This is a genomic window from Providencia rustigianii DSM 4541 (assembly GCF_000156395.1).
GTDB classification, from domain to species: domain Bacteria; phylum Pseudomonadota; class Gammaproteobacteria; order Enterobacterales; family Enterobacteriaceae; genus Providencia; species Providencia rustigianii.
This window is the reverse complement of record NZ_GG703819.1, coordinates 772,147-821,834: the sequence shown is the minus strand read 5'-3', so window position 1 is coordinate 821,834 and position 49,688 is coordinate 772,147. Positions and strand designations below refer to the sequence as shown.

Here is a 49,688-nt window from a genome sequence, read left to right as displayed (position 1 = left end):
AAGCTTCCGGTTTAGAGCCTGGAAGCTTTTTTTATTGGCAAAGATAATAATGTTAATAAAAATTATGAACCATTAATGACTCGACGGCTAGCGTAATAACGCTTACTCCAATAATCATTACTCATTTCTGAAACAATAACTCCATTACTTGTAGAGGCGTGAACAAACTTGTTATCACCAATATAGATCCCTACATGTTTCATCCTGCGACCTGTTTTAAATAGAACTAAGTCACCGGCTTTTAAACTATTGCGTTTTACACTTTTACCTGAAGATTCTTGTTCAGAGGTAGTACGCGGTAATTGAACACCAAACTGCTCGAAGAATGTGCGTTGTACAAAGCTAGAACAATCGATACCACTTTTTGTGGTTCCACCGAGGCGGTAACTTACACCTTTCCAGCTAGCATATTGATCCATAATCTTTGATTTGGTATCAACACTTCTGACTAAATCTTCGAATTCATCTTGCGATGCCATTGCGAGGGAATCATTCGATGTTGCATTTAACATGCGAGCATCAGATGATCTTGCTGTAGTTTGACTGTTTTTTGTCGTTTTCGGTGCAGTACATGCTGAAAGCGTTACGGCAATTGCCACTGCCGGAACAAGGCGCCATACATAGCGCTTAAATTTTTCAGAAATTAACATTATTTAGTATATCCCTTGCCATTTTATTTATTGTGATATGAAAGCTACATACCACACGTAAACTGCTCCCTGTGAAAAACGCATTAGAACAACAACAGTGTATTTTTCGCAGAAAGGGTTTATGCACCGAACAAAACTTGCTCTAAATTAGCAGCTTAAATGTGCTCTAACACAGGTTGATTAAGGATGAATAATCAAAGGCTTCTAAAAATTAACGTATTACTCTTATTTGGCATTGGAATATTTATTTCTTAAACCAAACAGTAAGAATATACATAAACAAAGCTGAAATGGCGAGTTTATAGGGGCATAATTTACAAAACATTATATAAAACGGGATATGCGTCATTAACTTGCCTTCAATTTATGAATAATACGATGTTTTTGTATTGCCTATGGTGCTGCCTTTCCCTAAAAACATGATCATAATCACGTTTTCACTAAGAATTCTTTATGTATTTACTCAAAATATTTTAATTATTAGGTTTAATTGTAAAGAAGTTTAAATTTAAATAAATTGTCAGTCTTAATCCATTCATTAACGTCATTTTTTAGTCTTTATAGTTCTGATTAACGCAATGGACCGTTCATTTTTCATGCAATCAATTACGGTAATCTGGATGCTTACTCAGCAAGATAGACATGCTATTTTGTTGAATGTTGCATTTAGTCAGTCATTAATATTGAAAGTACCACAATGTTATTGGGTACTTTACAAGTAAAAAATGCTAAATCTAAAAGTGTAATCTTCTATGAATTTGCCCATATTTAATAAAAAAAAGACTAATTGCCATAGCATTAATTTTATAGAACTTTCATTTAAAATATTTTTTTAAAATTAAATGAAAAATAAAAAATAACGTCCATAAGTGAAATATATGTTCACCTCTAAAAATTAAGCTCGCAGCTGAAATTTATCTAATAAATACATCATTTAGATGTAAGTAAATTTCAATAACTGACGATATTCTAATCTTTAGCGGAGAAATTCTTGTGGACTGCTCAGTAAAAAAAATAGTTGTAACGGCGTTTTCTTTTATAGCCTTAATTTCTAGTTTTACGTCATATGCTTCTAAAGATAGCGGTGTAAAACAGCTTGCATCGGGAACAATTACTTTCACTGGAGCTATTGTAGCCGCTCCTTGTATCATCACGAAAATTGAACAAAGCATTGATACTAAGTGCTGGAATGAAGAGGGTAAAGTAAAAACTAGTTCGATGGATATTAAGAAAATTTCAGAGAAAAAAACACAATTACCAAATCAACAGGGTGTACAATATTTCAAATGGATTAATAAAGAAAATAAAACAGGTATCTATACTGTAATATATGACTAACTATATTTAGCATAGTAAAAAATCATATATTAGTGAATAAAAGGAAATAAGATTAGGGATATTTAATGATTATGATTGAATGCCATGCCTATGGGCAGCAAGCCCATAGGTGGATTGCTAAATATTAGTCACAGCGTCCCATATAGCGACGTTCGGGAATATGAATGCGAATTTTTTCACCCGTAGTTAGATATTCTGGCACTTGTACGGTTAGCCCGGTTGCCATTGTTGCGGGTTTGGTTCTAGCACTAGCGGAAGCGCCCTTGATACCGGGTGTTGTTTCAACAATAACCATATCTACAGTTTGCGGTAACTCTAAAGCGAGTACTTGGCCATCCATTGTTAGTACCTGCATTCCTGGTAAACCTTCTTCAGGAATAAACAATAACTCTTCTTCAATATCAGATTTTTTAAATATGTAAGGCGTATAGTCTTCATTGTCCATAAACACATATTCATCACCATCAATGTAAGAAAAGCTGACAGTACGACGAGTCAACGAGATTGTCTCTAAAATGTCATCTCCTTTGAAACGCTCTTCAACCTTTTGACCTGTCCTGATATCAGTAAAGCGCATTTTATATAGAGTACTTGCTCCACGAGCACTTGGTGCTTGGATATCAATATCTTTAACCAGCAGTAATTTTCCGTTGTAGTTAATTGCTAAACCACGTTTGATCTCGTTGGCCTTGGCCATAAATAACCTTCTTTGCTATTGTCAAAAAGAGTTCGACAAAATTACTCGTAGATCAGGGAATAGGCAAGATGCTGAAGTCAAAAAAATCCCTAGTTTTTACACTAGGGATTGATTTATAAGCTAGGGGCTATCAATAAATAGGTAAGAGACCAAATAGTGACAATATATGAGCAATGGCATTAATTAAACCAAACAGGATCACAAACCAAATAATGAAACGACCACCCGGTGCTTTGTAGCTATTATTTGGGAAGCGTTTACGGCTTTCTCTTGCCATCATCGCTGGGATTATTACTGCCCAAATCGTTGCTGCTAATCCTGCAAAACCAATAGCGTAGATAAAACCGTTCGGGAATACTACGCCAAGTATAGTTGGCGGTAAAAACGTGAGGATAACCGATTTAAAGCGTCCTTGATGACTGTCATTTAATTTAAAAAAGTCAGCAATAAAATCAAATAGCCCAAGAGATACCCCCAAGAAAGAACTTGCCAACGCCATATATGAAAACAGGTTCAAAAATTGAGAGATAAAACTGCTTTGAGCCGAAATATTCATTTGTTTTAGCAAAGCATCAATATTATTGCCATTCTCTCTGATTTCAATAAAGGCAGAGCGAGGGATATTACCTTGGATAGCATACTGCCACAGGATATAGATGGTCACTGTAATAATAGAGCCATAAACCAAGCTTAATACAACGCTACGACTATCTTTGTTATAGTATTTTACCAATCCCGGTACATTTCCATGATAGCCAAAGGACGTCAATAGATAAGGAAGGGCAGCCAATGCATAGGGCAAATACTGATTGTCAGGACTTTCAAATTGATTAAATAGTACAAGGGGAGAGGCTGTAGTTACCATCCCGCCAATGGACATGATAAAGGTGATGACCATTCCACCAATTAAAATGGTGCTTAATCTGTCTACTGCTTTAGTTGATAACCAAACAAAGAATGCAATAATTAATGCAAATATCAACCCTGAGACGGCTTGAGGCACCTGTACATATTGCGAAATATTGCCAGTAATAATTGAACTGCCTGCCGAAATATAAGCATAGGTTAGAATATATAACACGAAGGTAATAGATAACGTATTGATGGTGTTCCATCCTGAGCCTAATAAATCCTTAACCATGGTATGAAAACTGGCACCGGCTGGGTAATTCATATTGGCTTCTAGGATCATTAATCCGGAAAGCAACATACAGATAAAAGTATAAATCAGTAAGACGACGGAGCCTGAGAACCATACGCCTGAAGTCACCATTGGAATAGAGAACATTCCAGCACCGACAGCGGTGCCCGCTATGATCATTGAACCACCTAATATAGATGGGCGCTTTGGCGATTTTTTAACATCAACTTCCATGATGACTCCTGAATGATTGTTTCACTGTACTAGCTGAACGATACAATAGGCATTTGGTAATGTAAATATATAAAAGATAATAAAATCTGAAAATAGTTTGATATGGATAATATATGTACAAACCCATGAAAATTTGTACAAAGTTGACAGCTATTTAGGTTTTTTGAAAGTAGAAACGTTGCGCTAGCCAAAGCTCAATCGCGTTGCGACTGGCTTCAAAATGGGGTTCAGGAAGAGCATCATGGGGATAAACCCAGAGTAAATCTTCACATTTGTCTTCTTCCATGATTTGTGGCGCAATATTTCCATTGTATTCAGCATGCATACAAATCGAAACGGTATGTTTTCCTTCCTGTTGATACGTCTGTAAATTATTACTGATACCAAAAACGGTGGGGGAATGAATGTCTATGCCAACTTCTTCTTTAATTTCACGTATTGCACAAGCTTCAAATGATTCGCCTGGATCTACATGCCCACCGAAAATAGACCAATAGGGAGCATGTTTACTGCTGCGTTTACCCAGCAAAATTTGACCTTGTGAATTGGTAATAATAACGCCAACACCTACCACAACATTTTGATGATTGGACATGGAATTTCCTTCTTAATGTCTTTTTAAACATAGAGATCTTGCCATGTTACTTGTAAATTACAATCAGGAAAAAATACAAATATCACTGAAAACAACCCGCATTAGTGTTATAACTATGCGCAGAAAAATTTGTGATACGACAATATAATGATTAAGGGAGATTAGTAGTTATGACTCGCCGGGTTGCTACAATTACATTAAATCCTGCTTATGATTTAGTTGGGCTATGCCCCTCAATCGAAGCCGGTGAGGTCAATCTAGTCAAGACTGCTAGCCTGAATGCTGGAGGCAAAGGGGTCAACGTAGGTAAAGTTTTACGTGACCTTGGCATTGATATCACCGTTAGCGGTTTCATGGGTAAGGATAACCAAGAAGAATTCCAACATTTTTTCAGTGAAAATGGTATGGCAAACCGTTTTACAATGGTGGCCGGTCGAACCCGTATTAATGTGAAACTTACTGAAAATAATGGTAAATCGACAGACTTTAATTTCTCCGGTTTTGACGTCAGCAAAGAAGATTGGAACCGTTTTGCGACAGAATCCCTCAATTGGCTCGGTCATTTTGATATGGTGGTGGTCAGTGGTAGTTTGCCGAACGGCATTGATCCTGAAGAGTTCACCCGTTGGATGACACGTTTGCGCCAATTATGCCCGTGCATCATTTTTGATAGTAGCCGAGAAGCCCTCAAAGCGGGGTTGAAAGCATCCCCATGGTTGGTAAAACCTAATCGCCAAGAATTAGAGACATGGGTGGGTAGAAAGCTTCCTGAATTAAATGATGTCATAGCAGCAGCTCATGAATTACGCGATAAAGGGATTTCCCACGTTGTGATTTCATTGGGCGAAGAAGGGGCATTATGGGTTAATGCATCGGGCTCATGGCTGGCTAAGCCACCTCATTGTGAAGTCGTCAGCACGGTAGGGGCAGGGGACTCAATGGTTGCTGGATTAGCTTATGGGCTGTTGAATGGGGAATCCAGTGAGCATACATTACGTATGGCGACTGCTATTTCCGCATTATCAGTTTCGCAGCCTGATGTTGGTTTAAAAAACCGTAATAAGCTCGCGGATATGATGTCGAAAATTGAGATGAAATTGCTCTAATAACACATGAATTCAGAGATAAAAAATGGCTACTTAATCGTAGCCATTTTTGTATTAATCGTATTGTTGAGCTTTTAGCCATGCAATTTCTTGTGGCCAAATATCAGGATTAATGGTTTCTAAAATCAATGGAATACCATCAAAACGGGCGTCTTTCATAATATAACGAAATGGTGCATAGCCAATATTCCCTTCACCGAGGCTATGGTGGCGGTCAACACGACTGGCAAATTCACTTTTAGCATCATTCAAGTGCATGCCTTTTAGGAACTCAAAGCCAACAATACTTGAAAATTGTTGAAAAGTTTTTTCACACTCTTCTTCTGTACGTAAGTCATAGCCAGCAGCAAATGCATGGCAAGTATCAATACAAACACCTACACGACTTTGATCTTTGACTCTCTCAATGATTTTGGCTAAATGGACAAAATCAAATCCTAAGTTAGTTCCTTGACCTGCTGTATTCTCAATGACGGCAATGACACCCTCTGTTTCGGCGAGGGCAATATTAATGGATTCGGCTATACGCGCTAAACAATCATCAATTTCAATCTGCTTTAAATGGCTACCAGGATGGAAATTGAGAAGATCAATACCCAGTTGTTCGCAACGTTGCATCTCATCAATAAAAGCCACTCGAGATTTTTCCAATGCCTCGAATTCAGGATGGCCCAAATTAATTAAGTAACTGTCATGGGGTAAAATTTGATGTTTACCATAACCATATTTAGCGCAGTTATGCTTGAATTTCTTAATTATCTCTTCTGTAAGCGGGGCTGCTTTCCATTGACGTTGGTTTTTAGTAAATAACGCGAATGCTGTTGCGTTGATTTCATGGGCGCGAATAACCGCTTGGTCGACGCCGCCAGAGGCGCTGACATGTGCTCCAATATATTTCATGATCGACTCCTTTTCTGGGGGAGTATGCCATTAATAACTAAAGAAATGAAACCAAAAAAAAGCCGCTTATAAAAAGCGGCTACCGGAGGTGTAACAAAATAAATTTAAAAAATTGACTGGATGACCATATTGATAAAAAAACCACCTAAAATCAGCCAGACAAACAAAATCAGTGCCATCAACAGTGGTTTAATACCTGCTTGCCTGATCGCACTAACGTGGGTTGTTAGACCTAACGCGACCATTGCCATTGCTAACAATATGGTGTCTAAAACAATGACTTGTTTAACAATTTCCACAGGTAATAAATTAAATGAATTAAACGCCGCCACTAAAATGAAAATCACCGCAAACCAAGGGATCGTGATTTTACTTTTTTGAGCACCATCTTGAGTATTTGCAGCAGTTTTACGGCTAATGAACGCAGATAAGATGATTAAAAATGGCGCTAACATCATTACGCGTAACATTTTTGCGATAACAGATGCATTTTCTGCATCTGGACCAATAGTATGTCCCGCAGCAACCACTTGAGCAACTTCATGCACGGTTGATCCAATATAAATACCAAATGTTTCTTGAGTCATTGGGATCCAACCAAAATGTGCATTTAGCTGGTATAACCATGGGTAAACAAAAATACTGATAGTCCCGAAAATAACGACAGTGGAGACAGCAACAGCGACTTTACTTGCTGATGCTTTAACCACAGGCTCAGTTGCCATTACTGCTGCAGCCCCACAAATACTACTTCCTGCACCAATTAACATGGTTGTTTCGTCATCTAGCTTGAACACTTTTTTACCCAACCAGTACGCTAATAAAAAGGTTGTCGTTAAGGTTAGGGCATCAATAATTAATCCTGTCGCGCCAACATCGGTAATTTGTTGAAAAGTTAAACGAAACCCATACAAAATGATACCAGCGCGTAGGAAATAGTGTTTGGCAAATTTAATGCCTGCATCAGATGTCGAGCTAATAGCCGGATAGACGGTGTTTCCAACGCAGATACCGAGTAAAATGGCGAGGGTTAACGCTCCCAGCCCAACATCCATAAACCATGACTGCTCTCCAAGGTAAATCGCAATAGCGGTTAAAATCCCAGCTAAAATGATACCCGGAATGAGTTTTAGAATAGGGAGTGAATTATTTTGCATCATTGCTTTGGTTCCAGTTTTATCCATGACGACACTCTTATGATGACTTAGATTAAGTTGGAATAAGCATATAACAAAATCAATAATAATATAAATTGATTGTTTTTATATTATCTATCTATAAAACTGATTAAAAGATTCTATTGGTATATTGCTAATAAATGATTAATATTAACAATATTATTACAAATACATCATCATGCTGGAGCTTTCTGTATGCGCATAACACTGAGGCAACTTGAGGTTTTTACGGAAGTATTAAAGAGTGGCTCCACAACTCAGGCATCGCAATTACTCGCGCTATCTCAATCTGCTGTCAGTGCATCATTGACTGATTTAGAAGGGCAATTAGGTGTCCAATTATTTGACCGTGTGGGTAAACGACTCGTCACTAATGAACATGGACGACTCCTTTACCCTAAAGCATTGTCTTTATTGGAGCAGGCGTTAGAAGTTGAACAACTATTCAAGAAAGAAATGGGCGCAGTTCGCCTTGCTGCGAGTACGACGATTGGTAACTACATCTTACCTGAAATTTTAGCGGGCTATCGTTATGATCACCCTGAAATTCCATTGGAATTATTTATTGGTAATACCGAAGAGGTGATCAAAGGTGTTATGGAATTTCGCGCCGATGTAGGACTAATTGAAGGCGTTTGTCATAGTCCAGAGTTGATCTCGAAACCGTGGCTGAAAGATGAATTAGTGATATTTGCAGCACCTAATAACCCATTAGCCAGTAAGAATCCCTCTCTGACAGAATTGAAAAATGCACCTTGGATTTTGCGTGAAAGAGGTTCCGGAACTCGAGATGTTCTTGATCAGTTATTATTTGCCCACCTTCCCGGGTTTCATATTTTAATGGAACTAGGGAACTCTGAAGCGATTAAACATGCTGTACGTTTTGGTATGGGAATTAGCTGTTTATCTAGAAGGGTTATTGCGGAGCAGTTAGATAATGGCTCACTAGTAGAATTAGCCGTAGATGAGTTACAACTAGAGCGAACGTTATATCTGATTTATCACCGTCAGAAGCATCTTTCTAATGCAATCACTAATTTATTAGATTATTGCAACTGAACATAATAGGCCATAACGTGTTTTGCTAATAATTATAGCTGAATTATGAAGGTATCTTATAACAGCAAAGAGTTGCTTATTTCTGCCGTTTGAGTTTGTTAGAATCCCTCGCGTTATTGACTGAAAATAAAAACAGGGAACAGATGGCTGAACAACATACCAATACATCCATGGGTGGCGCGCCGAGATTACGTCGTGAACTAAAAGCCCGTCACCTTGCCATGATTGCAATTGGCGGCTCCATCGGGACTGGATTATTTGTTGCATCCGGTGCAACAGTGGCTCAAGCAGGACCAGGTGGAGCACTTCTTTCTTATGCCATTATTGGTTTAATGGTTTATTTCCTGATGACCAGTTTAGGTGAATTAGCTGCCTATATGCCGGTTTCAGGTTCATTCGCAACATATGGTGCTAAGTATGTTGATGAAGGTTTTGGTTTCGCATTAGGCTGGAACTACTGGTACAACTGGGCAGTCACTATCGCGGTTGACCTTGTTGCTGCACAGTTAGTTATGACCTATTGGTTTCCTGATACCCCAGGCTGGATCTGGAGTGCCATTTTCCTCGCCATCATTTTCTTATTGAATTACATTTCTGTGAAAGGTTTTGGTGAAGCAGAATATTGGTTCTCTTTAATCAAAGTAACCACAGTTATTGTGTTTATTATTGTGGGTGTCATGATGATTTTTGGCATCATGAATGGTGCTGAAAATGCAGGTTGGCATAATTGGGAAATTGGTGATGCACCATTTGCTGGTGGCTTCTCTGCGATGATCGGTGTCGCCATGATTGTCGGATTCTCTTTCCAAGGTACTGAGTTAATTGGTATTGCTGCGGGTGAATCACAAGATCCTGCCAAAAATATCCCTAAAGCAGTGCGTAAAGTATTCTGGCGTATTCTGTTATTTTACATCTTAGCGATTCTGATTATTAGCTTGATTATTCCTTATACGGATCCAAGCTTGTTACGTAATGATGTTAAAGATATCAGTGTTAGTCCATTTACTTTAGTATTCCAAAATGCGGGCTTATTATCAGCAGCGGCGGTGATGAATGCGGTTATTTTGACGGCAGTACTGTCTGCGGGGAACTCGGGAATGTACGCCTCTACGCGTATGTTATATACCTTAGCTCGTGAAGGTAAAGCGCCGAAAATATTTGCTCGCTTATCTAAAGGTGGCGTGCCTCGCTATGCTTTACTCGCAACAACAGTTGTCGCAGGGTTATGTTTCTTAAGCTCAATGTTTGGTAATCAAACAGTCTACTTGTGGCTTTTAAACACATCAGGTATGACGGGTTTCATTGCTTGGTTAGGGATTGCGATTAGTCATTATCGATTCAGAAGAGGCTATATTGCTCAAGGTAAAGATTTAAATGATTTACCTTACCGTTCAGGCTTCTTCCCTGTTGGACCTATCTTTGCTTTTGTTTTGTGTTTAATTATTACATTAGGCCAAAACTATCAAGCATTCTTAGAAGATAAGATTGATTGGGTAGGCGTAACTGCCACCTATATTGGTATTCCACTATTTTTAGCGATTTGGTTTGGCTATAAAATTGTAAGAAAAACATCAGTTGTTCGCTATAAAGATATGAGTTTCCCTTCTTATCGAGAAAATCTAGAGAAGTAAAGAATTCTCGCTAAACTGAAATGTATAAAGCGCCTTATATAGGCGCTTTTTTTATACCCCGAATATCCTGCCTAAAACATAAGAAATTAGATGCGCATCCCATAAATACGTTATCAAAAGAAATGAATTGATCAATAATGCTATTGATAAGTATTCTTATTTACTTTATTGTTAGCGCCTGCAAATGAGAGTCAGTTACTTATTGGGTTTTGGAATAGCTCTCAAGCTATAAATCCACAATAAGTTTAATGATTTACATAATAAAAACTACAGACCTCTATGGTTCGTTGAACCTGATGCTGAGCATAGAAAATTCATAGTTAAAAGAAAAAATCTCATGGAGAATCGGGAATGGTTGTTTTTACTAAAAGAAAAATAGCGGTCAGTATTATTGCGGCTATTAGCGTGGCACCTGCATTTGCTGATGACAGCAAAGATAAAATTTATGTTACAACAGCAGCTGGATATCAGCAAAAAATTGAAGATGCTCCCGCATCAATTTCTGTAGTGACCCGTGAGCAACTAGAAAATAAAGCTTACCGTGATGTTACTGATGCGTTGAAAGATGTTCCAGGTGTTTTAGTGACTGGCGGTGGTAGCAGCTCAGATATTAGTATCCGAGGCATGGATGCTAAATACACTATGATCCTTATCGATGGTAAACGTGTTGATACCCGTAGTATTCGTCCTAACAGTGATGGCTCAGGTATTGAACAAGGATGGTTACCGCCACTACCTGCTATTGAGCGTATTGAAGTCGTTCGTGGCCCTATGTCGTCTCTGTATGGTTCTGATGCCATGGGTGGGGTTATCAACATTATTACCCGTCGTGTTCAACAAGAATGGACGACCAGCCTACGTGCGGATACCACAATCACGGAGCGTAAGAATTCAGGTAATACAGGGCAAGGGAGCTTTTATACCTCGGGACCATTAGTGGATGGATTACTGGGTATGAAGCTACAAGGTCAATATTCACATCGTAGTGAAGATAAAATTATTGATGGCTTTGGTCGCCAGATAATGACGAGTGGTGGAGGAACTCTATCATTCACGCCAAATGAGCAGAATGCATTTGATTTAGATTTCAAAAAAGATAACCAGCATCGTGATTATAGAGAGGGTTACACGGCTGAACGTGGTGATGGTAGCGAATTTAACAAGTATGATATGACTCACGCAGCCCTAACACATACTGGTATTTATGATATTGCGTCCACTGATACATATCTTCAATATGATGAAGCAAAAAACCCGGGCCGCAAAATGACGTCAGAAGATTTAATCTTCCGTAATCAAAGTGTTTTTTTACTGGGTGACCACAGTTTAAGTCTCGGTGGACAGTATCGTAAAGAAAAACTCAAAGACCAGAGTAATAAAATCCCTGGAAATAGTGAGTTAGATAGATATAGCTGGGCATTATTTGCAGAAGATGAATGGTTAATTACCAATGATTTTGCATTAACTGGCGGCTTACGCATGGATAATGATGAAAACTATGGTACTCATTGGACTCCTCGTATGTATGGCGTTTGGCATGCTGATGAACAATGGACGATTAAAGGTGGGGTATCTACAGGTTATAAAGCACCAAGCCTGCGTGAATCATCTGCAAACTGGGGACAAGCTACGGGGGGCGCCAAAGGAAATGCAATCATTTACGGTAACCCAGATCTGAAACCAGAAAAAAGTGTCACCGAAGAGATTGGCGTTATCTGGAATAATCAAGATAATTTAACTGCTGGCGTTACTATATACAATACTGATTTCAAAGATAAAATTACAGAAATCAGACGTTGTGATAACAGCATTGATACCATTAGAGATTGTACTTTAGCGGATGGTGAGGGGAATATTCCTAATAAACCATATCGTTTCGTCAGCGATAAAGCCAACGTTGATAAAGCGAGAATGCAAGGTGTTGAAGTGACCTTCAATTGGGGGATCCTTGATAACCTAGAGTTTGCGACAAACTATACATATACACACACAGAACAGAAAAGTGGTGTGAATAAAGGTAAGCCTTTAAGCAAACAGCCAAAGCATATGGTTAACTCAACGTTGACTTGGGATACGACAGAAGATTTACAAACCTGGACTCGTATGAATTTCCGTAGTGAAACGTCGGATTATCAAGGTCGTGGTCAGCAAATGGCAAAAGGAACACCATCCTATGCATTATTTGACTTAGGTGCGAGCTATAAGCTAAGCAAAAATGCAAATATTGTTGGTGGAGTATATAACCTTTTAGATCGCCGAATAGATAATGAAACTTACGGTGCAGAATTAGAAGGTCGCCGTTATAACGTAGGCATCAACTATAACTTCTAATACTAATTAGCGATTTTTGTTAATTGAGCCCTTTGGTGAATAGCCAAAGGGTTTTTTTGTACTATGATTTAGACATCAAACGATTATTCAGATATCTACTCATAGAAAGAAAGATCAAAAAGCCGCAATCTACTTGTCTCTGATTTCTCTGATAGGAAAGGAAATGTCTAAATTTAGAAGCTACCTACGAGTTTGGTGTATTGGATTACTCATTTTTATCGGCAGCATCCCTTCAACAATGGCAGGAGATCCTGGGCCTTATCGATTAGTCTTTTTGGACATCTCAGAGTCACCGTATCAGGATGGACAAAAACTACTTATCGAATTGCGTAAGTTAGAGCGACTATCATCGGTACAAGACGGTTGCTTTATATGCAATGGTATTGATGATGGAGAGTCAGAGGTGGAGGTTTTATATCTTTACTCAATCCCTGTAGGGTTATCTGTCGATGAATTACGCAAAGCAGTTAATGGTGACGATATTTCGAGAAATAAAATGCAAACGGTCCTTCGTGATTTTAAAGACCAATATGATTTCGGCGTTGATGGTCTTTTGATTTATAAACATGAGGAAGGTAAGGTCACTATTTATACCATGGATAACAAAGTTGGCTCGAAATTATTACCAGAAAGCAAATCGGTGAAAAGTAAGCTTCTACATTCGAGTTTGGATATGTTACTTGAAAAATCCGCCAATAAATTAGATCGCCCTGTTTGAAACTTATTTGTATTAAATTAAAGGGTTTTTGATATGAATTTATAGGAAATAGTAACTTTATTAGTAATGCGGACAAAAAGGGTAAATTCATCAAAAACTCTCATAGGAAATAGGGTGTTTAATTAACAAATTAGCTTGCTATTTCTAGACGTGACGTGCAAAATGCGCGGACAAAAAATTGACTGATGCTCGATAAAAACGGCATCGGTTTTTTTGCTTTTTAGGGTTCATTCATTTTAATGGGGCCGGATATTAGGCCGGATAGATAAATATTTACGTGTAGCTAACACAGAATGCTACCGATTTGAGGAATGCTTTTATGGCTTACTTTTTTGCTCTCGCAGCAGGACCAAGCGGTCGTCGCTGCCGCATCGATGACTACGGGGCAAGCAGCTTTGCACACCCGACTTTCTTCCTCTCATCCTTTTTCTCTGCTTATAGACAGATGCAAAGTCTTCCCAGTAACTGTAGATTAAGTCGAAGTCGGGCTCAATCTAAAGTTATGGGAGGGCATTGCCATGCAAAATAATTCTGTACCTTTAGATATCGGCCACAACCAAACTGGTGCGAATAACCGAGTCCAACTTGCGAAGACATTAACCCTTGTACAAGTGGTGATGATCGGTATTGCGTATATCCAGCCAATGACTATTTTCGATACATTCGGAATGGTATCGGATAAAACGGGTGGTCACGTCCCGACTTCATACATTATTGCACTCGCTGCAATACTGTTTACTGCTCTGAGCTACGGTAAGCTGGTGAAACGCTTCCCATCTGCCGGTTCAGCGTATACTTATGCCCAAAAATCAATGAGTCCGCATATTGGTTTCCTTGTGGGTTGGACATCTTTGCTGTCCTATATTTTCATGCCAATGATCAATATCTTATTGGCAAAGATTTATTTACAAGACATTTTTCCAAATGTTGAACCTGCGATTTTTGTTGTTGGTTTAGTGATCTTAATGACTGCTGCAAACCTACGCGGTATCAACGTTATTGCTAACTTAAGTACCGTTATCGCAATTATTCAAATTGGGGTAATGGCGGTCTTTACAGGATTAGTTATTCACGGTGTTTCAAATGGTGAAGGCTCGGGGGAGATCTGGTCTTTTAATCCATTTGCAAACGAAAAAACAGAATTGGTCCCTTTAATTGCAGGGGCAACAATTCTTTGCTTCTCATTCTTAGGTTTTGACGGATTGAGTTCATTGTCTGAAGAAACGCCAAATGCGGGTAAAGTTATTCCGCGTGCTATTTTCCTAACAGCACTGATTGGCGGGGTTATCTTTATTACCGTTTCGTTCTTCTTGCAGCAATTTTTCCCAGACGTCTCACGTTTTGCGAATATTAATGAGACTCAGCCAGATATCATGAGATTTGTTGCGGGATCGTTCTTCCAAGCAATCATTCTTGTTTTCTCATGTGTGACTGTATTGGCCTCTGGCATGGCAGCTCACGCGGGTAGTGCACGACTGATGTATGTTATGGGGCGTGATGGCGTATTCCCTGAAAAAGTCTTTGGTTATGTCAGTCCAAAATGGCGTACTCCAGCTTATAATGTACTGTTAGTCGGCTTCTTAGCGTTAGGCGCTATTTGGTTTGAGATGGACTTTGCAACGGCATTAATTAACTTTGGTGCATTGATAGCCTTCACCTTTGTGAATATTTCCGTCATTAGTCAGTTCTTTATTCGTGAGCGCCGTATGCAAGGCTTTAAGAATATCGTCAACTATCTGATATTACCGATTATCGGAACACTGACGGTTTGTGTGCTGTGGTTGAATATTGAAGAAGACTCAATGGTGTATGGGCTGATTTGGACGGTTGTAGGATTGGTGTATATGGCTATTCTTACACGGATGTTTCGTAGGCCGATGCCGCAGATGAGCGACGTCTAGATATATTCTTCATATTTCGCGCCGTAGCGTTGTTGGCTGCACGCGCTAGCCCTAGTCACATACTTTATGTATGCTCCTAGGGTCTAGCTTGCTTGCCGCCTAGCTACAACACGAATTATTTTGAATAGATGTCAGCATCAGGATAATTGAACTGCAAACTGCAACTGTAAATTGATGACTGATAAAACAGCGCCTTTGGGCGCTGTTTTTGTTTTCAGTAGGGTATTAATAATTTCTTAACATATTAATCTTATGTGATATTGTGGATGGGTTTAATGACAAGACCCTGACAGGAAGGCATGTAATGAATGATGTGAAAAATCCTGAGAACCAACGACTATTACTCACACTCAGGAACATTGTTGGCAAAAAAAATATCCTCACCGAACCCCATAAAACAGAACGCTATCGGAAAGGTTTTCGTTCCGGCGTGGGAGATGCTATTGCCGTTGTATTTCCCACAACGTTATTAGAACAATGGTATGTATTTAAAGCCTGTGTTGAAGCTGACAAAATTGTCATCATGCAAGCCGCAAACACTGGTCTCACCGAAGGCTCTACACCAAGCGGCTATGATTATGATCGTGATATCGTGATTATTAGCACTTTACGCCTTAACCAAATTCAAGTCTTACCTGAGTTGAACCAAGTGGTTGCAATGCCAGGAAGCACATTATATGACCTCGAAAAAATTCTAAAACCACTGGGTCGTGAACCCCATTCCCTTATTGGCTCCTCCTGTATTGGAGCTTCAGTCGTGGGCGGTATTTGTAATAGCTCTGGTGGTTCATTGGTACGCAGAGGTCCAGCTTATACCGAGCTGGCGCTATATGGACGAGTGAATGAAGAAGGCACCGTTGAGCTAGTTAACCACTTAGGGATTGCATTGGGTGAAACTCCAGAAGAGATCCTAACTAATTTGCAGAATCGTCACTATAGTAGCGACGATGTACAGCTGAGTAACAAACTGGCATCTGATCATGAATATGCCCAGCGTGTACGTGATGTTAATGCAGATACGCCATCACGATTTAATGCGGATGAGCGTCGATTATTTGAAGCGTCTGGGTGTGCAGGTAAGTTAGCTGTTTTTGCTGTGCGTTTAGATACGTTCCCTGCCGATAAAGCAACCCAAGTTTTTTACATTGGATCGAATAATCCAGACGTCTTGGAAGATATTCGCCGCCATATCCTGAGTGAGTTTGAAAATCTCCCAGTTGCAGGCGAGTATATGCACCGTGGTTGTTTTGATATTGCAGAAATCTACGGTAAAGACACCTTTTTAATGATAGATAAGTTTGGTACAGATAAAATGCCAACCTTTTTTACCATTAAAGGGCGAATGGATGCAGTACTGAATAAAGTTCCATTGCTTCCATCCAACTTAATCGACCGCACTATGCAGCTATTAAGTAAACTATGGCCATCCCATTTACCGCCACGCATGAAACAGTTCCGTGATAAATATGAGCACCATTTAATGCTTAAAATGGCAGGGGACGGTATTGATGAGGCAAAAGTTTGGCTGAAATCATTCTTTGCAACTGCCGATGGCGGTTATTTTGAATGCACACCGGAAGAGGGTGCTAAAGCCTTCTTACATCGTTTTGCGGCCGCGGGATCCGCAGTTCGTTACCATGCGGTACATAATAAAGATGTTGAGGATGTATTACCGTTAGATATTGCGCTAAGACGGAATGACCGAGATTGGTTTGAAAAATTACCGCCTGAAATTGAAGATATCATCGTCCATAAATTATATTGCGGACATTTTATGTGTCATGTAATGCATCAGGATTATGTGTTGAAAAAAGGGGTAAATCCTAAAGAACTGAAAGAGAAAATGTTGGCTCTTTTAGATGAAAGAGGTGCTCAGTATCCAGCTGAACATAATGTCGGGCATTTATATAAGGCTCCGATGCAATTAAAAACATTCTATAAAGAAACAGACCCAACCAATACGATGAATCCGGGACTGGGTAAAACCACGAAACGGAAACATTGGGATGGTGATTGCGGTTGTGATCATGAATAGGTGAGTATAGATTGATGGGCAGAAATTCTGCCCATTTTTAATCTAAAAACTAACTGGCGAGATCTGCGGCATAACTGACGAGCGCTTTTAGCTGCTGACAACGCTTCTCATCTTCATGATGAATATCCATTAAGAGCTGAATTTGCTGCATATATTCAGTTAAACGAGCTTCAGTAAAATAGTCACGACGATGTTGCAGCCAACGTTGTTGCTCATCATAAGATAGGGTTGCAGGGTAGTTACGCGCTTTATAGCGGAAAAATAACTCTTTCATGCGCTTATCTTCAAAGCTTAAATCTAACCCTGGTAGATTTTGGGGTGCAGTTTCACGAATGATATCCATGGTGGAACGATCGGAGGGTGAAAAGAAACCACTATAGATTTGCCTGTCAACATCATTCGATTCTTCAAATTGCTGGTCAACACTAAAAATCTCAATCAATTTATTACGAACATCTGGATTTTTACGCAATATTTCTAAATTACGCAGACATAAATCGCGATCAATTCCTGTACGTTCTGCATCGACGGTACGTAAAGTTTTTTCCGGAGCAAGAATTGGACATTTATTAATATGAACTAACTTAATTGGTACCGGAAGGGCATCACCTAATTCAGCTTTCGGTGTGTATAAGCGCTCACGCAGTTCATCCGCATTTAACGTGAGAAGCGGCGACATGTCGGCAGACAGGTCACACATAATCACTGCATTTTTATTATCTGGATGCCAAGCTAATGGTGCAACTAAGCTAACATAAGAGCGCAGTGCACCAAACATACCTGAAACATGCACCAGAGGTGTCATCTCCACAATATCGATGAGTTGACTGACTTTATTTTTATTTCGCAACTGATAAAAATAATCAAACATGCGCGGTTGGGCTTGTTTGAGTAATTTAGCCATATTGATAGTAGCTAATACATCAGACATAGCATCATGGGCATTTTCATGGGCGACGCCATTAGCTTTGGTTAAATGTTCAAGGCGTAGGCTAGGTAGCCCGTCATCATTTTCTGGCCAGTTAATTCCTTCAGGGCGCAGTGCAAAACAAGCGCGTAGAGCATCGAGTAGATCCCAACGAGAGTTTCCTTGCTGCCAGCTGTAGGCGTATGGGTCATAAAAATTACGATAAAAAATATTTCGTGTGACTTCATCATCAAAGCGAATATTGTTGTAACCCATAATACAGGTGTTGGGTGTACTAAATGACTGATGGATACGTTTAGCAAACTCGGCTTCATTTACCCCATTAGCTTGGGCAATTTGTGGGGTTATTCCGGTGATCATGACGGCTTCTGGTTGAGGCAGGTAGTCATCAGTAGGTTTGCAGTAAAATACTTCAGGTTCATCGATGATATTGAAATCTAAGTCTGTCCGCACACCCGCAAACTGTGCAGGGCGATCCAAAGCCGGATGCTTACCAAATGTTTCATAGTCATGAATAAAGAAGGTCGGCTGATTATGCTTATTTTTCAAAATGAGGTCCATCGTCGATTTAGGTGATTGGTGCAAACGCATTACGGTTTGACGCTATGGTAAACCATCTAGTGAAAAATCTAAACTTATGTGGGAGTTAGAGATTGCATTATATGGGATAGACACTGAATAAGTGATTCTTGGCCGCCATCTTCATTAGCTTCAAGCAAAGCTTGCTGTAAATAATATTTAATAAGGTTCGGTTCATTTCGTAGAAGCTCTGCGATTACATCACTGTGAAGGCGTGTCTTATCCATATTAACCTCAAAAGTAGTCTAGAGAAATTGAGTATAAAAAATAATCTGGATCAAAAAAATAGATGAATCTATACTAGCTGTAAGAATATATCTTACATGAGAACGCTTATGGCAAGAACAATGACAGTCGACCTCGGCGACGAACTTCGTGATTTTATCGATTCATTAGTGAATTCAGGGGATTACAGAACACAGAGTGAAGTCTTACGCGATGCCTTGCGTTTACTCAAGGAAAAGCAAGCGCAATCGCATGTGCAAGAATTAAAAGATCTTCTTGCTGAAGGGCTGAGCAGTGGGTCGCCAATTGCTTGGGATCAAACCAAATTCCTTCAACGGATGAAAGATAAGGTTAAAAATGAAAACGATAAATCTGACCCCAAAAGCGAATGAGGATTTAGAAGCCATTTGGAGGTATAGCCAGAAGCATTTTGGTATTAAAAAGGCTGAAGAGTATCTCATTCGGCTCACTAACAGTTTTGAGTTGTTAGCTCACCATGATATTGGTGTACAACGACGAGAATTAGGGCGAAATATATTCTCGTTGCCCGTTGAAAATCACACTGTCTTTTTTATTCCCTCCACATACTCCAAAACAGTGATCCGTGTATTGAATCAATACCAAGATGTTATGAGTAACATTAAATCAATAAAATAGCGAATGCATCTTGTAAGGTGACCATAGAAGAAGGTATTGTGTTAGGAGACAATACATTTTTAATATTGAATAGAGGATGTTAAACATGGACAACGCCAATAAACCAACTTTCCAAAATGTACTGGAATTTGTGCGTATGTTTCGCCGTAAAAATAAAATTCGCCGTGAAATAACGGATAACGAGAAGAAAATCCGTGATAACCAAAAACGTGTTTTACTTCTAGATAACCTAGGTGAATATATTAAACCTGGTATGTCCATTGATGATATTCAAGGCATTATCGCGAATATGCGCAGTGACTATGATGACCGTATCGACGATTACATCATTAAAAATGCAGAGTTATCGAAAGAACGTCGAGAAATCTCTAAAAAATTGAAAGAGATGGGTGAACTAGCTCGACCTGAATCGAAGTAATATTCGTTTTAATTTAATTTTAAAGAAGCTGATAAAATTTCAGCTTCTTTTTTAGAGAAAGAAACCTGTCAAAATTATAAAATAAGCGTCTTCACTTGCTTAATTAATGCACTTGCCAACCTCTCCATCTCTTCGTTCTCAATAAACCCCATCGTGATAGCTGCCGCAACCAATTCACCTTGTTGATTGAATATCGGGCAAGCAATAGATTGTGCTCCAGGGATCCCTTCTGTGGGTAAATAACGAATCGCGTAACCTTGCTGAATAATATGATTTAGTTCGTCATCAGAAAATGGATGAGTGGTAAATTGTTTATCAAATGCACAATAAATTAATCCTGCTGCGCTTTTATCAATGGGTAAAGGTGTATTGGGGAGAAAATCAATTTCTACATTTTTAAAGCTACGATTGTATTTTACCAAGGACAATGTTTTACCAATACGAATAGCGAGTCCCGTGGAAACATTCTGTGTGTCACGAAAATGGATCAAACTTTGGTTTATCACTTCAACAATTGACCCTTCTGTTGCAACAAAACTGGCTAAGAATGACAAATTTGGACCTAAACCATAGCGGCTGGTTTGTACATCTTGATAAAGCATTTGAGTCCGACATAACGAAACTAAATATTTATGTAAGCGGCTTTTCGATATTTCGCAGCCTTTGGAGATATCAGCCGCACGCGCAATACCACCATTTTGTGCGATGAAATTAAGAATACTTACAGCAATATCAACAGAATTAACACCTTGCAGTGTAGTCATACATAACCTCGTTTTATCTAGACCGCTGATTTTACCATGAGTTAAGAGTAGGAACTAATAACCGATATAGGGGCAAAGCACGATCACACTCATGGGTAAATTTTAGATCAAACAAGAGTAACTTTGACATGAAGCAAGTTCACTTATTATGAATGGAGTATACATATGGTGAACTAAATTTAAGGCAATGTTGAGGTTTACCATAATGAAAATTTACGATGAATTACGATTCAATCGCCGAACTTTACTCAAAGGAATGGGTGTTGTCGGCTTGGCGACGATAGCACCGAGCTCATTTGTACAAGCCAATAATAATCAGCCTTTACCCAAAGTGCGATTAAAGCTATCGGACTATAAAACGTTTCGTTCAACTTGTGCTATGGAGTGTTTACATTGCAACCTTACCGCCTATACCTATCAAGGTAAGCTGATGAAAATACAAGCGACTGAAGGTTTTAACGTGAAGTGTTGCTTACGAGGAATGAGCAGAACTAAATGGGTATACCATACAGAACGGGTGACGACACCATTACTCAGAGTTGGTGAGAAAGGTAAAGCTGAGTTCAAACCAATTTCATGGGATGAAGCATTGGATTTGATTGAGAAAAATATCCGAGAAACTATTGATAAATATGGTAATGAAGGCTTATTTATTTCGACCCATGCAGGAAATATGGACTCGATTAAAAATGATATGGGTAAGGCATTTTTTGATTACCTCGGAGGTGCTACAAAACAGGCAGGTTCACTGTGCTGTTCGGCGGTTACCGCCGCCATGATCCCCATGTTGGGACTGCGTTATGCGGATACGCGAGATACGATTGCAGATAGTCGTTATATTCTCTGTTGGGGAAATAACCCCGCAGTGACGATGCAAGCCTATTTTAAAAATTATAATCAGGCGCGTAAAAATGGCGCACGACTGGTTGTTATCGACCCACGATTTAATGAAACTGCGGCAAAAGCAGATGAATGGGTACCTATCATTCCAGGAACGGATACCGCACTCGCGTTAGGCATGATAAAAATCATTATTGAAGAGAATCGAATTGATGAGAGTTTTTTACGGGCGCATACCGGAGCTGTCTATCTTGTCGATAAGGATCAACATCAAATTAGAGAGGATGATAGCGATAAGGACAGTTATTTGGTCTTTGATATGATAAGTCAAAAGCCAGCCCGCCATGATCTTGCGGGTATTCAACCCGCACTACATCAAAGTGAATTGCCTGAAAATGCCGGATTCACAACTGTTTTTGAACAAATTTATCAGCAAGCGAAAGGATGGGATACTCAGCGAGTATCTAAGGAAACGGACGTTCCGGTTGAAACTATTGTACGCCTTGCTCGGGACTATTCATCGTTAACCCCATCGATGATTGTACAAAATATGTCTGGCGCTCAGCGTACAGAATATGGCACTTATGTCGCTGCTAGCCAGTTTTACCTCGCACTGTTGACAGGAAATATAGGTAAACGTGGAGCGGGTGTCTGTGATGCTGGTGGTGCTCGTCAGATGGCAAAATTTAATGCCATTGTCCCTCCAGCTCCAAATGCTAAAAATATTCCACCGATCCCTGTATCTAAGGTCGGCGAGTACATTGTTAATGATCAGCCACATCCAATTAATTTTTGGTGGATTATGACAATGGGGGTGATGACGCAATTACCGAATACGAACAAAGTCCGTGAGGCTCTCAAAAAAGTTCCGTTTGTTGTTGTTGCCGATAATTTAATGAGCTCAACGGCATTGTATGCAGACCTAGTCTTACCCGTAACGACAATCTTTGAAGATACTAGCTTGATGGCGGGGGTACGTAGCCAATATGTACAGTTGATGGAGAAAGCTGTCGAACCCGTAGGCGAAGCAAAACCAGATTATTGGATTTTCGCACAATTAGCAGAGCGTTTTGGCTTTGGCGATGTATTTAATAAACCCATTGAACACTATATTGATACCTGTTTAGAAGGCTCGGGTATTACTCGCGAAATGTTAGCTAAAGGTCCCGTTCGCCCAGTAGAGGGTGACTGGATCCCATTCAAAGATGGCGTATTTAGGACATCCACAAAAAAAGCCCACTTTTTTATTGAAGAGTGGCAAAAGAAAAAGTTTTCTCCCGTCGTTTCTTACTATCAGGTGACTGAATCAGTGCAAGGTTCCCCTGAGCTTGCTAAAAAATACCCATTAATGGCCGTGCAACGAAAGTTGGCTCGTAGCGTCCACTCTAGCCATGGCATGAATGAATGGATTCTAGAAATACATCGTAACCAACCTAATGTCTTGATCCATCCAGAAGATGCGGGAGAGCGAGGTATCAGAGATGGGGAATGGGCTATTGCGTTCAATAACCGCGGTGAACATCGAGCGATTGCAGTTGTGACCACGCATATCAAAAAGGGAGTTATTTCTCTAGATAATGGTTGGTGGGAACAGCAAGGAGGAAGCAGCAGCCACGTGACTAATGACCAAGTTGAGCATTTAGGTACTGGGCATTGTTGTAACAGTACCTTGGTTGATGTGAGAAGGGAGGCATAGTTATGGTAAAGCAATATGGTTTTTTAATTAATACGAAGGATTGTTATGGCTGCCGAACTTGCTCCATGGCATGTAAATCAGAAAATGTAACCCCTCCGGGAGTATTGTGGCGTCGAGTTCGAGAATTTAACGGTGACTCACCCAATACACAGGCATTTATCACGATGTCATGTAATCACTGTGATGACCCTCAATGCTTAAAAGTCTGTCCTGCGAATACTTACTCGAAGCGTGCTGATGGCATCGTTGTTCAAGACCATGAAAAGTGTATTGGATGCCAAATGTGTATCATGGCATGCCCATATCATGCACCCGTATTTGACCCTGCTGAAGGCAAAACCAGCAAGTGTAATATGTGCGCAGAACGGCTTGATGAGGGGTTATTGCCAAGGTGTGTAGAGTCTTGCCCTACAGGTGCCATCGAATTTGGTGATATCAATGAATTACGCAAGAAGCACACCACTAACTGGAGCGTATTGGAACAGAGTTACAACATGCCTGACCACACGATAAGCAACCCGAATATTGTCATCATTGGCATGGAGGACTAATCATGGATATTAAACATATGGAACTCCCGCTGGTGTTTTTTACAGTGATGAGTCAGTGGGGGATCGGTGCTGTTTTCGCATTAACTATTTACCAAATGAAAGCAAGTAAAGAGAACTTATTATCAGGTTCTGTACTACGCCGTGTCGTATTATTGATTTGGTTGATTGAAGTGATTGGCTCATCGATGTCAATGGGGCATTTAGGGGTTCCGTTAGAGGCATATCGCTCAGTTCTTGGATTAGGTCACTCTTGGTTGAGCCGTGAAGCGGTGACATTTGTATTATTAAACGGCGTAGTGACTCTTTGGGCGCTATCATGTTGGCTATCTCCTCAAGTCACTGTACGTAATCAGTTACTCGGCTGGTTAAGTGCTATTGGTGGTATTGCTGCTATTTTTGTGACAGCACAAGTTTATTATCAAATGATTGCTCATCCGTTATGGCATACCTCAGCGACACAAATCGCGTTCATTGGTAGTGCAATAGTACTGGGTTTTAGTCTCGTTACTTTATTCATTATTGGACAAGGAAAACCCGTTCCATCAGTTATCAAAATTGGTGTACTGATAGGAGTTGCATTGGTATTGGGGGCACAAATCATCCGCTTACAATTACCGGCAAGCCAAGGAGGAAGTTATTTGCTTTGGTGGCAGGTGGTGGTGAGTATGTTATTGCCTTGTATCGTGGTTATGAAAGGATATAAGGAGAAACAGCCCTCAGCGATTGTTATAGCATTGGTGATGCTACTTATATCTAGTGGTGAATTAGCGGGAAGGGCTCTATTTTATGGAAGCGTTATGATACAGGCACCTTGGTTTTAAATTTTTCAAATATTAACTTTAATCGTAAAAAGCCTTGATGGTTTCCCATCAAGGCTTTCATTTACCAGTTATCTAAGCATTAGACGTTGGCTGGTTTTGCCATTTCTGATGTTGCAACATTGGCAGCGACATGACCACCTGCACCTTTAGATTCAAAAGTGGATGGCTCACGTTGATACTCTTTAATTTCAAAATCTGAAGCAACTACAGCTGGAGCTGGTGCTTTAGTCATTGGTGAGTATGCATGACATTTATGTAAGCTTGCGGCTTTACTTGTTGCTTCTTCCTCCGCAGCCATAATTGGAGCGTCAACTACGGTGTCAGAAATTACAGTTTCTGTTACAACATTGTCTTCCGCTACAGTTTCTGTAACGGTAGTTTCTACGACGACAGGCTCAACATCAGTACTAATACTTTCGATTGTTGCTGGTGCTTCGATTACAACCTCAACAGGCGCTTCAACCACAGTTTCTACAGCTACATTGATTTCTTCAACGGTAGTTTCAACCACAGATTGAGGTGCTTCAATATCGGTTGTTACAGCATCAACATTAGTTTGTTGAACTTGCTCAACATGAGATTCAATAATTTGTATTGGCTCTTGTTTAACAACTTCAGTAACTGACTGAACAATAGCTAATTGATTTTGGCTATTATTTTGCTGCTCAAGCATTTCTTCATTTGTCATGATCTGCATATTTTCTTGCTGAGGAAGAATCACAGGATAACGAATGAAGACTTTACCTGATGCTAATTCAGGTGAAGCAACCGCTGCAAATAATGGCATTGGTGACTTGGTCAGATGACGCTCATCACGGTAGCGACGACGGCGTTGACCGCTTACACGTAAGTGGCGCGGCGAACGACGTGAACGACGAGGGATAATCGTATCCTGCTTCTCATCATCAGTTAATTGCTCATGAGGAGTCGTCAGGTTTTCATTGTCATTCAACTCAACGAAATCTTGATTTTTCTCTACATTAACTGTTGCTACAGGTAATGCGGCGACTGGAGCTGCAGATTTATCTTCAACAACTGGAGTACTTGCTTGTTGATCATTATCAGTAACACGGATTTTCTGTGTTAATTGACGACGTTGGCGACGAGGAGCGACTGGACGTTGCTCTTCTTCATCCTTATCTTTTGCTACAGTTGCATCAAGATTATTTTGCTGAGTATCTTCTTGAGTCTTCGCTACTTGTTGCTGACGTTTCTCATCTTGGCGACGACGGCGGTCTGCGCGTTGGTCACGACGCTGTGGAGCTTCACGTGTTGAGCTATCAGTTGCTTGCTCTTCAACAGGATTTGCATTTTTATTATTGCGATCCTTATTGCGGTTTGCAGCATCATCGGATTGCGCATTGCGGTTATTACGATTATTACGATTATCGCGGTTATCACGATTTTCATAATTATCATCACGGTCACGGCGGTTATTATTGCGACGATTATTGTTACGGCGATCATTGCCATTACGATCGTTATTGCGGCGACGGTCGTTATTTTGACGGCTTTTTTGAGCTGGTTGCTCAACAACTTTTTCTTCTTCAGCAAATAAACCTTTAAAGAAAGCTGCAATTTTACTAAATAACCCGACTTTTGGCAGGGCATCAACTTTAGCACTCGTTGGTGCTTTAGCTGGAGCTTCCTTCGGTTTCAGTGCTGGCATCTCAACAGGTTCTTGTAATGCAAATGCAGAAATAGCCGGTTGCTCAGGTGCTTTGCGTTCTGAAGATGATGGTTCATCGGCATGTGCTAAGGTTTCAGTTTCATGATACTGGGCTAAGTTATAGCTCAGAGTACTGATCTCTTCACCTTTACGAATACGGATCACATGGAAATGCGGTGTTTGCATCTGATCATTAGGAACAATAACGACGCGGACATTACGCTGACGCTGTTCAATATCAGTCACTGCTTGACGCTTTTCGTTCAGAAGGTATGACGCAATTTGTACAGGTACAATCGCATGGACTTCATGGGTATTCTCTTTCAGTGCTTCTTCTTCGATTAAACGTAGAACAGAAAGAGACAGTGACTCATTATCACGAATAGTTCCAGTACCGGTACAACGCGGGCAAACGTGATGGCTTGACTCACCCAGAGAAGGGCTCAAACGCTGACGGGACATTTCCAACAGACCAAATCGTGAGATGCGAGCGATTTGGATACGCGCACGGTCTTGACGCACAGCTTCACGTAAGCGGTTTTCGACTTCTCGTTGGTGACGAACAGGGGTCATATCGATAAAGTCGATAACAATTAGACCGCCTAGGTCACGCAGACGTAATTGACGAGCAATCTCATCAGCCGCTTCTAGGTTAGTATTAAATGCCGTTTCTTCGATATCTCCGCCACGTGTTGAACGAGAGGAGTTAATATCGATAGCAGTTAATGCTTCAGTTGTATCGATAACTAACGCACCACCTGAAGGTAAACGGACTTCACGTTGGAACGCTGATTCAATTTGAGATTCAATCTGGTAATGGCTGAATAAAGGCACATCACCACTGTAGTGTTTAATTTTGCTAGCAAAATCGCCACGACCAATGGATTCAATATGATTACGAGCCATTTCCACTACTTTTGGGTTATCGATGAGGATTTCACCAATATCTGGACGCAGATAGTCGCGGAATGCACGAACGATAACGTTACTTTCTTGGTGGATTAAGAAAGGCGCAGGGCGGTTTTCAGCCGCTTTTTGAATCGCTTCCCAGTGGCGTAAGCGATACAGCAAATCTTGTTGTAGGGATTCAGCCGATTTACCAACCCCAGCAGTACGAACAATTAAGCCCATACCGTCTGGAATTTCTAAACAGGATAAAGCTTCTTTTAATTCAGTACGATCTTCACCTTCAATACGACGAGAAATACCGCCGGCACGAGGGTTGTTTGGCATTAATACTAAGTAGCTACCAGCCAAACTAATAAAGGTCGTTAATGCAGCACCTTTATTACCACGTTCTTCTTTATCAACCTGAACGATAACTTCTTGGCCTTCTTTCAACACATCTTTGATGTTGGGACGGCCTTGAGAGTGATAGTTACTAGGGAAGTATTCGCGAGCGATTTCTTTGATAGGAAGGAAACCATGTCTTTCAGCGCCATAATCAACAAATGCAGCTTCTAGACTTGGCTCAATACGGGTAATTTTACCTTTATAAATATTCGCCTTTTTTTGCTCATGACCTGGGCTTTCGATATCCAAATCATAGAGTCGTTGCCCATCGACTAGGGCAACACGCAACTCTTCCTGTTGAGTTGCGTTTATTAGCATTCTTTTCATGTTATTACTTACTCATTATTTTTAAATATAAAGAGCAGCGAAAGAAAGAGCTACTGTAAACCGATGGCCTCATGATTTTTACAAAACCGTCTGCCTCTCGGCAGTCGTTCGTATAGAGACGCGCAATATTCGGTGAACCTGATTTTTAGATTAAAAATTCAGCGTTCTTAATCAGGATGCCGTAATTATCGTATAAAACGGAAGGTCCTAACCCAATAAGCCAAAATTCGTTGCTCGCTAAATTATCTGATTTTGTTAGATGTCTTACGCCATTGCTGCATCAGTCCGCCATCAAATAACAAATTTCTACTGCATTATGACTAACTTTGTATTCTGCTAGCTAGAAATAACTATAGCTGAAAGTGAATAAATCACTACGACTATGATAACAGTGCCAATTTTCGTTTTTTAAACATCTTGGCGTTGCTTATTATTCCATTGCCAAGTGCATTATAGCAAGTGTAACGTAAGTTATATGGAAATTTTATCAAGAAATTGGGTTGATTATGCAGAAATTGACCAATTTAAAAAAAATGATAAAAAAAATCGCGAAATCGGTATGATAGATAACATAAGAGAGACCGTATATTAATCAATCAGAGTTAGCGCATTCCCGAATGAAAACAGAAAACCAAGTTCAATTTATTGATATTAGTGATGATGAAGCAGGGCAACGTATTGACAACTTCCTATTGGGCAAGCTGAAAGGCGTTCCTAAAAGTATGATTTATCGAATCATCCGCAAGGGAGAAGTCCGCGTTAATAAAGGCCGCATTAAACCTGAGTATAAATTACAAGCCAATGACCAAGTCAGGGTTCCTCCGGTACGTGTCGCTGAGCGTGAAAATGCCCCTATTTCAGCTAAATTGGATAAAGTCGCGGCACTTGCGGACTGTATTCTATATGAAGATGAATCCATTTTAGTGATAAATAAACCATCGGGTACTGCGGTACACGGGGGGAGTGGCTTGAGTTTTGGTGTTATTGAAGGGTTACGTGCTTTGCGTCCTGAAGCGCGTTTCTTGGAATTAGTACATCGATTAGACCGAGATACGTCAGGAATATTACTCGTTGCTAAAAAACGTTCAGCTTTGCGCGCATTGCATGAACAATTACGTTTAAAACAGATGCAAAAAGATTATTTGGCATTGGTGCGTGGTAATTGGCAATCACATATGAAAGTGGTTCAAGCACCGTTGCTGAAAAATATTTTACAAAGTGGCGAGCGAATTGTCAGAGTGAATAGCGAAGGCAAACCATCAGAGACGCGGTTTAAGGTGGAGGAACGCTTTGATAACGCAACGCTGGTAAAAGCTAGCCCAGTTACAGGGAGAACTCATCAAATTCGTGTCCATACATTGCATGCGGGTCATCCAATCGCTTTTGATGACCGCTATGGTGATAAGCAATTTGATAGTCAACTCACGGGGACAGGTTTAAAGCGCCTATTCCTTCACGCCAACGCATTAACATTTACTCACCCTAAAACTGGGGAAGAGATGCGAGTTGTTGCCCCATTGCATGAAGATTTAAATAAGTGCTTAAAAATTCTTAGGGCTAAAAAATCACAGTAATTGGTTTGGGTCGTTAGCTGGTATGGATTACCAGCTAACGTGAAAAACTAATCCAATAATGGGTTTACACCGTGTTGGCTGAGCATTTCTAGCAGTAAAATCGTTGGTAAGCCAATGAGCGTATTAGGGTCACGCCCTGATAATTTATCAAATAGGCTGACTCCTAGCCCTTCCGATTTAAAACTACCTGCACATTGGTAAGGTTCATCTTTATTCAGATAATTGGCGATCTCTTCATCTGTTAATGGTCTAAAATAAACATCAAAAGGTTCACACTGAACATTAAACTGATTTGTTGCACTATCAATTAAGCAAAGCCCAGTATAAAAAGTCACCTTTTGACCTGATGCGGCCTTGAGTTGTTTAAAGGCATTTTCAAAAGTATGTGGTTTTCCCACGATGTTATTATCAATAACACAGACTTGATCTGAGCCGATAATCAGATGTTGAGGGTACTGTTTGGTGAGTGCGTTCGCTTTTTCATGGGATAATCGCATCACGAGAGCTTGAGCTGATTCCTGTAAAATAGGGGTTTCATCAATATTAGGTGCTACGGCTAAAAAAGGAAGTCCAAGCTTCTTTAGAAGCGCTTGTCGATATTCAGAAGTTGACGCCAAAATAATAGATTTCATGATTTTTCTCGAAACTCATAGCCAAAAGGGATAACTCATTTTAAACTATATACCGCTTAACCGGCGATTTTTTGGTGAAAAGGCGAGTTTACCCCGCCTTTTTCTTTGACTATAGTTCATTACAAAGTTAATATGCGCGCCTTATGCAAAAGGTAAAATTACCCCTGACTATCGATGCGCAGCGTGCCGCTCAGAAAAACCTCGACTATGTCGGGAGTTATACACCTGAGCAAGTAACACGAATTGCCGAATCAGTAGTCAGTGTAGATAGTGATGTTGAATCCGAATTATCATTTAAAATTGATAAGCGACGTTTGACGGTAATAGAAGGGCATTCTGAATTGGATGTCACTCTACAATGCCAACGTTGCAGAAAAGATTTTAAACATCATGTCTACGTATCGTATTGTTTTAGTCCTGTCGTCAGTGACGAAAAGGCCGAAGCATTACCGGAAGAATATGAACCAGTTTATGTGAATGAATTTGGTGAAATAAATTTGCTGGGAATGTTAGAAGATGAAATAATTCTATCCTTACCAGTGGTTCCGGTTCATGATTCTGAACACTGTGAAGTGTCCGAGGCGGACATGGTATATGGCCAACTACCTCCTGAGGTAGAAAAGCCAAATCCATTTGCCGCATTAGCCAGTTTAAAGAAAAGTACTTAAGGAGTAAGGTCAATGGCCGTACAACAGAATAAACCAACTCGTTCAAAACGCGGTATGCGTCGTTCACATGATGCACTGACTGCTACCCTAGTTTCTGTAGATAAAACCTCCGGTGAAACTCACCTGCGTCACCATGTGACTGCAGATGGTTACTACCGTGGCCGTAAGGTTATCAACAAGTAATTGTTGATACTTTGGCTAGTCTAACCATCGCGTTAGATGCCATGGGCGGGGATATCGGTCCCCGCGTCACGGTGCCTGCTGCTTTGCAGGCACTGGCATCTAATCCAGCATTAAATTTACTGCTTGTCGGTCAACCCGAAGCCATTCATCCTTTGCTTGCACAACAAAGTGCGGAGCAACTTTCGCGTATCGAAATTATACCTGCCGAAGGCGTGATCGCTAATGATGCAAAACCATCTCATGCGATTAGGCAAAGTAAAGGGACGTCGATGCGGGTGGCATTGGAGTTAGTCAAGACAGGGCAGGCACAAGCTTGTGTGAGTGCTGGTAATACAGGCGCATTGATGGGTCTGGCAAAGTTGATGCTAAAATCAATTGAAGGTATTGAGCGTCCTGCGTTAATGACTATTCTTCCAAATCAGAAGAAAGGTCAGACTGTCGTTCTCGATTTAGGTGCTAACGTCAATTGCAGTAGTGAAATGCTTGTGCAGTTTGCTGTGATGGGGTCTGTGATGGCAGAGGAAGTTGCCAATATCAATCAGCCCAAAGTTGCTTTACTTAATATTGGTGAAGAAGAAAGTAAAGGGCTGGACAATATCCGCGAAGCCGCCGCAATCTTGAAAGAAACGGCGTCCATTAATTACATCGGTTATGTTGAAGGCAATGAATTGCTAACAGGAAAAACGGATGTATTAGTGTGTGACGGCTTCGCAGGTAATGTTTCACTAAAAACAATGGAAGGAGTTATTCGTGTCATCCTTTCATTATTGAAATCTGCCGGTGAAGAAAACAAAAAAAGCAGCTGGTTTATGCAGCTTGCGAAAAAATGGTTGAAGAAACGTCTAATGAAGCGTTTTGGGGATATGAACCCTGACCAGTATAACGGTGCGACTCTGTTAGGATTAAAAGGTATTGTCATCAAAAGTCATGGTGCAGCAAATGAACGTGCATTTAAAGCTGCGATTGACCGTGCTGTACAAGCTGTTGAGCGGCAAGTACCTGAAAGAATAACAGCTCGACTTAATATTGTTTTACCCAGGAGTGATCAATAACCTATGTACAGTAAAATATTAGGAACAGGCAGCTATTTGCCATCGCAAGTTCGTACCAATGCTGATCTGGAAAAAATGGTTGATACTTCTGATGAGTGGATTGTGACGCGTACAGGTATTCATGAGAGACGAATTTCAGCTGACGATGAAAACGTGTCTACGATGGGCTTTCAAGCAGCAAAAAATGCGCTAGAAATGGCACAAGTCGACAGCAGTGAAATTGGTCTCATTATTGTTGCTACAACGTCTGCAACCCATGCATTTCCAAGTGCTGCATGTCAAATCCAACAAATGTTGGGAATAAATGACTGCGCTGCATTTGATGTTGCTGCAGCTTGTGCCGGTTTCACCTACGCCATTAGTATTGCTGATCAGTTTGTTAAAACTGGGATGACAAAAAAAGCTCTGGTTATTGGTGCAGATGCATTATCTAAAACTATTGATCCGAATGACCGTGGCACGATTATTTTATTCGGAGATGCTGCGGGTGCCGCAGTTATTGGTGTATCAGAAGAGCCGGGTATTATTTCAACACACTTGCATGCGGATGGACGTTATGGCGAATTATTGTCATTACCAAATCGCAGCCGTTGTTCAGATGACCAAGCTTATCTGTCAATGACCGGAAATGAAGTCTTTAAAGTGGCAGTGCGTGAATTAGCGCATATTGTTGATGAAACTCTCGCACAAAGCGGCATTGCCAAAGAGGAACTCGATTGGCTAGTTCCTCATCAAGCTAATTTAAGAATTATTTCTGCGACAGCGAAAAAATTGGATATGACCATGGATAAAGTGGTTGTGACCTTAGATCGTCACGGAAATACTTCTGCAGCATCAGTCCCAACAGCATTGGATGAAGCGGTACGCGATGGGCGTATCCAACGTGGTCAATTGGTTCTATTAGAAGCATTTGGTGGCGGATTCACTTGGGGCTCTGCATTGGTTCGTTTTTAATTTACTGAGAAAACAAACATGACACAATTTGCGATGGTATTTCCCGGACAGGGTTCTCAGACTTTAGGAATGTTAGCCGCTTTAGCTGAACAAAATCAGCTGATTGAGCAAACATTTGCTGAAGCATCAGATGCATTGGGTTACGATCTTTGGGCATTAGTACAAAATGGACCAGAAGAAGAGCTAAACAAAACATGGCAGACTCAGCCTGCATTACTCGCAGCGTCTGTGGCTATCTTCCGTGTTTGGCAAGAAAAAAATGGCAAAATGCCGGCTATCATGGCGGGGCATAGTCTCGGAGAGTACTCAGCATTAGTTTGTGCGGGTGTTATCGATTTCAAGCAAGCCATTAAATTGGTAGAATTGCGTGGTAAGTTAATGCAAGAAGCCGTTCCTGCGGGCACAGGTGCAATGTATGCGATTATCGGTCTAGATAATGAATCTATCGAAAAAGCATGCCAAGAAGCCGCTCAAGGGCAAGTGGTATCTCCAGTGAATTTCAACTCGCCAGGTCAAGTGGTTATTGCTGGAGAAAAAGCCGCTGTTGAACGTGCGGGTGCAGCTTGTAAAGAAGCGGGTGCAAAACGTGCTTTGCCTTTATCTGTTAGCGTGCCTTCTCACTGTGCATTAATGAAGCCAGCTGCGGATAAATTAGCCGAAGCATTAGAAAAAATTGAATTTTGTGAGCCAGCATACCCAGTTATTAACAATGTTGATGTTAAAATTGAAAAATCGGCGCAAAATATTCGTGATGCTTTAGTGCGTCAACTGTATAATCCGGTACGCTGGACAGAAACAGTAGAATTGATGGCAAATCAAGGCATTGAGCAATTGGTTGAAATGGGTCCAGGTAAAGTCCTGACTGGTCTAACCAAGCGAATTGTCTCTAATTTAACTGCCGTTGCAGTCAATGATCCTGTATCATTAGACTCGGCTTTAGAAACTATCTGAGGACGACAATGAGCTTTGAAGGAAAAATTGCACTAGTAACTGGTGCTAGCCGCGGTATTGGTAAAGCGATCGCTTTAACTCTGACTGCGCGTGGTGCCACGGTTATTGGTACTGCAACAAGCGAAAAAGGCGCTGAAGCGATTACTGCCTATTTAGATGGCAAAGGTAAAGGCTTAGCGTTAAATGTGACAGATCCAGCATCAATTGAAGAAACATTGACCCAGATCCGTGCGGAATTTGGCGAAATTGATATTTTAGTCAATAATGCAGGTATCACACGCGATAACTTATTGATGCGCATGAAGGATAATGAGTGGCAAGATATTATTGACACGAATCTTTCATCCGTTTACCGTTTGTCTAAATCCGTTTTGCGTGCCATGATGAAAAAACGTTGTGGGCGTATTATTTCAATTGCATCTGTTGTGGGTGTGATGGGAAATGCGGGACAAACAAACTACGCGGCAGCGAAAGCAGGGTTAATTGGTTTTAGTAAATCATTAGCTCGTGAAGTCGCTTCTCGTGGTATCACTGTCAACGTTGTTGCTCCCGGTTTTATCGAAACCGATATGACCAAAGCATTGACAGAAGAACAACGTGCAGGCATTTTATCTCAGGTTCCTGCGGATAGACTGGGTGATGCACAAGAAATTGCCAGTGCTGTAGCATTTTTAGCTTCTGACGAAGCTGCTTACATCACAGGTGAAACATTACATGTCAATGGCGGCATGTACATGATCTAAAGAAATGAGGGAACCATTTACATTTTTTTGTGTTACATAACGCGAAAGAATGTGAAGTTATGGTTTCTACAGCCGGGATTGGGTTGTATCTTTTCCTGTATTTCATAAACTACGAAAACCATCGCGAAAGCGAGTTTTGATAGGAATTTTAATAGTATGAGCACTATCGAAGAACGCGTTAAGAAAATCATCGTTGAACAACTGGGTGTTAAAGAGGAAGAAGTTGTAAATACAGCTTCATTTGTTGATGACTTGGGCGCTGATTCTCTTGACACAGTAGAACTGGTTATGGCTCTGGAAGAAGAGTTCGATTGCGAAATCCCTGACGAAGAAGCTGAAAAGATCACAACTGTACAGGCTGCAATTGACTACGTCAAAGCATCCGAGTAATAGCTGTAAAACTTATCTAGGCGATCACTCGATCGCCTATGTTTCTTTTGTAACTAATTCCCTCCTTGGAGGACATACGTGTCTAAGCGTCGTGTAGTCGTAACCGGACTGGGCATGTTATCTCCTGTCGGCAATACAGTTGATTCATCATGGAAAGCTGTTTGTGGCGGACAGAGTGGTATCAGCCTAATCGATCATTTTGATACTACTAACCACGCAACTAAATTTGCTGGCTTAGTAAAAGATTTCAATTACGAAGATTTTGACATCTCTCGCAAAGATGCGAAGAAGATGGACCCATTTATTCAATATGGTATCGCAGCGGGCTATCAAGCTTTCAAAGATGCTGGATTGGAAGTAACAGAAGCCAATGCTACTCGTATCGGTTTAGCGATTGGTTCTGGTATTGGCGGGTTAGGGTTAATTCAGGATAACTGTGAATCTATGATGGCCGGTGGCCCTCGTAAAGTTAGCCCATTCTTCGTACCTTCGACAATCATCAACATGGCTGCTGGTCACTTAAGCATCATGTATGGCTTCCGTGGTCCGAGTATTTCCATCGCGACAGCGTGTACGTCAGGTGTTCATAACATTGGACATGCTGCCCGTATGATTGCCTATGGTGATGCGGATGTGATGTTAGCCGGTGGTACAGAAAAAGCAACGACACCATTAGGTGTTGCAGGCTTTGGTGCTGCCCGAGCATTATCTACCCGCAATGATGACCCACAAGCAGCAAGTCGTCCTTGGGATAAAGACCGTGACGGTTTTGTTCTTGGTGATGGTGCAGGTATCCTTGTTCTTGAAGAATATGAGCATGCAAAAGCACGTGGCGCGAAAATTTACGCAGAAATTGCTGGCTTTGGTATGAGCAGCGATGCTTATCATATGACATCACCACCAGAAAATGGTGCTGGTGCAGCGTTAGCGATGGAAAATGCGTTAAAAGATGCAGGCATTAAAGCCAGTGATATTGGTTATATAAATGCACACGGAACATCAACGCCAGCAGGCGACTTAGCTGAAACACAAGCCGTCAAGTCTGTATTTGGTGAAGATACAAAAGTCTTAGTTAGTTCAACAAAATCCATGACAGGTCACTTATTAGGTGCTGCGGGTGCCGTTGAGTCTATCTTTACGATCTTATCCCTGTGTGACCAAATCATTCCACCGACAATCAATTTGGACAATCCTGATGAAGGTTGTACTCTTGATTTTGTACCAGGTAAAGCGCGTAAAATTGAAAACATGGAGTACGCTCTGTGCAACTCGTTTGGCTTTGGTGGTACTAACGGTTCATTGATTTTCCGCCGCTATCACGCTGAATAATCAATCATTCGTTCTAATGCTAAGCCTCAGTGTCTTTGATACTGGGGCTTTATTTTTGCCTTCCTTTTGCAGAGCTCCTCGCTTTAGTTTATGATTAGAACACCTTGTTACTGTCTGATTTATCAGCATTTATCATAAGAAGCATCCATGTCTTATTGGGTTAATGGTGTTCCTCACCAACAAATCGATATTACAGATCGTGCCGTTTCCTTTGGGGATGGTTGTTTTACGACGATCCATGGAATCAATCAGCAAGCAAAGATGCTTGATAAACATATTCTTCGCTTACAGAGGGATAGCGTACGTCTCAAGCTCCCTGAAATTGATTGGCATCAACTGAGTGAACATATTATTCAAGTTTGTCGCCAACAAACAGACGATGAGTTTGTAATCAAAGTCATCGTCAGCCGAGGTGTGGGGGGACGGGGATATAGTTCTCAAGGTTTTCATCAGGCGACAGTTATGGTGATGGTTTCTCCATTTCCAAAACACTACGCTACGTTGCAATGTCAAGGTGCTAGTTTACTATTAAGCCAGACTCCCTTAAGTCGTAATCCATTATTAGCAGGTATGAAGCATCTCAATCGTTTAGAACAAGTTCTTATTCGACAAGAAGTGGATGAGGCTCAAATGGATGAGGCAGTAGTGTTAGATACTAATGGGGTGATAGTTGAATGTTGTAGCGCCAATATATTTTGGCGTATAGGAAATGAGGTATATACCCCGTTACTTAGTCAAGCTGGGGTAAATGGAATTATGAGACAAAAGATAATAGCCCAGCTAGCGAGTAGTCAGTACCATTTACGGGAAGTTGAGCGTTTTCCTGCAATATTGTACCAGTGTGATGAAGTGTTAATTTGCAATGCACTGATGCCGATATTACCCGTAAAAAGTATTCAGTTTGATCCTGAAAAAACAGTAAATTACCAGTCTAGAGAGCTGTTTGAATATCTACTACTACGTTGTCCACATTAGCCTCATTAAGGGGCTTGAAAGTTGGTGAAAAATCACCTTTAGGCTAAAATCGGTTTAGCGTAGTAATTATTTAATCCACATCGTTTTATGAACGAACAGTACGTTTAAGTGACCAATAAATGAAATTAACCAAAAAAATAGCGCTTATTGTTTTTGTTCTTGTGGTAATTGGTGCCATCGTTTTTTATATGCAATACCGTCAAGTTCTTGATTATGCAAAACATCCTACTAATTTAGTTCAGGATAAAATTTTTACAGTTCCTGCGGGTACGGGTAGAGTGGCGTTAGAAAACTTATTGGTTAAAGAGCAATTAATTGATGAAAATCATAATTTTCAATTACTTCTAAAGTTGCGTCCTGAATTAGCTCAATTTAAAGCGGGAACGTATCGCTTACAGCCGAATATGACGATTGAAGAGTTATTATTATTGATAGCGAGCGGCAAAGAAGCTCAATTTAGTATCCGCTTTATCGAGGGCAATAGACTCTCTGATTGGAGCAACATTTTACGTGACGCCCCTTATATGGAACATAAAACGCAGGATGCTACGCCAACCGAGCTATATACCATGCTGGATTTTAAAGAAGGGGATAATTTAGAAGGCTGGTTATATCCAGATACCTATTTGTATACAGCCGGAACCAGCGATGTAGAGATTTTAAAACGCGCCTATAAACGTATGAAAACCACTTTAGATGAAGAGTGGAAAGGTCGTGATAAAGATTTACCGTATAAAAATGCCTATGAAATGCTAATTATGGCATCAATTATTGAGAAAGAAACGGGCGTAGAAAACGAAAGGTCACAAGTTGCCTCTGTATTCGTGAATCGTTTAAAGAAAAATATGCGCTTACAAACTGACCCGACAGTCATCTATGGGTTAGGGGATAAGTATCGTGGTAAAATTTATCGTAGTGATTTGGATAACCATACCCCATACAATACATATAAAATTGATGGGTTACCGCCAACACCGATAGCCATGCCGGGATTAGCATCAATCAAAGCTGCCGCTCATCCTGCAAAAACAGATTACTTATATTTTGTCGCCGATGGTACTGGTGGACATACATTTAGTCGCAATCTTAATGACCACAATCGGGCTGTTAAGGTTTACCGACAAATTGAACAACAAAATTGATAAGCGAAATGAAAAACCAATTTATTGTCATTGAAGGGTTAGAAGGGGCAGGAAAGACAACAGCGATAAATACCGTTGTTGAAACACTGAAACTTGCGGGCATTAACGAGATGGTCTTTACTCGAGAGCCAGGCGGAACTCCGTTAGCAGAAAAGCTCCGTGAGCTGATTAAGCAAGGCATTGAAGGGGACAAAGTCACCGACAAAGCTGAGTTATTGATGCTGTATGCAGCACGAGTACAGCTCGTTGATACAGTGATCAAACCTGCTTTAGCCGCAGGGAAATGGGTGATTGGTGATAGACATGACTTGTCCTCTCAAGCCTATCAAGGTGGCGGCCGTGAAATAGATCGTCATTTAATGGCATCTTTACGAAATTTGGTATTGGGTGATTTTAAGCCATCACTAACATTATATCTGGATTTACCGCCAGAATTAGGCTTACAGCGTGCCCGTTCTCGTGGCGAATTAGACCGTATTGAGAAGGAATCGTTAGCATTCTTTGAGCGTACTCGTCATCGTTATCTGGAACTAGCTGCCGCTGACGATACTATTTTAACCATCGATGCTAGCCAAGATATCGAGCAAGTACAAACTGATATTCGCCGTACTTTGCTGGAATGGTTGGGGAAATAAGGCTACTAACATGAATTGGTACCCATGGCTGAATGATGCATATCGTCAATTAATTGGTGCATACCAAGCTGGACGCGGACACCATGCATTACTCATACACTCAATTGCGGGAAATGGAGCCGATGCACTCAGTTATGGTATGAGTCGTTGGCTAATTTGTCAGAATAAAGATGGGCTGAAAAGCTGCGGCGAGTGTCACAGCTGTCGTTTGATGCTTGCTGGAACGCATCCTGACTACCATGTATTAGATGTGGAAAAAGGTAAGTCAACAATCAGTATTGATGCGGTACGTAAGTTAACTGAAACCTTAAGTGGTCATGCTCAGCAAAATGGCGCTAAAGTCGTCGCTATACCTAATGGGCAAGCACTGACTGATGCGGCGGCGAATGCATTGTTAAAGACATTGGAAGAGCCATCAAAACAAACATATTTTTTACTGGGTTGTGAAAAGCCAGAGAATCTGTTGGCTACCTTAAGAAGTCGCTGTTTAACTTATTTCTTATCCGCACCAGCACCAGAAATCGCGTTATACTGGCTACAAAAACAGATGCCAGAAGTCAATGTTGATGATGCTGTGACAGCACTAAGGTTAAGCCAAGATGCGCCAATTGCGGCATTACAGCTTCTTGAACCGCAACATTGGCAAAAACGCACGTTATTGTGCAACGAATTGGAACAAAGTCTGCGCACCAAAGATTTTTTGCGCCTGTTACCCGCACTGAACACAGATAATGCGCCAGAATGCATTAGTTGGCTGTTAGGCTTGTTATCGGATAGCATCAAAATTCAGCAAAAAGCGAGTCAATTTTGTGTTAACCAAGACCAAATTGGGCGAGTCACTTTGTTAGCAACGACGATGAGCAGTTCTCAGTTACTTGATTTATATGGTAAGTGGCAAGATTGTCGTCATCAATTACTGACTGTACCCGCACTCAATCAGGAGCTGATCCTGAGTAATCAGTTATTACAGTGGGAAGCGCTATTCGCTTCGCCTTCAAGATAAAAAGAGTAAACTATGTTTGTTGTTGATTCACACTGCCATCTCGACTGTTTAGATTATGAAAAATTACACACTAGCGTCGATGATGTTATCGCTAAGGCATCTGCACGGGATGTTGGTTTTATGTTGGCTGTGGCAACCACATTGCCCGGTTTTGAAGCCATGAAACAACTTATTGGAAAACGGGACAATGTCGCGTTTTCTTGTGGTATTCATCCACTTAATCTGGATGAAGGTTACGATTTTGACAAACTTGCTCAGCTTGCAGCAGGAAACGAAGTTGTCGCTCTCGGTGAAACCGGTTTGGATTACTACTATCAGCAAGAAAATGCCTTATTGCAGCAAGAATCTTTTCGTCAACATATTCGCATTGGACGTCAAGTGAATAAGCCTGTGATTGTGCATACTCGCTCGGCTCGTGAAGATACGTTAGCGATTTTACGTGAAGAAAAAGTCAGTGAATGTGGCGGCGTTTTGCATTGTTTTACTGAAGATAAGCAGACTGCTACTGAGTTGCTAGACTTAGGAATGTATATCTCATTTTCCGGCATTGTGACGTTTCGAAATGCAGAACAGATCCGTGAAGCTGCTAAAATTGTTCCATTAGACCGGATTCTTGTCGAGACAGATTCACCTTATTTAGCTCCCGTTCCTCACCGTGGAAAAGAGAATCAACCTGCTTATGTTCGTGACGTTGTTGAGTATATGGCGGTTCTTAAAGGTATTAGTGTGGAACAGATGGCTGAAATAACCACGCAGAATTTTAACCAATTATTCCACCTGCATACAGGTCAATAAAATAAATAACTATTGAATTATTAAGGAATTTTTAATGGCAGAAGAAACTATTTTTAGCAAAATTATTCGACGTGAAATTCCTGCGGATATCGTTTATCAGGACGAACTCGTTACCGCTTTTCGTGATATAGCTCCTCAAGCACCGACACATATTTTGATTATCCCGAACAAACTCATTCCAACGGTGAATGATGTGACAGTTGAAGATGAACTTGTTTTGGGTCGATTGATTACCGCGGCAGCAAAAATTGCTAAGCAAGAAGGGATTGCTGAAGACGGTTACCGTTTGATCATGAATTGTAATGCGCATTCTGGACAAGAAGTATTTCACATCCATATGCATTTAGTCGGCGGGCATCATTTAGGTCCTTTACTGGCGAAATAATATAAAAATGAAGCGTGCTGAGGGAACTCTACAATATATTGCTACTCTGGGCTTACTAATGATACTGCTCAGTGGTTGTGCGTGGAATAAAAATACGGGGCTGGCTTTTAATGAAAAGCAGCGTATTGTCACGGAACCATCATTACTTGCAGCTGGTGTGATAGTCGAAAATCCAGTTATTAAAGTGGGTAATGTCACGGCAACTGCGACGATTAATATGAGCAATATTGATTCTAAACCTGTGACGGTGTTATACCGTATCTATTGGTATGATGAGCAAGGACTTAGGGTTGATTCATCAAAAAGTGAGCCACAGGTTATACCGGCAAATTCGTCGGTGATGGTGAAAGAAGTGAGTACATCACCTCAGGCTCGTAACGCACGTATTTATGTTTTCTTACCATCAAAGGCTGGAGAATTACAATGAAAAGGATCTTATTGGTCGCTGCGGCAGCATTCGTCTTAGCGGGCTGTCCTTCTGTTCCTCAGGGACCAACAACGAAACCACCTATTGTTCCGGTTCAACCAGATACCCAACATCCCGATGAACTACCGGTCGTGACACCGCCACCGACAGATACCGTTCCGATGCCACCAAAACAGCAAACGGTGGATTGGAGTAGCTCGTTACAACCATTAGTCAACCAGATGGTTGCAGATGATGGTGTTGTTAGCGGTAAAGTATTACTGGTGGATTCCGTCAAAAATAACACTAACGGAAATTTGCCAACCCAAGCGATAACTACAGAATTGACTAAGGTAGTGAGTAATACCAATAAATTTAAAGTGGTTTCGCCTAACGTGGTGAATGCTGCGCGAAGAACATTAGGCTTATCTCAAGATGATAGTCTGGTGACTCGTAGTAAAGCCATTGGCTTAGGTCGTTATGTTCAAGCCGAATATGTGATTTACAGTGTGATTTCCGGCTCAACTAAAGACCGTAGTATTGAAATGCAATTAATGGAAGTACAAAGCGGTGAAATTGTGTGGTCTGGAAAACACGGTATTGAACAGTAGTTCATCACTGCACTCGTTATTGCGTCAACACTTCCCAGATATTTCATCGAATACTTGGGAAGTGTCTTCACTGGAAGGATTATCTGGTGGAAGCTACTTAGTGAGAAGTTCACAGATAAATTATCCAATAAAATTGATTGCCCGTGCTGATGGGGTAACTCAGTCTGCTTTATATGTTAACCGCCGTAAAGAAGCTCGCATATTGAATCAACTGCATGATTTTACATATTCTCCTGGTGTTATTGGACTAAATCACCACTGGCTATTACTTGAATGGTGTGAGGGAGAACATCCTGATACCGAATCATTTCTCTCTCCTCGCTTACAGTGTCAGCTGGCTTATATTCTTGCTCAGTTACACAGTCATTCTTTACTGGGTTATCGGCTACCATTACGTAATGAGATCCTTCATTATGGTTATTTAATTGATAATAAAAGATTATCTCCGCGTTGGAAAAAACTACATCACTATTTCTCAACTGTACCATTACCGAGAATACTGAAATTAGCCCCAGCGCATATGGATATTCATCGCGGTAATATACTGTGCCAGCAAGGTCACATAGCGAAGCTACTTGATTGGGAATATGCGGCAAATACGGATATTGCGTTTTCACTAGAAACCTATTTTCAATTTAATAGTCTTACTGATGGACAAAAAGATTTTTTCCTGACGCAGTATTGCGATATTCATGGGGCATACAGGGATAAAATAAAGCTCGCTAATCACTGTAAACAATGGGAACCATGGGTAAAATATATGACATTAATGTGGTATGAAGTGCAATGGAAGCAGCGACAGGAACCACAGTTTTTAATCGACTCCTCACCATTACGGCACTATTTTAGTCTGTAGGCTGAGGTGAAAATATCATTTAGCAAAATCAAATTTATATATAGCTAATTAAGTGAGGCATGTAATGGGTCCGATAATGCTGGATGTCCAGGGCTATGAACTGGATAACGAAGAGCGCGAAATTTTGGCTCATCCACTCGTGGGCGGGTTAATTTTATTTACCCGTAACTTCCATGATGCGCAGCAGTTAAGGGAATTAGTGCGTCAAATTCGTGATGCATCGAGACATCGTTTATTAGTTGCAGTCGATCAGGAGGGTGGGCGCGTTCAACGTTTTCGTGATGGTTTTACGGCATTGCCGTCAGCACAAGCCTTTGCTGCTTTGAACAATCAAATGGATGGTGCAAAATTGGCCCAGGAAGCGGGTTGGTTAATGGCATCAGAAATGATTGCGATGGATATCGATATCAGCTTTGCACCCGTATTGGATTTGGGACATGAAAGTATCGCAATTGGTGAACGTTCATTCCATGCTGATCCTGAAATTGCCATGGTGATGGCAGAGCGCTTTATTCGCGGTATGCACAGCGCAGGGATGAAAACGACAGGTAAACATTTTCCGGGGCACGGTGCAGTAAAAGCCGATTCTCACAAGGAAACACCTCGCGACGACCGATCACTAGAACAAATTCGTGGCAAGGATATGTCTATTTTTAAAGACTTTATCCAACGTGAGTTATTGGACGCTATCATGCCAGCTCACGTCATTTATAGCCAAGCAGATGAGCGCCCAGCAAGCGGCTCGCCATTCTGGCTAAAATCTGTATTACGTGAGCAATTAGGCTTCAATGGTGTCATTTTCTCTGATGACTTGTCTATGGAAGGGGCTGCTATTATGGGCAGTTATCCAGAGCGCGCTAAAGCATCTCTAAATGCCGGTTGTGATATGATTTTGGTCTGTAATAATCGTGAAGGAGCTATCAGTGTTCTCGATAATCTACCGAAACAGAATGATAGCCGAGCTTCTCAGTTATACCATAGTGGACGTCAATACAGTCTGAAAGAGCTACAATCTGTTGATCGTTGGAAACAGAGTCACCAAGAATTAGTAAATTTGCATGAAAAATGGCAACAACAGCGTAACGGATAGTTAAAGTCAACGTTATAGATAGCCAGTAAGATATTATCCTTACTGGCTATTTTTTTACTAAAATTAAGATGAATAAGTTACGGGTAACGACTGAATGATTAAATAAATTTGGGCCCACAATTATTTTATCTATTAGATTAAAAAGACTTAATTTTTTCATTAAATAGTTGGTGATTTTATTATCCTAATGCTAAATGAAATACCTTTATCTAGGAATATTTCCTAGATTGTCTTTTTAGATGCAATATAAAATCATGTGCTAGAGCTAAAATTTATTAAAACATAGGTGATTAGACCAGTATTTAATTTAGGGATATCTATATGTAAATACATTTAAGTTAAAGAAATTAAATGACCTAATGGGTTAGCAATATTAATTCAATTGCTGATTTTATTTAACTTTAATCTTGTACTGATTAAGTTTTCTAGACTGAATAAAATAGCAAAATGGTAGTTAAAGTAGAGTCACTCCTTACTTTAATATAAAAGCCTTCATGGTGATTAATGTCACATTGAATGAATCGTAGTTTGCAATAGATATGGCTTGTTGTGACATTGATCGTATTAATTGACGTAAAATTACGTTAGCATGCGTTTTATCATCAAAAATAGTGAGTTACGCTCTATTGGAGTGCGGTTAAATATTGTTCAAATATAATTAACCCACTATCAAGATTTAATTTTCATTTAGTTTAGAGTGTTTATTTATTTTGATGTGCGAATTAAATAAGGTTTCGTGTTTTAGTGTGTTTTTTCAATGAGAAATAACGAATAGAGAGCGTTTTATTAAATAAGATAATAAATAAAAAATAGTATTTCTATTAAAGCTAAATTCAATTGTTCTTAAAAAGATCGCAAGGTGTTTTATCGCCCATTAAATACAGGGTATGGGTGTTTTTTATTCTAATAATCACAGTTAGGTTTAATTCAATGAAAGTAAAAAATATTGCTTTAATATTACTTCCGTCTTGCCTTTTCACTTTTGGTGCTCATGCAAACAATTGGGAAAATATTTTCAAAGAAAATTCATTCGTTGCTGACTCTGAGTTAGAGCTTTCTACTCGAAATATGTGGAAATACTTAAAGTCAGAGAATCGTTTCGATGCCAATGAACAACGTTATAGAAAACAAGTTGCACAAGCATGGGGTCAAAATATTCAGTTAGATTACCAATCTGGCTATTTTGCAGACTTTATTGGTTTTGATGCTTCCTATTATGGCGCAATTAAATTAGCGGCGAGTAAAGACTTTGCTTCCCGCGCAATCTTATATAACGATGATGGCGAAGCAAAAGGATATAACAAAATCGGGCAGCGCTATGCCAAATTTAAATTTGATTTTGAACCTGTGAATGTGAAGGGTAAAGCTGGCTGGTTTACCCTGAAAAATACGGGTATTTTTACCAACTCACAGCGTTTATCGTTGAACGCCTATAACGGTTATTACACGAATACCGCACTGAGTGATTGGAATTTAGATTTACTGTATCTCGACGGTAAAGTGATGCGTCGTGATAGCCCAAATATCGATAGAATGTATTTCCGTGATGGAAATGGAGTGACTCACGATATTAATCATGTTGTTACTGGAGGAATTAACTACGACACCAAACCGTTAAAAGTCGCCTATTTTATTGGTCAAGCAGATGATGTTTTCCGGCAACAAGGCTTAGAAGTTAAATATAAACTAAACTCAGATATTACATTATCCTCCCAAATTTATGGTCATGAATACGGTAGTGATGGTAAGCGTACTTCAAACAGCACTAAACGAGGTAAACAGAACTTTGATAAACGTGCATGGCACTATGCCGGTGAAGTGCAATGGAAAGTTCCTGAAACACCGTGGACGCTAACAACGGGCCTCACGCATACAACCGCACATAAAACGAATGGTGTTGGGCAATTTGCTCGTAACCCAATCGGCAATACGCGTGGACGCTTTAATTCCCCTGCTTATGCAGATATCGACTACGTTCGTGATGGTGAAACGATGTTGGAGCTAAAAGCAGAATACAAGGTAAATTCAGCGCTCTCAGTCGGTGCAAACAGCAATTACAGTGAATTCTCTTATTCTGGTGAAAGATTGAGACAGGGTCAGGTTGGCTTATTTAGCTACTGGAAACCGACCGAAAATTTATCTGTTTCATTAAGTGGCGGCATGGGGTGGCACCATCAGCAAGAGTCTGATAACTCAACACCAAAACTGTATGACGGTGAATCACGTCGCGCACACTCATTGTCTGGCTCTATGACGACAACTTACCGCTTTAAAATGTAATCAAGGGTAACGATAAATGAAACATAATATAAGTTTAATTACGCTGTTGGTTTCAGGGGCTTTATTAGCAGGTTGTACATCAAAGCAAAATGAAACAGTCAGTATTCAAGTTATCGGTATTAACGATTTCCATGGTGCATTACAAGCGCCAGGAGATGGTAAATTAGGTGGTATTGAGTCTATTGCTACACTGGTTAAGCAATTAAAATCTGAAAATAACAACACAATTGTCGTCGGTGCTGGCGATTTAGTGGGGGCTAGCCCGTTACTTTCCTCTATGTTTTATGACGAACCGACGATCGAAGCTCTCAGTGCTATTGGATTAGAAACCAGTGCTGTGGGTAACCATGAGTTTGATAAAGGTAAAACCGAGCTACTGAGAAAGCAAAATGGTGGTTGCCATCCAACGGCGGGATGTGTTGGTAAAGAATCATTCTCTGGCGCTGATTTTAACTACTTAGCAGCAAACGTGATTGTTGAAGAAACGGGTGAAACATTATTCCCGCCATATTATGTGAAGCAATTCGACGGTGTTCCAATCGCATTTATTGGGTTGACGCTTGAGGGAACTCCCGCGATTGTGACACCAAGTGGCACCGCAGGCTTAGCATTCAAAAATGAAGCTGAAACTATTAACCAGCAAGTTAAGCTATTAAAAGCACAAGGTATTCATAGTATTGGGGTTTTAATCCATGAAGGGGCAACCCAACAAGTCGACACGAAAGTTAAGGATATTAATCGTTGTGACAATATCCAAGGCCCGATTGTAGATATTGTAAAACAGTTAGATGCAGATGTTGATTTTGTGGTCAGTGGGCACACTCATCAAGCTTATAATTGCAGCATTAATGGTAAAACTGTGATTTCGGCTCAATCTAACGGGACATTACTTTCTCAATTAAATATCGAGGTCAATAAGAAGACTAAAGATATTGTGAGCATTAAAGCCAAGAATATCCCAGTTGAAACCAAGGTTTATGCGAAAGATCCTAAGCTGACAAGTTTTATTCAAAATTATGAACGCATTTCAAAACCTATCGCTGAGCAAGTTATGGGAACATTGAATGCACCTGCGGATAAAAAATTGAGTGATGCGGGTGATTCCGTATTAGGTAAAATTATTGCAGATGCTCAACTATATGTCGCGTCAAGTAAAGAGGCGGGTGGCGCGCAAATCGCGTTTATGAACAGTGGTGGGATCCGCGCTGATTTAAAAGCGGGTGAGCTAACTTATGGTGATATTTTTACGGTTCAACCATTTTCCAACGTTGTTGTTACGCAAACTTTGACGGGCGCACAAATTAAGCAGGCATTAGAACAACAGTGGGACAGAGCGCGTCCTCAAATTATGCCCGTATCCAAAGGCTTTTATTATGAGTGGGATGATAGCCGTACAGTAGGTGACAAAGTTATACCTGGTTCTATGAAATTTAATGGTCAGCCGGTAGATATGAATAAAGCTTACCGCGTCGCGGCAAATGAGTTTCTTGCGACAGGGGGCAGTCGTTTTTCTGCCTTTAAACAAGGAAAAGATCGTGTCTATAGCTTACCTGATAATGAAGCATTGATGGCTTACTTTAAAGATAACTCTCCCGTTAAATTACCGACGGATATACGTATCAAGAAAGTGAATTAACTGCTTTAAAATATTGCTCGGTTTCAAGCCTGAAAATAGTTATATTTTCAGGCTTTTTTGTTTTTAAGCCAAATAAGGCTGACTCGATTCTTTTTTTTCAAAAAATGATTTGACGATTGTGATCGTTGTCATAATAATCAACTAAATTGACTTGCATCAATATTTGGTATGACCAAATGACCATGCATGATATTCTTCTGCCAGTTTTAATATAAATGATTGGTAATCAGTGTTATTTAAGTTTTTTGTTATTAGAAATCTTAAATAACATTAATATATTTTGACTCGAGGGGCTTATGACCTTAACTCAACCTAAAATCGTTGTTGTTGGTGGTGGTGCTGGCGGTTTAGAACTGGCAACGCGCTTAGGGCGCAAGCTGGGACGTAAAAAACGTGCTGAAATCACCCTTATTGACCGCAATCCAAGCCATCTGTGGAAACCCTTACTCCACGAAGTTGCCACCGGATCACTGGATGATGGTGTCGATGCAATAAGTTATTTGGCACATGCTCGCCATAACGCATTTAATTTTCAGTTAGGTTCTCTAACTAATATAGACCGAGAAAATAAAAAAGTTATTTTGGGGGAGTTGCGCGATAAAAATGGCGAACTGCTAGTGCCTCTGCGTGAGATTGATTACGACATTTTAGTGATGGCATTGGGAAGTACGTCAAATGATTTTGGTACCCCAGGTGTTAAAGAACATTGCATCTTTTTAGATAGCCCAACACAAGCACACCGTTTTCATGATGAAATGTTGAATCTATTCCTGCGTTATTCTGTGCGTGATAACGCGGAAGAGAAGGTTAACATTGCTATTGTGGGCGGCGGTGCAACGGGGGTTGAATTATCTGCTGAGCTTTATAATGCGGTTGAACAGCTGACAAGTTATGGATTTAAAGGCTTAGATACAGACGCACTTAACGTGACATTAGTGGAAGCCGGGGAGCGTATTCTACCTGCATTACCGCCACGAATTTCAGGTGCTGCACACCAAGAACTGAATAAGTTAGGTGTTAAAGTATTAACGAAAACTATGGTCACGAGTGCCGATGCTGATGGATTAAATACCAAGGACGATGGCAAAATCTATGCGGATCTAATGGTATGGGCGG

At 40.5% G+C, this 49,688-nt stretch carries 47 protein-coding genes (1 of these 47 running past the window's edge); 37 read left to right on the top strand and 10 right to left on the bottom strand.

Going from position 1 to position 49,688, the window contains the following annotated elements; all coding sequences use genetic code 11:
• Positions 1–62 precede the first annotated feature (62 nt).
• Complete coding sequence (mepS, locus tag PROVRUST_RS13695; protein ID WP_006815456.1) at positions 63–650, bottom strand: bifunctional murein DD-endopeptidase/murein LD-carboxypeptidase; 588 nt, start codon at positions 648–650, stop codon at positions 63–65.
• A 993-nt stretch (positions 651–1,643) separates the two neighbouring features.
• Here mepS and PROVRUST_RS13690 point away from each other — a divergent pair.
• Positions 1,644–1,988, top strand: a complete 345-nt coding sequence (locus tag PROVRUST_RS13690) for a fimbrial protein (RefSeq protein ID WP_006815454.1) — start codon at positions 1,644–1,646, stop codon at positions 1,986–1,988.
• A gap of 124 nt (positions 1,989–2,112) precedes the next feature.
• Here PROVRUST_RS13690 and yeiP read toward each other — a convergent pair whose 3' ends face one another.
• From yeiP to PROVRUST_RS13675, 3 genes are all read right to left on the bottom strand, one after another.
• Complete coding sequence (gene yeiP, locus PROVRUST_RS13685) at positions 2,113–2,685, bottom strand: elongation factor P-like protein YeiP (protein WP_006815453.1); 573 nt, start codon at positions 2,683–2,685, stop codon at positions 2,113–2,115.
• 130 nt (positions 2,686–2,815) lie between these two features.
• Complete coding sequence (gene mtr / locus PROVRUST_RS13680; RefSeq protein ID WP_006815452.1) at positions 2,816–4,060, bottom strand: tryptophan permease; 1,245 nt, start codon at positions 4,058–4,060, stop codon at positions 2,816–2,818.
• A 154-nt stretch (positions 4,061–4,214) separates the two neighbouring features.
• Positions 4,215–4,655: a nucleotide triphosphate diphosphatase NUDT15 gene (locus PROVRUST_RS13675; RefSeq protein WP_006815451.1), complete on the bottom strand. Its 441-nt coding sequence runs from the start codon at positions 4,653–4,655 to the stop codon at positions 4,215–4,217.
• A 170-nt stretch (positions 4,656–4,825) separates the two neighbouring features.
• Between PROVRUST_RS13675 and fruK the strand changes: the two genes are divergently transcribed.
• A complete protein-coding gene (fruK, locus tag PROVRUST_RS13670) occupies positions 4,826–5,761 on the top strand; it encodes a 1-phosphofructokinase (protein ID WP_006815450.1) in 936 nt (311 codons plus the stop codon).
• A gap of 54 nt (positions 5,762–5,815) precedes the next feature.
• On the opposite strand, the gene nfo is transcribed toward fruK, so the two are convergent.
• Both nfo and PROVRUST_RS13660 read right to left on the bottom strand, forming a co-directional pair.
• Positions 5,816–6,661 carry a deoxyribonuclease IV gene (gene nfo, locus PROVRUST_RS13665; protein ID WP_006815449.1) on the bottom strand — a complete coding sequence of 282 codons (846 nt, stop codon included), beginning with the start codon at positions 6,659–6,661 and terminating at the stop codon, positions 5,816–5,818.
• Positions 6,662–6,765: 104 nt separating this feature from the next.
• A complete protein-coding gene (locus PROVRUST_RS13660; protein WP_006815448.1) occupies positions 6,766–7,845 on the bottom strand; it encodes a YeiH family protein in 1,080 nt (359 codons plus the stop codon).
• Positions 7,846–8,034: 189 nt separating this feature from the next.
• Here PROVRUST_RS13660 and yieE point away from each other — a divergent pair, with 189 nt between their 5' ends.
• The 7 genes from yieE (at position 8,035) to dld (ending at position 17,514) form a co-directional block, all read left to right on the top strand.
• The gene (gene yieE / locus PROVRUST_RS13655) at positions 8,035–8,898 is read left to right on the top strand and encodes a DNA-binding transcriptional regulator YeiE (protein WP_006815447.1); all 864 of its coding nucleotides are present in this window, start codon (positions 8,035–8,037) and stop codon (positions 8,896–8,898) included.
• Between the two features lie 143 nt (positions 8,899–9,041).
• Positions 9,042–10,529: an amino acid permease gene (locus PROVRUST_RS13650; RefSeq protein WP_006815446.1), complete on the top strand. Its 1,488-nt coding sequence runs from the start codon at positions 9,042–9,044 to the stop codon at positions 10,527–10,529.
• Between the two features lie 351 nt (positions 10,530–10,880).
• Entirely contained in the window at positions 10,881–12,860 is a 1,980-nt protein-coding gene (locus tag PROVRUST_RS13645) for a ligand-gated channel protein (RefSeq protein ID WP_006815445.1), read from the top strand.
• A gap of 163 nt (positions 12,861–13,023) precedes the next feature.
• Complete coding sequence (locus tag PROVRUST_RS13640) at positions 13,024–13,578, top strand: hypothetical protein (protein ID WP_039855321.1); 555 nt, start codon at positions 13,024–13,026, stop codon at positions 13,576–13,578.
• Between the two features lie 319 nt (positions 13,579–13,897).
• Positions 13,898–14,107 carry a hypothetical protein gene (locus PROVRUST_RS19360; protein WP_071599557.1) on the top strand — a complete coding sequence of 70 codons (210 nt, stop codon included), beginning with the start codon at positions 13,898–13,900 and terminating at the stop codon, positions 14,105–14,107.
• The gene (locus PROVRUST_RS13635; RefSeq protein ID WP_006815442.1) at positions 14,097–15,479 is read left to right on the top strand and encodes an APC family permease; all 1,383 of its coding nucleotides are present in this window, start codon (positions 14,097–14,099) and stop codon (positions 15,477–15,479) included. Before PROVRUST_RS19360 ends, PROVRUST_RS13635 begins: the two co-directional genes overlap by 11 nt.
• A 304-nt stretch (positions 15,480–15,783) precedes the next feature.
• Complete coding sequence (gene dld / locus PROVRUST_RS13630; RefSeq protein ID WP_039855318.1) at positions 15,784–17,514, top strand: D-lactate dehydrogenase; 1,731 nt, start codon at positions 15,784–15,786, stop codon at positions 17,512–17,514.
• A 49-nt stretch (positions 17,515–17,563) separates the two neighbouring features.
• On the opposite strand, the gene sbcB is transcribed toward dld, so the two are convergent.
• Positions 17,564–19,003 (bottom strand): exodeoxyribonuclease I, encoded by a 1,440-nt coding sequence (gene sbcB / locus PROVRUST_RS13625; RefSeq protein WP_006815440.1) that lies wholly within the window; start codon positions 19,001–19,003, stop codon positions 17,564–17,566.
• A 353-nt stretch (positions 19,004–19,356) separates the two neighbouring features.
• On the opposite strand from sbcB, the gene PROVRUST_RS13615 reads away from it, so the two are divergent.
• The 3 genes from PROVRUST_RS13615 to tmaR all read left to right on the top strand — a co-directional run bounded on the left by PROVRUST_RS13615 (position 19,357) and on the right by tmaR (position 20,321).
• A complete protein-coding gene (locus tag PROVRUST_RS13615) occupies positions 19,357–19,638 on the top strand; it encodes a type II toxin-antitoxin system ParD family antitoxin (protein WP_039855315.1) in 282 nt (93 codons plus the stop codon).
• Complete coding sequence (locus PROVRUST_RS13610; RefSeq protein WP_006815437.1) at positions 19,604–19,903, top strand: type II toxin-antitoxin system RelE/ParE family toxin; 300 nt, start codon at positions 19,604–19,606, stop codon at positions 19,901–19,903. The genes PROVRUST_RS13615 and PROVRUST_RS13610 overlap by 35 nt, the downstream gene beginning before the upstream one ends.
• A gap of 85 nt (positions 19,904–19,988) precedes the next feature.
• On the top strand, positions 19,989–20,321 hold the full coding sequence (gene tmaR, locus PROVRUST_RS13605) for a PTS system regulator TmaR (RefSeq protein ID WP_039855311.1): 333 nt from the start codon (positions 19,989–19,991) through the stop codon (positions 20,319–20,321).
• A gap of 74 nt (positions 20,322–20,395) precedes the next feature.
• Here tmaR and PROVRUST_RS13600 read toward each other — a convergent pair whose 3' ends face one another.
• Positions 20,396–21,085 (bottom strand): helix-turn-helix domain-containing protein, encoded by a 690-nt coding sequence (locus tag PROVRUST_RS13600; RefSeq protein WP_006815435.1) that lies wholly within the window; start codon positions 21,083–21,085, stop codon positions 20,396–20,398.
• Positions 21,086–21,290: 205 nt separating this feature from the next.
• Between PROVRUST_RS13600 and PROVRUST_RS13595 the strand changes: the two genes are divergently transcribed.
• From PROVRUST_RS13595 to PROVRUST_RS13585, 3 genes are read left to right on the top strand one after another with little or no spacing between them, the layout of a single operon-like run.
• Complete coding sequence (locus PROVRUST_RS13595) at positions 21,291–23,621, top strand: molybdopterin-containing oxidoreductase family protein (protein ID WP_039855308.1); 2,331 nt, start codon at positions 21,291–21,293, stop codon at positions 23,619–23,621.
• A 2-nt stretch (positions 23,622–23,623) separates the two neighbouring features.
• Positions 23,624–24,172 carry a 4Fe-4S dicluster domain-containing protein gene (locus PROVRUST_RS13590; RefSeq protein WP_164717574.1) on the top strand — a complete coding sequence of 183 codons (549 nt, stop codon included), beginning with the start codon at positions 23,624–23,626 and terminating at the stop codon, positions 24,170–24,172.
• A 2-nt stretch (positions 24,173–24,174) separates the two neighbouring features.
• Entirely contained in the window at positions 24,175–24,993 is an 819-nt protein-coding gene (locus tag PROVRUST_RS13585; RefSeq protein ID WP_006815432.1) for a dimethyl sulfoxide reductase anchor subunit family protein, read from the top strand.
• 79 nt (positions 24,994–25,072) lie between these two features.
• Here PROVRUST_RS13585 and rne read toward each other — a convergent pair whose 3' ends face one another.
• The gene (gene rne, locus PROVRUST_RS13580) at positions 25,073–28,282 is read right to left on the bottom strand and encodes a ribonuclease E (protein WP_006815431.1); all 3,210 of its coding nucleotides are present in this window, start codon (positions 28,280–28,282) and stop codon (positions 25,073–25,075) included.
• Positions 28,283–28,899: 617 nt separating this feature from the next.
• Here rne and rluC point away from each other — a divergent pair.
• Complete coding sequence (gene rluC, locus PROVRUST_RS13575; RefSeq protein ID WP_006815430.1) at positions 28,900–29,856, top strand: 23S rRNA pseudouridine(955/2504/2580) synthase RluC; 957 nt, start codon at positions 28,900–28,902, stop codon at positions 29,854–29,856.
• Positions 29,857–29,903: 47 nt separating this feature from the next.
• On the opposite strand, the gene PROVRUST_RS13570 is transcribed toward rluC, so the two are convergent.
• Complete coding sequence (locus PROVRUST_RS13570; RefSeq protein ID WP_006815429.1) at positions 29,904–30,488, bottom strand: Maf family protein; 585 nt, start codon at positions 30,486–30,488, stop codon at positions 29,904–29,906.
• Between the two features lie 143 nt (positions 30,489–30,631).
• Between PROVRUST_RS13570 and yceD the strand changes: the two genes are divergently transcribed.
• The 21 genes from yceD to PROVRUST_RS13465 form a co-directional block, all read left to right on the top strand.
• On the top strand, positions 30,632–31,156 hold the full coding sequence (gene yceD, locus PROVRUST_RS13565; protein WP_006815428.1) for a 23S rRNA accumulation protein YceD: 525 nt from the start codon (positions 30,632–30,634) through the stop codon (positions 31,154–31,156).
• 12 nt (positions 31,157–31,168) lie between these two features.
• A complete protein-coding gene (gene rpmF / locus PROVRUST_RS13560; protein WP_004253223.1) occupies positions 31,169–31,339 on the top strand; it encodes a 50S ribosomal protein L32 in 171 nt (56 codons plus the stop codon).
• 11 nt (positions 31,340–31,350) lie between these two features.
• Positions 31,351–32,391, top strand: coding sequence for a phosphate acyltransferase PlsX (gene plsX, locus PROVRUST_RS13555; RefSeq protein WP_071599556.1), 1,041 nt, complete (start codon positions 31,351–31,353; stop codon positions 32,389–32,391).
• A gap of 3 nt (positions 32,392–32,394) precedes the next feature.
• Positions 32,395–33,345 carry a beta-ketoacyl-ACP synthase III gene (locus PROVRUST_RS13550; protein WP_006815426.1) on the top strand — a complete coding sequence of 317 codons (951 nt, stop codon included), beginning with the start codon at positions 32,395–32,397 and terminating at the stop codon, positions 33,343–33,345.
• A gap of 18 nt (positions 33,346–33,363) precedes the next feature.
• A complete protein-coding gene (gene fabD / locus PROVRUST_RS13545; RefSeq protein WP_006815425.1) occupies positions 33,364–34,296 on the top strand; it encodes an ACP S-malonyltransferase in 933 nt (310 codons plus the stop codon).
• 8 nt (positions 34,297–34,304) lie between these two features.
• Positions 34,305–35,039 carry a 3-oxoacyl-ACP reductase FabG gene (gene fabG / locus PROVRUST_RS13540; protein WP_006815424.1) on the top strand — a complete coding sequence of 245 codons (735 nt, stop codon included), beginning with the start codon at positions 34,305–34,307 and terminating at the stop codon, positions 35,037–35,039.
• Between the two features lie 156 nt (positions 35,040–35,195).
• Complete coding sequence (gene acpP / locus PROVRUST_RS13535) at positions 35,196–35,429, top strand: acyl carrier protein (protein WP_006660807.1); 234 nt, start codon at positions 35,196–35,198, stop codon at positions 35,427–35,429.
• A gap of 78 nt (positions 35,430–35,507) precedes the next feature.
• Entirely contained in the window at positions 35,508–36,758 is a 1,251-nt protein-coding gene (gene fabF, locus PROVRUST_RS13530) for a beta-ketoacyl-ACP synthase II (protein WP_039855293.1), read from the top strand.
• 147 nt (positions 36,759–36,905) lie between these two features.
• Positions 36,906–37,733, top strand: coding sequence for an aminodeoxychorismate lyase (gene pabC / locus PROVRUST_RS13525; protein WP_006815422.1), 828 nt, complete (start codon positions 36,906–36,908; stop codon positions 37,731–37,733).
• Between the two features lie 119 nt (positions 37,734–37,852).
• Positions 37,853–38,875 carry an endolytic transglycosylase MltG gene (gene mltG, locus PROVRUST_RS13520; RefSeq protein ID WP_006815421.1) on the top strand — a complete coding sequence of 341 codons (1,023 nt, stop codon included), beginning with the start codon at positions 37,853–37,855 and terminating at the stop codon, positions 38,873–38,875.
• Positions 38,876–38,883: 8 nt separating this feature from the next.
• Positions 38,884–39,510 (top strand): dTMP kinase, encoded by a 627-nt coding sequence (tmk, locus tag PROVRUST_RS13515; RefSeq protein WP_006815420.1) that lies wholly within the window; start codon positions 38,884–38,886, stop codon positions 39,508–39,510.
• A 10-nt stretch (positions 39,511–39,520) separates the two neighbouring features.
• Positions 39,521–40,513, top strand: a complete 993-nt coding sequence (holB, locus tag PROVRUST_RS13510; protein WP_006815419.1) for a DNA polymerase III subunit delta' — start codon at positions 39,521–39,523, stop codon at positions 40,511–40,513.
• Between the two features lie 12 nt (positions 40,514–40,525).
• A complete protein-coding gene (locus tag PROVRUST_RS13505; protein ID WP_006815418.1) occupies positions 40,526–41,308 on the top strand; it encodes a metal-dependent hydrolase in 783 nt (260 codons plus the stop codon).
• Positions 41,309–41,342: 34 nt separating this feature from the next.
• A complete protein-coding gene (gene hinT, locus PROVRUST_RS13500) occupies positions 41,343–41,693 on the top strand; it encodes a purine nucleoside phosphoramidase (RefSeq protein ID WP_006815417.1) in 351 nt (116 codons plus the stop codon).
• Positions 41,694–41,751: 58 nt separating this feature from the next.
• Positions 41,752–42,120, top strand: a complete 369-nt coding sequence (locus PROVRUST_RS13495; RefSeq protein WP_230083600.1) for a YcfL family putative periplasmic lipoprotein — start codon at positions 41,752–41,754, stop codon at positions 42,118–42,120.
• The gene (lpoB, locus tag PROVRUST_RS13490) at positions 42,117–42,710 is read left to right on the top strand and encodes a penicillin-binding protein activator LpoB (protein ID WP_006815415.1); all 594 of its coding nucleotides are present in this window, start codon (positions 42,117–42,119) and stop codon (positions 42,708–42,710) included. The genes PROVRUST_RS13495 and lpoB overlap by 4 nt, the downstream gene beginning before the upstream one ends.
• The gene (locus PROVRUST_RS13485) at positions 42,700–43,566 is read left to right on the top strand and encodes a phosphotransferase (RefSeq protein ID WP_039855290.1); all 867 of its coding nucleotides are present in this window, start codon (positions 42,700–42,702) and stop codon (positions 43,564–43,566) included. Before lpoB ends, PROVRUST_RS13485 begins: the two co-directional genes overlap by 11 nt.
• A gap of 64 nt (positions 43,567–43,630) precedes the next feature.
• The gene (nagZ, locus tag PROVRUST_RS13480; protein WP_006815412.1) at positions 43,631–44,656 is read left to right on the top strand and encodes a beta-N-acetylhexosaminidase; all 1,026 of its coding nucleotides are present in this window, start codon (positions 43,631–43,633) and stop codon (positions 44,654–44,656) included.
• A gap of 930 nt (positions 44,657–45,586) precedes the next feature.
• Positions 45,587–46,936, top strand: coding sequence for an OprD family outer membrane porin (locus PROVRUST_RS13475; RefSeq protein WP_006815411.1), 1,350 nt, complete (start codon positions 45,587–45,589; stop codon positions 46,934–46,936).
• A gap of 16 nt (positions 46,937–46,952) precedes the next feature.
• A complete protein-coding gene (locus PROVRUST_RS13470; RefSeq protein WP_006815410.1) occupies positions 46,953–48,572 on the top strand; it encodes a bifunctional metallophosphatase/5'-nucleotidase in 1,620 nt (539 codons plus the stop codon).
• 296 nt (positions 48,573–48,868) lie between these two features.
• On the top strand, positions 48,869–49,688 hold the 5' portion of the coding sequence (locus PROVRUST_RS13465) for an NAD(P)/FAD-dependent oxidoreductase (protein ID WP_006815409.1). The gene runs 485 nt beyond the window's last position; the window shows 820 of its 1,305 coding nt (coding positions 1–820); it begins with the start codon at positions 48,869–48,871; the stop codon falls past the right edge of the window.

Coding starts and splice junctions, on each gene's coding strand:
- mepS (WP_006815456.1), bottom strand. CDS start 650: ATGTTAATTTCTGAAAAATTTAAGCGCTATGTATGGCGCCTTGTTCCG.
- yeiP (WP_006815453.1), bottom strand. CDS start 2,685: ATGGCCAAGGCCAACGAGATCAAACGTGGTTTAGCAATTAACTACAAC.
- mtr (WP_006815452.1), bottom strand. CDS start 4,060: ATGGAAGTTGATGTTAAAAAATCGCCAAAGCGCCCATCTATATTAGGT.
- PROVRUST_RS13675 (WP_006815451.1), bottom strand. CDS start 4,655: ATGTCCAATCATCAAAATGTTGTGGTAGGTGTTGGCGTTATTATTACC.
- fruK (WP_006815450.1), top strand. CDS start 4,826: ATGACTCGCCGGGTTGCTACAATTACATTAAATCCTGCTTATGATTTA.
- nfo (WP_006815449.1), bottom strand. CDS start 6,661: ATGAAATATATTGGAGCACATGTCAGCGCCTCTGGCGGCGTCGACCAA.
- PROVRUST_RS13660 (WP_006815448.1), bottom strand. CDS start 7,845: ATGGATAAAACTGGAACCAAAGCAATGATGCAAAATAATTCACTCCCT.
- yieE (WP_006815447.1), top strand. CDS start 8,035: ATGCGCATAACACTGAGGCAACTTGAGGTTTTTACGGAAGTATTAAAG.
- PROVRUST_RS13650 (WP_006815446.1), top strand. CDS start 9,042: ATGGCTGAACAACATACCAATACATCCATGGGTGGCGCGCCGAGATTA.
- PROVRUST_RS13645 (WP_006815445.1), top strand. CDS start 10,881: ATGGTTGTTTTTACTAAAAGAAAAATAGCGGTCAGTATTATTGCGGCT.
- PROVRUST_RS13640 (WP_039855321.1), top strand. CDS start 13,024: ATGTCTAAATTTAGAAGCTACCTACGAGTTTGGTGTATTGGATTACTC.
- PROVRUST_RS19360 (WP_071599557.1), top strand. CDS start 13,898: ATGGCTTACTTTTTTGCTCTCGCAGCAGGACCAAGCGGTCGTCGCTGC.
- PROVRUST_RS13635 (WP_006815442.1), top strand. CDS start 14,097: ATGCAAAATAATTCTGTACCTTTAGATATCGGCCACAACCAAACTGGT.
- dld (WP_039855318.1), top strand. CDS start 15,784: ATGAATGATGTGAAAAATCCTGAGAACCAACGACTATTACTCACACTC.
- sbcB (WP_006815440.1), bottom strand. CDS start 19,003: ATGGACCTCATTTTGAAAAATAAGCATAATCAGCCGACCTTCTTTATT.
- PROVRUST_RS13615 (WP_039855315.1), top strand. CDS start 19,357: ATGGCAAGAACAATGACAGTCGACCTCGGCGACGAACTTCGTGATTTT.
- PROVRUST_RS13610 (WP_006815437.1), top strand. CDS start 19,604: ATGAAAACGATAAATCTGACCCCAAAAGCGAATGAGGATTTAGAAGCC.
- tmaR (WP_039855311.1), top strand. CDS start 19,989: ATGGACAACGCCAATAAACCAACTTTCCAAAATGTACTGGAATTTGTG.
- PROVRUST_RS13600 (WP_006815435.1), bottom strand. CDS start 21,085: ATGACTACACTGCAAGGTGTTAATTCTGTTGATATTGCTGTAAGTATT.
- PROVRUST_RS13595 (WP_039855308.1), top strand. CDS start 21,291: ATGAAAATTTACGATGAATTACGATTCAATCGCCGAACTTTACTCAAA.
- PROVRUST_RS13590 (WP_164717574.1), top strand. CDS start 23,624: ATGGTAAAGCAATATGGTTTTTTAATTAATACGAAGGATTGTTATGGC.
- PROVRUST_RS13585 (WP_006815432.1), top strand. CDS start 24,175: ATGGATATTAAACATATGGAACTCCCGCTGGTGTTTTTTACAGTGATG.
- rne (WP_006815431.1), bottom strand. CDS start 28,282: ATGAAAAGAATGCTAATAAACGCAACTCAACAGGAAGAGTTGCGTGTT.
- rluC (WP_006815430.1), top strand. CDS start 28,900: ATGAAAACAGAAAACCAAGTTCAATTTATTGATATTAGTGATGATGAA.
- PROVRUST_RS13570 (WP_006815429.1), bottom strand. CDS start 30,488: ATGAAATCTATTATTTTGGCGTCAACTTCTGAATATCGACAAGCGCTT.
- yceD (WP_006815428.1), top strand. CDS start 30,632: ATGCAAAAGGTAAAATTACCCCTGACTATCGATGCGCAGCGTGCCGCT.
- rpmF (WP_004253223.1), top strand. CDS start 31,169: ATGGCCGTACAACAGAATAAACCAACTCGTTCAAAACGCGGTATGCGT.
- PROVRUST_RS13550 (WP_006815426.1), top strand. CDS start 32,395: ATGTACAGTAAAATATTAGGAACAGGCAGCTATTTGCCATCGCAAGTT.
- fabD (WP_006815425.1), top strand. CDS start 33,364: ATGACACAATTTGCGATGGTATTTCCCGGACAGGGTTCTCAGACTTTA.
- fabG (WP_006815424.1), top strand. CDS start 34,305: ATGAGCTTTGAAGGAAAAATTGCACTAGTAACTGGTGCTAGCCGCGGT.
- acpP (WP_006660807.1), top strand. CDS start 35,196: ATGAGCACTATCGAAGAACGCGTTAAGAAAATCATCGTTGAACAACTG.
- pabC (WP_006815422.1), top strand. CDS start 36,906: ATGTCTTATTGGGTTAATGGTGTTCCTCACCAACAAATCGATATTACA.
- mltG (WP_006815421.1), top strand. CDS start 37,853: ATGAAATTAACCAAAAAAATAGCGCTTATTGTTTTTGTTCTTGTGGTA.
- tmk (WP_006815420.1), top strand. CDS start 38,884: ATGAAAAACCAATTTATTGTCATTGAAGGGTTAGAAGGGGCAGGAAAG.
- holB (WP_006815419.1), top strand. CDS start 39,521: ATGAATTGGTACCCATGGCTGAATGATGCATATCGTCAATTAATTGGT.
- PROVRUST_RS13505 (WP_006815418.1), top strand. CDS start 40,526: ATGTTTGTTGTTGATTCACACTGCCATCTCGACTGTTTAGATTATGAA.
- hinT (WP_006815417.1), top strand. CDS start 41,343: ATGGCAGAAGAAACTATTTTTAGCAAAATTATTCGACGTGAAATTCCT.
- PROVRUST_RS13495 (WP_230083600.1), top strand. CDS start 41,752: ATGATACTGCTCAGTGGTTGTGCGTGGAATAAAAATACGGGGCTGGCT.
- lpoB (WP_006815415.1), top strand. CDS start 42,117: ATGAAAAGGATCTTATTGGTCGCTGCGGCAGCATTCGTCTTAGCGGGC.
- nagZ (WP_006815412.1), top strand. CDS start 43,631: ATGGGTCCGATAATGCTGGATGTCCAGGGCTATGAACTGGATAACGAA.
- PROVRUST_RS13475 (WP_006815411.1), top strand. CDS start 45,587: ATGAAAGTAAAAAATATTGCTTTAATATTACTTCCGTCTTGCCTTTTC.
- PROVRUST_RS13470 (WP_006815410.1), top strand. CDS start 46,953: ATGAAACATAATATAAGTTTAATTACGCTGTTGGTTTCAGGGGCTTTA.